The organism is Ralstonia sp. SET104 (assembly GCF_003851545.1).
GTDB lineage: Bacteria > Pseudomonadota > Gammaproteobacteria > Burkholderiales > Burkholderiaceae > Ralstonia.
Map to the genome: position 1 here is coordinate 1 of NZ_BHVX01000026.1, position 41,714 is coordinate 41,714.

General features: G+C 60.7%; 40 protein-coding genes and 2 pseudogenes. 28 read left to right on the forward strand and 14 right to left on the reverse strand.

The window, feature by feature from the left end; all coding sequences use genetic code 11:
• The 9 genes from PSUB009319_RS22975 to PSUB009319_RS21685 form a co-directional block, all read left to right on the forward strand.
• Positions 1–338, forward strand: a 338-nt coding sequence (locus PSUB009319_RS22975; RefSeq protein WP_185453523.1) for a hypothetical protein, incomplete at its 5' end; no start/stop codon positions are given.
• 367 nt (positions 339–705) lie between these two features.
• Entirely contained in the window at positions 706–1,365 is a 660-nt protein-coding gene (locus PSUB009319_RS21650; protein ID WP_124384236.1) for a hypothetical protein, read from the forward strand.
• An 11-nt stretch (positions 1,366–1,376) separates the two neighbouring features.
• Positions 1,377–1,601: a hypothetical protein gene (locus PSUB009319_RS21655; RefSeq protein ID WP_124384237.1), complete on the forward strand. Its 225-nt coding sequence runs from the start codon at positions 1,377–1,379 to the stop codon at positions 1,599–1,601.
• 12 nt (positions 1,602–1,613) lie between these two features.
• On the forward strand, positions 1,614–2,105 hold the full coding sequence (locus tag PSUB009319_RS21660) for an LPD7 domain-containing protein (RefSeq protein WP_124384238.1): 492 nt from the start codon (positions 1,614–1,616) through the stop codon (positions 2,103–2,105).
• Positions 2,087–2,896 (forward strand): conjugal transfer protein TrbJ, encoded by an 810-nt coding sequence (locus tag PSUB009319_RS21665; protein WP_260393107.1) that lies wholly within the window; start codon positions 2,087–2,089, stop codon positions 2,894–2,896. Before PSUB009319_RS21660 ends, PSUB009319_RS21665 begins: the two co-directional genes overlap by 19 nt.
• Before the next feature lie 15 nt (positions 2,897–2,911).
• Positions 2,912–3,205, forward strand: a complete 294-nt coding sequence (locus PSUB009319_RS21670; protein ID WP_124384239.1) for a hypothetical protein — start codon at positions 2,912–2,914, stop codon at positions 3,203–3,205.
• Positions 3,202–4,761 carry a hypothetical protein gene (locus PSUB009319_RS21675; RefSeq protein ID WP_124384240.1) on the forward strand — a complete coding sequence of 520 codons (1,560 nt, stop codon included), beginning with the start codon at positions 3,202–3,204 and terminating at the stop codon, positions 4,759–4,761. Before PSUB009319_RS21670 ends, PSUB009319_RS21675 begins: the two co-directional genes overlap by 4 nt.
• Positions 4,762–4,992: 231 nt before the next feature.
• Positions 4,993–7,920 (forward strand): Tn3 family transposase, encoded by a 2,928-nt coding sequence (locus tag PSUB009319_RS21680; protein WP_124384241.1) that lies wholly within the window; start codon positions 4,993–4,995, stop codon positions 7,918–7,920.
• Positions 7,917–8,201, forward strand: coding sequence for a DUF6429 family protein (locus PSUB009319_RS21685; RefSeq protein WP_374704223.1), 285 nt, complete (start codon positions 7,917–7,919; stop codon positions 8,199–8,201). The genes PSUB009319_RS21680 and PSUB009319_RS21685 overlap by 4 nt, the downstream gene beginning before the upstream one ends.
• Here the strand turns inward: PSUB009319_RS21685 and PSUB009319_RS21690 are convergent, their stop codons facing one another.
• On the reverse strand, positions 8,202–9,518 hold the full coding sequence (locus tag PSUB009319_RS21690) for a site-specific integrase (protein ID WP_185453524.1): 1,317 nt from the start codon (positions 9,516–9,518) through the stop codon (positions 8,202–8,204).
• Between the two features lie 255 nt (positions 9,519–9,773).
• Between PSUB009319_RS21690 and PSUB009319_RS21700 the strand changes: the two genes are divergently transcribed.
• The 10 genes and pseudogenes from PSUB009319_RS21700 (at position 9,774) to PSUB009319_RS21745 (ending at position 19,518) form a co-directional block, all read left to right on the forward strand.
• Positions 9,774–10,106, forward strand: coding sequence for a hypothetical protein (locus PSUB009319_RS21700; RefSeq protein WP_124384243.1), 333 nt, complete (start codon positions 9,774–9,776; stop codon positions 10,104–10,106).
• A gap of 460 nt (positions 10,107–10,566) precedes the next feature.
• Positions 10,567–11,013 carry a TadE/TadG family type IV pilus assembly protein gene (locus PSUB009319_RS21705; protein WP_374704224.1) on the forward strand — a complete coding sequence of 149 codons (447 nt, stop codon included), beginning with the start codon at positions 10,567–10,569 and terminating at the stop codon, positions 11,011–11,013.
• A gap of 11 nt (positions 11,014–11,024) precedes the next feature.
• Positions 11,025–12,233: a pilus assembly protein TadG-related protein gene (locus tag PSUB009319_RS21710; RefSeq protein ID WP_124384244.1), complete on the forward strand. Its 1,209-nt coding sequence runs from the start codon at positions 11,025–11,027 to the stop codon at positions 12,231–12,233.
• Between the two features lie 52 nt (positions 12,234–12,285).
• Positions 12,286–12,521, forward strand: a pseudogene (locus PSUB009319_RS21715) (IS110 family transposase); the annotation flags it as partial.
• A gap of 803 nt (positions 12,522–13,324) precedes the next feature.
• Entirely contained in the window at positions 13,325–13,747 is a 423-nt protein-coding gene (locus PSUB009319_RS21720; RefSeq protein ID WP_124384245.1) for a type IV pilin protein, read from the forward strand.
• Positions 13,748–13,813: 66 nt separating this feature from the next.
• On the forward strand, positions 13,814–14,263 hold the full coding sequence (locus tag PSUB009319_RS21725; RefSeq protein WP_185453527.1) for a GspH/FimT family pseudopilin: 450 nt from the start codon (positions 13,814–13,816) through the stop codon (positions 14,261–14,263).
• Positions 14,257–14,844 carry a type IV pilus modification protein PilV gene (pilV, locus tag PSUB009319_RS21730; protein ID WP_124384247.1) on the forward strand — a complete coding sequence of 196 codons (588 nt, stop codon included), beginning with the start codon at positions 14,257–14,259 and terminating at the stop codon, positions 14,842–14,844. The genes PSUB009319_RS21725 and pilV overlap by 7 nt, the downstream gene beginning before the upstream one ends.
• Positions 14,845–14,885: 41 nt before the next feature.
• Complete coding sequence (locus tag PSUB009319_RS21735; protein WP_124384272.1) at positions 14,886–15,950, forward strand: PilW family protein; 1,065 nt, start codon at positions 14,886–14,888, stop codon at positions 15,948–15,950.
• Positions 15,947–16,504, forward strand: a complete 558-nt coding sequence (locus PSUB009319_RS21740) for a PilX N-terminal domain-containing pilus assembly protein (protein WP_124384248.1) — start codon at positions 15,947–15,949, stop codon at positions 16,502–16,504. Before PSUB009319_RS21735 ends, PSUB009319_RS21740 begins: the two co-directional genes overlap by 4 nt.
• Before the next feature lie 14 nt (positions 16,505–16,518).
• Entirely contained in the window at positions 16,519–19,518 is a 3,000-nt protein-coding gene (locus PSUB009319_RS21745) for a pilus assembly protein (protein ID WP_124384249.1), read from the forward strand.
• Positions 19,519–20,224: 706 nt separating this feature from the next.
• On the opposite strand, the gene PSUB009319_RS21755 is transcribed toward PSUB009319_RS21745, so the two are convergent.
• The 6 genes and pseudogenes from PSUB009319_RS21755 to PSUB009319_RS23355 form a co-directional block, all read right to left on the reverse strand.
• The gene (locus PSUB009319_RS21755) at positions 20,225–21,328 is read right to left on the reverse strand and encodes an SDR family oxidoreductase (protein WP_124384251.1); all 1,104 of its coding nucleotides are present in this window, start codon (positions 21,326–21,328) and stop codon (positions 20,225–20,227) included.
• Positions 21,329–21,384: 56 nt separating this feature from the next.
• Positions 21,385–22,056: a hypothetical protein gene (locus PSUB009319_RS21760; RefSeq protein ID WP_124384252.1), complete on the reverse strand. Its 672-nt coding sequence runs from the start codon at positions 22,054–22,056 to the stop codon at positions 21,385–21,387.
• A gap of 103 nt (positions 22,057–22,159) precedes the next feature.
• Positions 22,160–23,521 (reverse strand): ATP-binding protein, encoded by a 1,362-nt coding sequence (locus tag PSUB009319_RS21765; protein WP_185453528.1) that lies wholly within the window; start codon positions 23,519–23,521, stop codon positions 22,160–22,162.
• A 20-nt stretch (positions 23,522–23,541) separates the two neighbouring features.
• Entirely contained in the window at positions 23,542–24,204 is a 663-nt protein-coding gene (locus tag PSUB009319_RS21770) for a response regulator transcription factor (RefSeq protein ID WP_124384254.1), read from the reverse strand.
• A 148-nt stretch (positions 24,205–24,352) separates the two neighbouring features.
• A complete protein-coding gene (locus tag PSUB009319_RS21775; protein ID WP_124384255.1) occupies positions 24,353–25,216 on the reverse strand; it encodes a glycosyltransferase family 25 protein in 864 nt (287 codons plus the stop codon).
• A gap of 279 nt (positions 25,217–25,495) precedes the next feature.
• Positions 25,496–25,881, reverse strand: a pseudogene (locus tag PSUB009319_RS23355) (tyrosine-type recombinase/integrase); the annotation flags it as partial.
• Positions 25,882–26,180: 299 nt separating this feature from the next.
• On the opposite strand from PSUB009319_RS23355, the gene PSUB009319_RS21785 reads away from it, so the two are divergent.
• Positions 26,181–27,173 carry a DNA-binding protein gene (locus PSUB009319_RS21785; RefSeq protein ID WP_124384256.1) on the forward strand — a complete coding sequence of 331 codons (993 nt, stop codon included), beginning with the start codon at positions 26,181–26,183 and terminating at the stop codon, positions 27,171–27,173.
• 879 nt (positions 27,174–28,052) lie between these two features.
• Here the strand turns inward: PSUB009319_RS21785 and PSUB009319_RS21790 are convergent.
• Complete coding sequence (locus PSUB009319_RS21790; RefSeq protein ID WP_260393110.1) at positions 28,053–28,757, reverse strand: 3'-5' exoribonuclease; 705 nt, start codon at positions 28,755–28,757, stop codon at positions 28,053–28,055.
• Complete coding sequence (locus PSUB009319_RS21795) at positions 28,754–28,984, reverse strand: hypothetical protein (protein WP_124384257.1); 231 nt, start codon at positions 28,982–28,984, stop codon at positions 28,754–28,756. The genes PSUB009319_RS21790 and PSUB009319_RS21795 overlap by 4 nt, the downstream gene beginning before the upstream one ends.
• A gap of 166 nt (positions 28,985–29,150) precedes the next feature.
• On the opposite strand from PSUB009319_RS21795, the gene PSUB009319_RS21800 reads away from it, so the two are divergent.
• The 5 genes from PSUB009319_RS21800 to trfA are packed head-to-tail and all read left to right on the forward strand — an operon-like array spanning position 29,151 to position 31,503.
• Positions 29,151–29,459, forward strand: a complete 309-nt coding sequence (locus tag PSUB009319_RS21800) for a hypothetical protein (protein WP_124384258.1) — start codon at positions 29,151–29,153, stop codon at positions 29,457–29,459.
• Between the two features lie 13 nt (positions 29,460–29,472).
• Positions 29,473–29,931, forward strand: a complete 459-nt coding sequence (locus tag PSUB009319_RS21805) for a hypothetical protein (RefSeq protein ID WP_124384259.1) — start codon at positions 29,473–29,475, stop codon at positions 29,929–29,931.
• The gene (locus PSUB009319_RS21810; protein WP_124384260.1) at positions 29,928–30,215 is read left to right on the forward strand and encodes a type II toxin-antitoxin system RelE/ParE family toxin; all 288 of its coding nucleotides are present in this window, start codon (positions 29,928–29,930) and stop codon (positions 30,213–30,215) included. Before PSUB009319_RS21805 ends, PSUB009319_RS21810 begins: the two co-directional genes overlap by 4 nt.
• Positions 30,212–30,517, forward strand: coding sequence for a hypothetical protein (locus PSUB009319_RS21815; RefSeq protein ID WP_124384261.1), 306 nt, complete (start codon positions 30,212–30,214; stop codon positions 30,515–30,517). The genes PSUB009319_RS21810 and PSUB009319_RS21815 overlap by 4 nt, the downstream gene beginning before the upstream one ends.
• A 47-nt stretch (positions 30,518–30,564) precedes the next feature.
• A complete protein-coding gene (trfA, locus tag PSUB009319_RS21820; RefSeq protein WP_124384262.1) occupies positions 30,565–31,503 on the forward strand; it encodes a plasmid replication initiator TrfA in 939 nt (312 codons plus the stop codon).
• Positions 31,504–32,557: 1,054 nt separating this feature from the next.
• Here trfA and PSUB009319_RS21825 read toward each other — a convergent pair.
• The 5 genes from PSUB009319_RS21825 to PSUB009319_RS22980 all read right to left on the reverse strand — a co-directional run bounded on the left by PSUB009319_RS21825 (position 32,558) and on the right by PSUB009319_RS22980 (position 37,027).
• Positions 32,558–32,965, reverse strand: coding sequence for a hypothetical protein (locus PSUB009319_RS21825; protein WP_124384263.1), 408 nt, complete (start codon positions 32,963–32,965; stop codon positions 32,558–32,560).
• 12 nt (positions 32,966–32,977) lie between these two features.
• On the reverse strand, positions 32,978–34,849 hold the full coding sequence (locus PSUB009319_RS21830) for a type IV secretion system DNA-binding domain-containing protein (protein ID WP_185453530.1): 1,872 nt from the start codon (positions 34,847–34,849) through the stop codon (positions 32,978–32,980).
• 130 nt (positions 34,850–34,979) lie between these two features.
• Positions 34,980–35,648 (reverse strand): hypothetical protein, encoded by a 669-nt coding sequence (locus PSUB009319_RS21835; RefSeq protein WP_124384265.1) that lies wholly within the window; start codon positions 35,646–35,648, stop codon positions 34,980–34,982.
• Positions 35,649–35,651: 3 nt separating this feature from the next.
• The gene (locus PSUB009319_RS21840; RefSeq protein WP_124384266.1) at positions 35,652–36,407 is read right to left on the reverse strand and encodes a hypothetical protein; all 756 of its coding nucleotides are present in this window, start codon (positions 36,405–36,407) and stop codon (positions 35,652–35,654) included.
• Positions 36,404–37,027: a hypothetical protein gene (locus PSUB009319_RS22980; protein ID WP_185453531.1), complete on the reverse strand. Its 624-nt coding sequence runs from the start codon at positions 37,025–37,027 to the stop codon at positions 36,404–36,406. Before PSUB009319_RS22980 ends, PSUB009319_RS21840 begins: the two co-directional genes overlap by 4 nt.
• Before the next feature lie 164 nt (positions 37,028–37,191).
• On the opposite strand from PSUB009319_RS22980, the gene PSUB009319_RS21850 reads away from it, so the two are divergent.
• The 3 genes from PSUB009319_RS21850 to PSUB009319_RS21860 form a co-directional block, all read left to right on the forward strand.
• On the forward strand, positions 37,192–37,560 hold the full coding sequence (locus PSUB009319_RS21850) for a plasmid mobilization relaxosome protein MobC (RefSeq protein ID WP_124384267.1): 369 nt from the start codon (positions 37,192–37,194) through the stop codon (positions 37,558–37,560).
• On the forward strand, positions 37,557–40,616 hold the full coding sequence (locus PSUB009319_RS21855; protein ID WP_124384268.1) for an LPD7 domain-containing protein: 3,060 nt from the start codon (positions 37,557–37,559) through the stop codon (positions 40,614–40,616). Before PSUB009319_RS21850 ends, PSUB009319_RS21855 begins: the two co-directional genes overlap by 4 nt.
• 24 nt (positions 40,617–40,640) lie before the next feature.
• The coding region (locus PSUB009319_RS21860) for a hypothetical protein (RefSeq protein ID WP_148090237.1) at positions 40,641–41,714 on the forward strand (1,074 nt) is incomplete at its 3' end.

The window sequence follows — 41,714 nt, forward strand, 5'->3', positions numbered from 1 at the left end:
TCGAGCACGTCACCACGGCCGCGCCGGTCGAGCCGCAGGCTCAGGCCGGCAGCAAGGCCGCTGTGCCGGTACAGGAGGCCGCAGCGAGCTTGAGCGCGCAGCGCGTGGCTGAGCGCTTCCGCGCCGATGATGAGCCGGCGAAGGATTTACCGAAGACGGAAGCCCGCAAGGTGGATCTGGATGACGAGGCCGAGCACGCCCAGGACCAAGAGGGAGGGGAGGGTGGCGAAGGCCAGGGCAATGCCCAACAAGAGCCCGCGATGGATGGGCAGGACCAGCAAGAACCTGCCAAGCAAGAGGGGCTTGCGGATGACTACGCGGACGACTACGGCCTTTGAGGTGAAGTGATCGGCTTACGAGCGCAGCCCCACTAAAAGAAGCTCGAATTGTGCCGATGAAAACAGGTTAAGGATGGCGGTCACTCGTCGTCAGTAGATGGCGACGGTTCTCGGGGCGGCTTGGCGCGCTGGATAAGCCGACGCAGCCATTCAATGCCGTGCTCATCTACCTTGGCCCACTGGGCAGCAGTCAGCCGGATAGAACGCAGCTCAAGGCGTTCTTCAGGCGGGATTGGGGGTCTTCCCCGTGGTCGTTTGGTTGGTTCCATAGAGCGCATTCTACAACTTCTTTTGTGTAGCACAAAAATAGCTTGCGATTAGCTATTTTGTGTAGCACACTAAATGGAAGTCGCGGAGGAATGACGCCGTGCCGAAACTGACTATTTCCAGTGCGAAGAAAATCTCTATGAATCAATCGCTCACCCAGCCAGATCCGTTCGAGCGTCACCGCGCTTTCCGCGATGCTATGCATGGGCAGATCCCGCCCCAGCTCCTTGAGCTGGCTTTGACGGACGACTTTGAACCGACCCGACTCCTTGCTCTGCGATTCGCTGGCCAAGTGGAATTCACGCCGGCACAAAAGGTGCGGGCAATGACAGACGATGCCGACAAGGTACGGGCTGCAGCAATTCAGTGCTTTGGCCACGAGCTGCCGCCCGAGGAGCACGCGAAAACGCTGTTCGATTCCAGCGAACTGGTCCGGCGCAATGCCGTCTGTGTCCGTCCCCTGACGGACCGCCAACGGATCGCCATGCTGGCCGATCCGTCTTCCGCCGTGCGCGCCCAGGTTGTCAGCCTTGGGCACTTGACGCCGGCGCAACACGATGAGGCTTTGGTCGATCCTGATTGGTTGGTCCGGGCCCGTGCCGTTGAACTCGGCGGCCTCACCAAGTCCCAGCTCGATAGGGCCATGCTCGATGAGTCTCGCCAAGTGCGGGAAGCGGCGGAGGCGCAAGGCGGCAAGAAGACCATTCGCGGAAGTCTGCGCGACCTGCTCTACCGCGCCCGTAACGCGGGCTTGGCCTGATGGAGATCGCCATGGACACTCAGCTTTTGATCGCGCCTGCCGATGCATCAACAAGCCAGTACGCACTGCCAGAGGCAGACCGTCTGGCGATCCTTGCGCAAGCCCCTGCCCGTCACCCGCAACCGTCAGAAGTGACGACTGCCGAAATCGAGCGTCAACGACGCGAGTTCATTTCAATGCATGGATGCGCGTTTGGCACCGTGCCCGCTGTGAATCCCAACGCTAAGCGCGACTGAAAGGTGACCCGAATGGAAGCCCGAGCAATCTTGCGAGACGACATGCCTGGAGGCCGATTTGTGGTCGAGCTGCCTGGTGGAGTGGTCGTCCAATCACCGACAGCCGATGGCCTGATGAAACAGTTGGCCAGCCTGGGAGCTGCGCACGTGCCTGCTGTGTACAAATCCAAGCGCGCACGAGAGCTGGCTCCTGTGCGGCACAGGGACAGCAACGGGAGGCACCTGTTCACCGACCGGGGCACCATTACGTTTGACCGCGACATTGTTTCTGACGGTGAAATCCTGGCAGCACTCAACTACGCAGCCGACAAATATGGCCAACCTCTGTCGTTGACGGGAGAGTGCAAGGTATTCACGGCAAGGATGGCTCGGGTAGCGACGATGCACGACATTGAGATCGAAAATCCAGAGCTGCAGGATCTGATCGCAGGCATCAAGGCGCAACGCTCAGCCGGAAAAGTCTTGGCGTTTCCTAGGTTGCGACCGTGTTCAAGACTCCCATAGCCAGCCCACCGATTCAACAACAAGTGAGGAATACGATGAAACTCAAGACGCGCATCACAGGCTTCATCACTGCCGCCATCTTTGCCACGCCGGTCTTGGCCGGCAGCGTTGCGGGGACTGGCGGTTCGACCGAGGTTACGCAACTTATCAACATGGTGCAGCTCGTCCAAAGCTACGAGCAGCAAGTGCAGGCTTACGTGCGCCAGGGCGTCCAGGTCGAAGCCGAGCTGAGAAACCTGATCTCCAATCCGACCTCGCTGATGGGTGAGGACGTTGGGAACATGATCAACACCATCGGGAAGATCTACAACGGCGGGCAGTCCATTGGCTACAACCTCGCGCAGATCGACCGGAATTTTTCGCGGACGTTCAAGAGTCCCCAGGCCGACAATTTCGCCAAGATGTTCACCTCCTGGCATCAGACCAACACGGACACGCTCCAGTCTGCGCTCCGCGCCATTGGCACGCAGCGCGACCAATACGCATCCAGCCAGGCGGCCCTGACCGACCTCTACAACCGCAGCCAATCCACCAACGGCAATCTCGACGCCCTGCAAACGCTCTCACAGATCAACATCCGCCAGATCCAGGAGTTGCAGTCTTTGAAAGAGCTGATGGCGACGCAAGCGACGGCCGCGACGACCTACATGGCGGCACGGTCGGCGAGGGATCAAGCCAACGACAAGGCCAACGATGATCTTCAAAACCTCTTGTCCAACAAGATTCCGCAGTGGCAGAACAGCGCGCCGCAGCAATTCAACAAGTTCAATTTCTACAAGAGTTACAACTGATCGAAGGGCGCAAACATGAAGAAAATCGTCGGAATTTTTGCAGCACTCATTGCGGCACTCATCCTTGCTGCATGCGGCAACGGCAAATCGATTGAAGGGACCTATATCAGCAATATGACCGGGGACAAATACACCTTTGGCCGTGACGGCACGTTTGTGCATGCGAACGCCAGCCACACCTTCCCCAGCCAAAAATACGCCATCGAAGGCGACGACATCCTGATCGACGGCTCGCACATCGGCAATCTCAAGATCCTGTCCAACGGAAATATCTCGTCTGCTGCAGGTCTTCTGGAGAAACAGCGATGAAAATCAATCGTTGCCTCTTAGCCGGCGCACTGCTCCTGCTTTCAGGGGCTGCGCTGGCTCAGACTCCACCGGACATGGCAAGCGTCCAGGAAATTGTCACGAACGCCCTGAAAGCGTCGGCCGTCAATCTGATTGAGCCCAAAGTAATGGGATGGCTTGGGGCGCTTGTGACACTCCAATTCGTCATCAGCAACATCCGAATGCTTTTGCAGGGCGCCGATCTGGACAAGGCGTTGGGAAAACTTGTCATAGCCGTTTCCTGGGCGGGCGTGTACCTCACTGCGGTAAGGTATGGCCCCGGGTTCATCGACAGCGTTGGCAGCGATCTATTGAGTCATTTTTTGTCGGACGTGCCAAGCGCGACTGCCGTGATCACCGCAGTTGTGCCAGTGGCCACGACCCTACTTGCCGCCGCTGGCACTGTGAGCGCAGTCAACAATGCGCTTGCCAGCATTCTAGTCGGGGCGTTTTGGGTTGTAGCCGGTGGTGGCGTTTATCTGGCCTTCAAAGTCTTCATGTTTTACCTGGAGCTTGGGATGATCGTTTTGCTTTCCCCGATGAGCTTCGCGTTGTTAGGGCTTGATAGCTTCAAGGAGCAAGGATATGCGCCGTTCAAATCGCTCGTTTCGCTTGTCTATCGAGGGGTGCTGTTCGGCTGCATCTTCGGTGCATTCCAACAAGTCACAAACGCCATGGCGAGCGCGTTTAATGCAATCAATTGGATGGACATTACAAGCGTTGGTACCAACGCCTCGACAGCAATAAAGTGTCTGTTCGCCTATCCAGTCCTCCTGTTCTTGGCGTTCAAATCCGACTCGATTGCCGCAACTTTGGCTGGTGGATCGTCGTCGCTCGGCACTGGAGACGTTGGGCAGGCAATCGCGGCCGGCGCGGCTGCGGGTGCTGCGGCCGGCGCGGCCGGATCGGCTACCACTGATGCGGCGGGCAAGGCTCCTAAGTCCATGGCGAACTTCATGGACAAGATGGCAGCGAAGATGGGCGGGGGCTCGATCTCGAATGCTTCCGCTATGGGCAGTGGTGGTGGTGACCCGCCTACATTTAACGCGCCCAAGCCGGCCTTGTCTGCCGGCGCCCCTGCCGGAGGTAGTGCGTCGGCACCGCAGCCACCCAGCAGGCCGCAAAGCGGGGCCGCTTCGAGTCCATCCAGCAGCAACGTCGCCTCTGGGCGATACGGGGCTGATTTGTCAGGTGCAGAAAGCGGCCTGAACGATGCTCCAAACGCGCAGAGTGCGGAAAAAGGTGCCGCAACGGAGGGGACAAGCAGCTCCACCGCCGCGACTGCTGGCCAGGCGCCGGCCAGCGCGCAGGGCATGGAGGGTGCTGCAACCATTGGTGGCGCTCAAGATGCTGGCAACACCGGGTCTGAGTCACGGAGGTTGGTAGAGGTCCTAGACAAGCTGGCGAGCAACATCGGCCAGCCGCCCCAGCCGCCGAAGAAGCCGACGCTGGGCGAGCGCCTGGGCGAAGCCAACCGCCATCTGCAACAAGAGCAGGCTGAGACGCGCATCGCGATGAGTGCGCATGCCCACGACTGAGACCCAAGCGTTGAACATGGAGCCCGGCCACGCGCCGGGCTTCTTTTTATTTGGGACTGCAAAAGAAGGGGTAATCGTACTTTTCCTGCAAAATCTGGCGGTTTCCAAGCAAAGCCTTTGTTTATAAGGCTCCTCGCCCCCTGTAGACAACTGTCTGCTGCCCTCAGGTGACTTCAGGAGTACGATGTGCGCCCGCGATTTCGGATCGCGTCACCTGGATAGGGGTGGAAAATGCCGGGCTTGGAATTTCGCTATGTGGGAAAGGACTCCCTGCCCACTCGCCTGTCAGAGTTCGATGTCGACCATTATTTCGCGCTGACCGACAGCGACGTTGCGGCGATCAACCAGAAATTCCGGCGTGATGGGCGAGCCGGCGCGGCCATCCAATTGGTCTTCCTTCGCGCCAGCGGTCACACCCTCGATCAACTCAATACCCTTCCCCGGCAGTTGCTGCGCTACATCGGCGCAAGGCTAGGCACGCCGACGCCAACCATCGCTTCGCTGCGCACGATTTATCAGCGCTACAAGACCCTCTATGAGCATCAGGTTTGGGCTTGCGACTATCTTGGCCTGAGTCGGCTTGATGGAGACCAGTGGACTGGGCTGGAAGCCTGGATGCGCCAGGACGCCACCGAATCGCTGACGATCGATGATCTGCTCCAGCACGCCCACTTCTGGCTGTACGAGCGAAGGATTCTGATTCCTTCCACGCGCGCACTGCACGATCTGGCGCGTTCCATTTGGGCTGGCATCGAGCGCGAATTGCTGGCCATGATTGAAGCGATTGTCCCGTTGGACCAGCTAGCGCGTGCCGAAACCGCAGTGTTTGCCCAGCACGCGGCATCGGGCACGACCGCGCTGGAATGGCTCAAAACCCCACCGGCTCGGCACAGCCCGTCGACGATGGGCGAGACGCTGGCCAAGATCCGCTTCCTCAAGGATCTTGGTGCCCATACTTGGGCGTTCGATGCCGTCCCCATTGAGAAGCAACGCGCGTACGGCCAGCGCATCCAGGCCCGCCGCCCCGCCAAGGTTCGCGAGCTGAAGACCTCCACCCGCACGATCGAATTGGTGTTCTTCCTGCGCGTGACCTTGCTGGAGCTGACGGACGCGATGGCCTACCAATCTGGGCGGCGCGTTTCTGACTTGGTCCGGCGGGCTTACAACAAGACCACGGCGAAACAGGTTCGCTCAGCGATCGAATACCGGCAGCAACTGGTCGAAATTAAAGCGCTGGTTGTCGACAGCCGCCGCTCGGCGGAAGACCGGCTGGCCGACATCGGCAAATTGCTGGAGGGCTTCTCGACCAAGCCCTCGGCAAGCCACGCCGCCAGCGTGCGAGAAACGCTCACGGAAGACCCACACCGTATCCGCAATCTCCTGACTGCCCTACGGGGATTGGAATTCGCCAGCAACGGTACGGATCCGGCGATGCGGCAACTTGAGCTCATCGGCAGCCTGCACGACCGAGGCGCAACGGAGCTACCGACTGATTGCGATGTGCCAGTGAGCGCCAGTTGGCGTGACCTGGTCAATAGCGAAGATCGCGAGCGCGCGTTGCGCGCCCTGGAAGCGAGCGCGATGATGGGCTTGCGCAGAGGACTGCGCCGCGGCACGGTGTGGATCAATCACAGCCTGTCGTTTCGGGAACGCGACCAGTTGTTGATCCCGCCGGCGCAGTGGGACGCCGAACGTGACCGTTACCTGTCCTCGCTCGGCTTGCCGAACCAGGCGGACACCTACCTCAATCGTCTGACGGATCATCTGAAGGCCAGTCTTGCTGCACTGGACGAGGCTCGCGAAGCCGGCCACTTCACGATCGATGCGAACGGCGTGTTGCATCAGTCGCCGCTCGAAGCGGCTGACACCGACAGCATCCCCACGCGTACTCGGGACCTGCTCTTCAAGGTTATCGGCAACGCGCAGTTTGCCGACATGATGCTGGAGATGGATGCGCGCGGCAATTTCAGCGAAGTGCTGCTGGCCCGCAAAGCGAGGGACGCGCACGAGTTGATCGCGCTCTACGCCGCGCTGATCGCCCATGGCACCGAACTCGATGCCAAGGGTGTTGCGGCCATGATTCCGCAACTGGATGCCGCGCACGTCTCAACCGCGATGCGTGCGCTCGAAATGCCCGGGCGGCTGCGCCGCGCGAATGAACGGGTGGTGGAATTCCAGCGCACGCACCCGATCACCGAACTGTGGGGGACGGGCCAACTGGCATCGAGCGACTCGATGAGCCTGGATGCCTCCCCGCATCTGTTCTATGCCCGTGCCGATCCGCGTCGCCGCACCCACGCTGTCGGGATCTATACGCACGTGCTGGACCAGCACGGGATCGTCTACAGCCAGCCGATGGTGCTCAACGAGCGCCAGACTGGCGTCGCGATCGAAGGCGTTATGCGCCATAACGAGACCCGCACAGATGGCGGGTTGCTCCGCCTTGCCGTGGATACTCATGGATACACGAACGTGGGGATGGCGGTGTCCAAATTGAGCGGCTTTGACCTCTGCCCATGGCTGCGCAACTTGTCGGAGCGCAAGCTCTACTTGCCGCGCGGCCTGCACGTGCCCGACGGACTGGCGAGCGCTGTCTCGCATGACATCTCGCTCAAGGCGATCCGCGAAGGCTGGGATGGCTTGCTGCGCCTGGTGGCATCCATTCACTCTGGGCGCGTGAGCGCAATCGTGGCATTGCAGCGCTTCGGCAGTGCCGCGCAAGGCGACCCGATCCACCGCGCAGCCGATCACCTGGGCAAGCTGCTGCGCACGCTGTTTCTGTGCGATTTCTTCAGCAACACCGAGTTTCGCCGGGAATTGCGCACGCTGCTCAACCGGGGCGAATCGGTACACCAACTCCAGCGGGCCATCTACTCCAGCAGGATGCAGCACGATCGTGGGCGGCGTCAGGACGAGATGATGGCGATTTCCGGGTCGCTGACGCTGCTGACGAACCTGGTGATTGGCTGGAACACCCAGCGCATGCAAATCACGGTCGATGCCTGGCGCAGCAAGGGACAGCGGATCAACGATGACTGGTTGCGTCGCATGGGGCCGGCGCACTTCGCGCACGTGAATTTTCGGGGCATCTTGAGCTTTCCGATACACCTGTACCAGGACGCGCTACTTGAGGTGCCGCAGCGCCGCGCGGCATCATGACCTCAGCCGACCCAGCCATGGCCATCAATACCGACATCATTGACGAAGTCGTCGTCGCGCTGTTGTTCCTGAACTTGTGCGACAACGGCGGCAATCGCGCCTGGAAGAGCCTGGACTGGGCGGCACTGAACCGCCTGCACGACAAGGGGCTGATCAGTAATCCAGTGAGCCGGGCGAAGTCGGTGACGCTGACCGAAGCCGGCCGGCGCGAGGCCGAGCGGCTCTTCACGCAATACTTTGTGCGCTCCGACGGGAATCCACCGGACCCCAAGCATGCCTGATCAACCCCAATAGGTGTCCGTCAGCGGATCGTGCAGCGTCACCTCGACGAAGCAGTTGCAGAGGTCCGCTTGGTCGTGCATGTCCGCAAGCAGCTCCTCGATGGCTCGCTCCAGCTCAGGCCCGGCGGCGAACGGCATGACGATTTCGTAGCGGGGGCGTCGCTTCTCGGACACGCGCATCTGGTACTGGGACAGGCAGAATTGCTCGATCCATCGGCATGCTTTGGACATGCCGCGTACGAATTTGCTGTTGCGCTCGATGTACAGATCCACCCTCAACCGCGTTTCATGCACGGGCTTTGACGCAACCGGGAGAGGCAACGCAGGTGGCGCAGACGGCGGGTTGGCGGGTGACTGTGGCGCTGGCGCCGTCGGCGGTACTGACGACAGCGCCGTTTCGATCCGATGCTGTGCGAATGGGTCGGCCGCGTCGATGTAGCGCATGGCCGAACGCACGTCCTTCCAGCCAACATACTCCATCAGCATCTTGAGATCCCACTGGTTCCCATTGGCCCAGGTGGCGAAGCCTCGCCGCAGCGAGTGACTGCTATAGCTACCCGCCTGCGGCAGCCCTGCGTCACGAAACAGCGAACGCAGCAATGGCACGATGCTGCTGGCCTGCAACCCGTCGTCGGCCATCCGGCCCCAGCGATCGATCCGGCGAAACACGGGGCCGTCGGCCAATCCGGAGGCGCCCAGCCAGGCTTCGTAGGCGGCGACCGGACACAAGCGCGACAAGGCCGGTGCCTTGTGGGTGGTGCCAACGTGGTTGCGGTCCGTCTTGGTGCGCGGCAGGAAGATCGTCATGCCCCGGTCGGGCTCGACTGTGATGTGCTCGATCTGCAGCCGGCTCAGTTCGTCGGAGCGGGAGCCCCGCCAGAAGCCGATCAGCACCAGCGCCTTGTTGCGTGTGTGGGCCTGGAGTCGGCGAGAGTCTCCCGCCATCGAGGCCGCCGCACTGTGGGCATCCAGCCACGCGACCAAGCGCTCCAGTTGGGCAAGCTGCAGCGGCTTGGCGCGTCGTTCCTGCGCCGGGTGCAGCGCCTGGATGCCCTTGAGCACCTTCCGCACGTGGGGTGCCCTTGTCGGGTCGGGGAAGCCCTGCGAGACATGCCATTGCGCGATTGCGGCCAAACGCTGGCGCAGCGTGTTGACGGAAAGCGACTGTGCGTGCTCGGCCAAGTAGCGTGCGACGCTATCGGCGCTCGCCGGCAGGAAGCCGCCCCATTTGATCTCGAAATGCCGGATCGCTGATTGGTAACTGCGCCGCGTGTTGTCGCGAGTGGCAGCTTCCAGATAGCGGTCGACGTCGTGCATGGCCTTGGGCAGTGTCGGGGCGAAGGCGTATTGTCGCGCGTTTTCTTGATCGCCGAGTGCTCGGTTGGCCCTCCATCATCATGCCAGTCGCGTTATCTAACGCATCAAACAGGTTCGTCGTGCCGTGGCGCATATCGTCGCGGGTGCGCCGCTCGGGGCTGCCGGGCGGCAGCGGCAGTGCCCCTACGAAGCCTTCGCGCAAGCGAGTCCGCATCGGGTGACCGCCGAATTTCGCACGATTCGAACGACTACCCCATGGGGACGTCGATCTATTTCGCAATAGATTGCAAGAAGCGTGGGAAGTCCACACTATCCAACCCCAGGTCCGTCCCTTTGAGAAGCGAAGCGGAGGTTTGGGCCAACGCCGTCGAAGCGGAAATGAACCAAGGTACGTTCGTCGATCGGTCGAAGCACGAGCAAACGATCTTCGGCGAGTTGCCTGAGCGCTACGTGCGGGAAGAAGCGCCCAAAAAGCGAGGTTGGGAAACCGAACGCCCCCCGCGTTTCACCGGTGAATCAGACTTTCGACTCTGTGTTCCTTTGTTCTGCGTCCTTCATCCGGCGGATATCGCTTTGTCGCCGCAGTGACAGAATTCTTGTACGAGGCGCAAGCTATTGCCGCGCGTCGTGGGGAATGGGAGCGACCTGCTCAGTCGGCATTGTTCGCACGATGTGGTCCTTTGGCGTCAGGCGGAAATCGAATTTGACGACAAAGGTTCCTGAGTGCCGTGGCGCTGGCGGGCAAGCACGAATCACAAAAAAAGAGCGCCTTGCAAGGCGGACAGTTGCCATGTTGACTTCAGGGAATCTGCCAAGTCCGGTGACGCACGTGTCGCCACCGACCCTCACACTTGCCGATCAGGTGCATTGTCGCCGACCGTCAGTCCCGTTGCTATCCTCGTCCACGAACGACAGCAGCATCGAGTTGCCAACGTATCGCTTCGCTTGGTGGTTGCGACGGTGCTGCTCTGAGCCTGCATGGGGCAAGCCTGAATCGCAACAGGGAGTGCTGCCAGCCAGGCTCGATGAGCTTGGGCATCGCGCCGAACTGTTTTTAAGAGGGGGGCGCCGGGAACACCGACGAATTCGAAAAGCTCAACACGGCGTCGCGGTTGTTGAATTCGCGCTGCTGTTACCCGTGCTGCTGTTGCTCGTATTCGGCATCATCGAGTTCGGCCTCGCGATGTATGACAAAGCCGTCATCACGAACGCTAGCCGCGAAGCGGCACGAGCAGGTGTGGTCCTGAAGAACCCCAAAATGAGCACCTCCCAGATTCAAGACGTGGCGCTCAATTATTGCCAGAACTATCTGGTCACCCTGGGCAACTCTGCCAAGCCCACGGTTACGGTGCCGTCCGGCCAGGGTGGCAGCTTTGGCACCCCGCTTACCGTGACGGTCTCGTACAACTACTCGGGACTTGCGCTGGGCGCCATGATCAATCCGTTGACCGGGCCGCTGCAGTTGTCTGCTACCGCGGTCATGAACAACGAATAAAGGGGCAGGCCATGAAACATGTTCGCTTCAACATCTCGTGGCCGCTACATGCCCGTCGGATACCGAAATACCGTGACTGCCGATCGGTGAGGTGCCAGACGCAGCGGGGAGCCGTGGCTGTCACGGTGGCGGGCGCCATGGTAATGCTGCTAGGCTTCGCCGCGCTGGCGATCGACGTCGGTTATCTCTACATCGTGCGCAATGAACTCCAGAACGCCGCCGACGCTGCCGCGCTGGCAGGAGCCCCCTGCCTATATCAGCGCGCCGAATGCGGCAACCTCAAGGCCACTGCGCCGGATTGGGGAACAGCGCAGCAGCGGGCGGTCCAAGCCGTTTCCTTGAACCAATCCAGTCACACCACACTGCTCGGATATACCACCGATGTGGCCTATGGCTATTGGGACGTCACTGGTAGCGTTGCTGGCCTACAGGCGGTGGCCCCGCCGTCGCCCGCCGTTTCCATGCCGGCGGTGCAAGTCACGGTCAACCGGGCTGGGGCGGAAAACGGCGGCGGCGTGCCAGTGTTTCTGGCAAGGATCTTTGGCGTCAAGACCGTACCGGTGAGCGCGACCGCTGTGGCAGTCATCTCCAGGCCGGGGACGGTCGGTCCGAGTGGCTTGTTCCCGGTTGCCATTACGAAATGCATGTTCGACCAGTATTGGGATTCTGTGAATGGGAAGCCCAAAACGGCGACCAGCACTACGCCGCCGCCTGGCCAAACCGTTCCCCAGGTAGTCGGTCAGCCGTATATCTTCTGGGTGACCTCTTCCTACCACGCGGGCCCTTGTGAAGCCAGTCAATGGACGACCTTCGATACCACGGTCAATAATGTGCCGTATGTGCGAAATCTGATTGCCAATGGCAATCCTGATCCAGCTGCTGTCGGCCAGCCCGCCGGTACTTGCCCCAACCCTGACCCCACGTGCACATATATTCAACCCGGCACAAAGACCACGCTCTACGATTCCGTCAACGCCTGCAGCGCTGCCGGCGATAAGACCTGCGAATACGTCATCCTCCCGGTCGTCCAGGATCTCACGCCCAAAACAATGCAACGAATCCTGGCTTTTGCTTGCGTTCATATCGACAACGCAGTCGGGGGCAGCGGCAAATACATCCAGATGGAGATGAGCAACAATCCTGACAAATGCCAGGCACCGAATTCGGGCGGTGTTGGCCCCAACTATGGTGCGGCCACGCCGGCGCGCTTAGCAGCATAGGTCAAAGCATGCCGGCTATAAGAAGCTAAGAAAATGAGTTCAGTCGTGTCTGAACACCTACCTGCGCACCTTGTTGATCCACGGGGCACGTTCGGCAGTGAGGGCATTCCAGGGCAGGCCCGATCAGAGCGCCAATCCCTGGCTGCAAAAACTCCTGGGACGACCACCCTCAATGTCGCCGCCGTCGCGCTCGCGAACAAGAACGCCCGTATCGTCTGGGCGCTGCTTGCTCGCGACCGGGATTACGAATCCGGCTATGCGCCCACGAAGGCCAGTGCCGCCGCGTAGCCACCGAGTCCCGGATACATGGCTGCAATCCTCCTTTCTCACCGTCGACGATGGGCGAGGCTTGGCAAACCGAGGGCGTCTACGCACGGGCGATCAACAGCCCCCGCGAACCGTTCAGTCCTGACTCCAGGACACCGCACAGGCCATCTCCCGAGGTACGATCATTTGCTCGCTCGTCCGGCTATCTGGTTTCTGTTCGTCACGTCGTGGCTTTGCTACACGCTTCCTTCAGACCCCGCCTCGCGACGACGCCCTTGCGTTTCACTAGTCCTTCGCCCCATCAGGCTGGACAGGGGACTTGCACTCCCAAGCTGTTGCGCATGCTCGGCGCACAAAAAAAAAGCGCTCCCGAAAGAGCGCCTAATTGGGTGGGCGGTGGTGACTCACCGTCCCCCTGCAGAGTATCACCTCTGCTGTCCTCCGTCCCACCGTCGGCGTGACTCCGTGTTGCCCCGGTCCAACACCGGGCGTCCTCAGTGTTCCAAATACTGGCGCTCGTGCCCCAACCAGATCGCCCACGCAGGATTACAGGCAAAGTGGCGCTTCAATCCGAGTTTCGCGCATACAAGCGGACGGCCGACACCGAGCACCTGAACCTCATGTGCTGTACTCGCGCAACGGCCGGTTACTGCATTTGGGGTAATTTTCACGCGCATAACGTTTGCTCGCGGCTGCCCGCATGATGGCGTGTATTTGCCGCCTCAAGATTGGCAGATAATTGCCGCATAAGTAGGTTGGCATGTTGGCCGCGTCACTCGGTCACCGCCAACACAATAATTTTCCAACTCCGGGTGGATGTAATCGTGGCAAGCAAGCCGGCACGTCAGCGCGCGCGAGGCGCGCTCGGTTTTACTCTGATCGAACTGGCGGTCGTTGTCGCGATTGTGGCCATATTGGCGACGATCGCTTACCCAACGTATAGCAATTATCTGGTCAAAGGCAGGCGGTCTGCCGCGCAAGCCGCGCTGCTGGATATCGCGCAGCGTCAGCAGCAATATCTGCTTGATGCCAGAAACTACGCATCGAGCCTGACGGCGCTGAATGTAACGCCTGCGTCTGATGTCTCTGCCTACTACAACATCACCATTGCCGCCAGCGCCGCCGCTGCCGGCACGCCACCCTCTTTTATCGCTACCGCAACGCCAATCGCTGGCAAGCCCCAGGCGGCCGACGTGACCCTGAGCATCAACAATGCAGGTGTGAAGACGCCTGTCAATACTTGGTAGGTGCCCAGCATGGCTACGCGCGGATTCCACAAAGCTGCCCAGCGCCCCTTGTCGCGGCGGAACGCCATGGGGTACACGCTGCCGGAACTGATGACAGCCGTTTCTATCGTCGGCATCCTTGCGGCGATTGGGACTCCCTCGTTCTCTGGCCTGATCGCAAGCCAGCGCGCCAAAGCCGCCGCCTCCGAGTTGTTCGCCACACTGTCCAGGACGCGCAGCGAGGCGATCATGCGCAACATGAGCGTTACCATGTCGCCCAAGTCAGGCGGCTGGCAAAGCGGCTGGCAGATCGTTGATCCAACCAATGCAGCCAACGTGCTCGACGATCACGGCAGTACAAGCAGCACGACGATCAATGGCCCCACCAGCGTCACCTATCGAGCTTCCGGGCGGGTCCAGGCCGCCGCCGCACCATCATTTGTCATTACCGCATCGGGTGGCTCCAGCACTGCATACCAGTGTGTATCGATTGACGTAGGGGGACGTCCATCTATGGTGGAAGCGTCATCATGCTGACATCGGGTCACCTGGCGCATAAGTGCCAGCGAGGCCTCTCCTTGTTGGAGGTGCTCGTGACCATCCTGATCCTGGCGATCGGCCTGCTCGGCCTTGCCGGTTTGCTAAGCAAAGTCTATGTGGCCGAGATGGAGTCGAACCAGCGCGCACAGGCGGTTTTGGTGCTCAGGGAGATGACCGAGCGCATGACCGCCAACCGCGCACAGGCTGCAAGCTACGTAACCGCTAGTCCAATCGGAACGGCTGACAGTCAGCCTACGTCTTGTACGGGTATCGCGGCTGGACCCAACCGCGATCTCTGCGAATGGAGCAATACCCTGAAAGGCGCGGCCGAGAACAATGGATCGGCAAAATCCGGCGCCATGGTGGGGGCGCGTGGCTGCATCACGCAGTTGCAGGCGCCTGATCCGACGCTGGGCATCTGCACGCCTGCCATCTATCAGGTGGCGGTTGCCTGGCAGGGGATGAACCCGACCACCGCACCAGCCATCACGTGTGCCCAGGGACAGTACGGAACTCCCGACACTTCTCGCCGCTTGATTGCGGCGCAGATTTCTGTCGGGTTGCCCTCCTGCTACTGATTTTCCGGTGCCTTCGCCATGCTCCATACAGAGTAGTAACCATGACCGCTAACAACAAGGTCGCGCAAAGAGGCTACACCCTCATCGAATTGATGGTGTCGATCGCACTTGGCCTGCTTGTCACGGCAGGCCTCGTCACGATCTTTGTCAGCAACAGCCGGACCCGCACCGAACTCGAGCGCGCCAACGAGCAGACCGACAATGGGCTGTATGCCATGCAGGTGCTTACCGATGACTTGCGCAACGCCGGCTATCTTGCCGAGTTCAATCCGACTCCGCTGGCGACACCGGCAGCGCTGCCCGATCCCTGCTCTGCGGTGCTCGCCGATCTGAAAACGGCCTTGCCGATTGCTGTGCAGGGCTACGACAACGGCGCCAATGCGCCGAGCTGCTTGAGCGATGTGCGCCCGGGAACGGATATCGTCGTCGTCCGCAGGGGCAGTACCTGCGCGGTCGGCGACGCCGATTGCGACAGCCTTGTTGCGGGCGCTCCCTATTTTCAGGCTTCGACCTGTGGCAGTGCCGCGGAGCTGTCCTCCGGCAACGTGGCGAATTACTACGGACTGGATACCGATACCACCAAGCTCACCCTGCGCCAGAAGGACTGCAATCCTCCCACCACCGCAGGAACCGTTGCTCCGCTGCACCAATACCGCACGCATATCTACTTCATCGCCAACAACGATCGGAGTGGGGACGGCATCCCGACGCTCAAGCGAGCAGAGCTCGGAGCGACGGGCTTCACTACCATCGTCCCTCTGGCCGAGGGCATCGAGAGTCTGCAAATCGAGTACGGCATCGATACGGCCAGCCCGACCGCAGGCACGCCCGGTGTCTACACGGCCAATCCGAGTACCTACGGTGGCTGCACAGGTGCGACTTGCGTTGGGTACTGGCGGAACACGGTTGCGGCAAAGGTCTATCTGCTGGCTCGCAACAAGACGCCTTCTGCTGGTTATACCGGTGGAGCAAACAAGACCTTCGCCATGGGCTTCAATGCGGATGGCACCGCCAATACGGCCGGCCCCTTCAACGACGCCTATCGGCGCCATGCCTATAACTCCGTTGTCAGCCTGAACAACACGGCCGGCAGGAATGCGCCATGAAACCGCTGTCTTCTCGTCAACGCGGCTTTACGCTGCTGGTGGGTCTGATCATGCTGCTGCTGCTCACGCTGCTTGGCATTACCGCGTTCAGGCTCGCCAAGGGTAACCTGCAGGTCGTCGGGAACGCGCAGTCGCGCGACCAGGCGCGTTCGGCCGCACAGGGAGCCATCGAGCAGGTAGTCAGCAGCACGCAGTTCACCACAACCCCGACCAACGCGATCCCCAATCCATGTAAAGCGACGGGACCGAACACCACCTGCGTCGACATCAACGGGGACGGCGTGACCGATATCACCGTGGCTGTTACGCCAGCCTGCGTCTCGACGCAAGTCATATCCGAGTCGGCGTTGAACTACAGCGACCCGAACGATGCGGGCTGCCTGCAAGGTGCCCCCCAGGATTTTGGCGTAGCGGGTGCTGCCAACAACAACTCCATGTGCGCAAATAGCCTGTGGAACGTCCAAGCGGTCGCCACCGACGTGATCACCAGTGCGCGATACGTCGTGAACCAAGGCACGGCAGTGCGCGTGCCCGCAACCTCTGTTTGTCCTTGAACGTGGGATTTTCCATGAGCGCTCTCCGCATTCGAAGGCTGATCTCGAGTTTCCTTTTCTGCTGTCTTGTGCTCGTGCCGGGGCTCGGCAGAGCGGACGACATCGACATCTTTCTAGGCTCATCGGGCGGATCGGCAGCCGCGCCGAACATCATGATCCTGGTGGATAACTCGAACAACTGGGTATCCGATCAGCCGAACGGGAAATCCAAATTCCTGGCGCTGGCAGCCGTGCTGGACACCATCACGACACCGACCAACGTGGGCCTGGCCACGTTCTCGTACAACAGTCCCTCGGGGGCCTACATCCGCTTTGCCCCGAGAGACATGAGCGTTGCAGCGAACCGCACCGCCTTCAAGAACCTGATTGCGCAGATCAGTGCCGACGCCAATGTCACTAAGGAGACCGGCAACAACAAGGACGAGTCCGCGGCATTCTATGAAATCTGGAAGTATTACTCCGGCTTGAAACCGCGTGCAGGCACGCTTTCCCAGAACATCTATGCAGACGCCTCCGGCAATCCGGGAGATTACGCGGGCTCCACGGCCTACGGGCAGGGACTGACTTCGGGATGGGCATTCAACCCCGACGGAACGTACAACACGACCTCCACGGCTTGCGGCAAGAACTACATCATCTATATCGTTGCCAACAACTCAGCCGGCGGATCCATGGGGCAGCGCACCTACGAGGGGGTCGACGCCGGACCACCGATTCTTCCCGCGCCGAGTTCTCCGGACAGCTATGCGGATGAATGGGCGCACTTCCTCTATACCAGCACCAACCCGCAGATCACAACCTATGTGATGGATGCCTACTATCCTGACGATAATCAGGATGCAGGTTATTCCAAGTCCTTGCAGGCCACGGCCAAACAGGGCGGCGGGAGCTACAAGCACGTGCGCAACCAGGCCGAAATTACAGCCGAGTTGAGCCGGATCTTTGTCGAGATCCAGGCGATCAACTCGACCTTCGCGTCAGCCAGCCTGCCCGTCAATACGACCAACCGCACACAGAATAAGAACCAGGTCTTCATTCCCATGTTCCGCCCGGACCCGAATGCCAAGCCGCGCTGGATGGGCAACCTGAAGGAGTACCAGGTGATCAGCCAGGGGAGTGATGTCGTCATCGGCGACAGCTCGACCCCGTCGCTGAAGGCCGAGAACCCGGTCACCGGCTTTGTGACCGACTGCGCGGTCAGCTTCTGGACAACTGATTCAGGCACCTACTGGCAGTCGCTGAACAATGCGGGAAGATGCCCGACCACGTCATACAACAAGTTCTCGGATGGGCCAGACGGTCCGATTGTGGAAAAAGGCGGGGTGGCCGAAGTGATCCGCAAGGGGAACAGCCCGCCTGCAACCAACTCAGCGCCAACATGGGCGCTCAATCGCGTCGTCTATACCCAGTCCGGCAGTGCGCTGGCTCAGGTCACGACGACCAATTCCGGCATCAGCGACCAGACGCTGCTCAACTTCATCAAGGGGCAGGATGTCGATGACGAGAACGCCAACAGCAATACGACTGAGCCCCGGCCTTCGGTTCATGGCGATGCGATTCATTCACGGCCCTTACCGATCGACTATGGCGGTACCACGGGCGTCACAACATACTACGGCTCGAATGATGGGATGCTGCGCGCCATTGATGCTGCCACTGGCCGCGAGCGTTGGGCCTTTATCGCCCCCGAGTTCTTCCCTCGTTTCCAGCGGTTGAGGGCCAACAGCCCATTGGTCAACTACCCGAATATGCCGGCGGGTATCACACCGACACCAACGGCCAAGGACTATTTCTTCGATGGATCGATCGGTGCGTACCAATCTGCCAGCAATTCCAGCGTCTGGATCTATCCCACCATGCGCCGCGGCGGGCGGATGATTTATGCGCTGGATGTCACCGACCCGACATCACCGAGCTTCAAGTGGAAGGTTGGCTGCCCAAATTTGACTGACGATACCGGCTGTACCGCCAGCATGAGCGGTATTGGGCAGACCTGGTCGATGCCGAAGGTCGCGTCGCAGATCAAGGGCTATAACGGGCCTGTCTTGATCGTCGGCGGTGGCTACGATGGTTGCGAGGATGCAAACCAGGTCTCGCCGCCCTGCTCCAGTCCGAAAGGAGCCGGCGTTTACGTGCTCGACGCAAACACGGGGGCGTTGATCCAGTCCTTCAGCACCACGCGCAGCGTGGCAGCCGAGATAGCGTTGCTCGCCGTTGATACGCCCGGCGTGGCCGACCATGCTTACGCGGTAGACACAGGGGGCAATATCTATCGCATCGACTTTGGCTCGCAAGTCAGCAACTGGACGATCAATCGCGTCGCCTACACCAACGGTGCGGGACGGAAATTCCTGTTTCCGCCGGCGCTGCTGCCGGCTCCTGGCAATAAGGTCTATGTGGCACTCGGGTCCGGCGACCGAGAGCACCCTCTGTTGAATCAGTATCCGTATAACGGCGTCGTCAACCGCTTTTACGTTTACTTGGATAGCCTTGGAGGCTCGACTGCCACCAATCTGGACGATACGAATGTGATGGCCGACTTTACCGCCGGCACCACGTGCGGTACCTCCGGCATCCTGCCAACGTCGACCCTGCGCGGCTGGTTCATGAGCCTGAACCAGTACGGGACTGGAGAACAGACGGTCACGTCCGCCGTGATCACGGGCGGCATGGTGACCTTCAGTACCAATATGCCGGTTCCGGCCACGCAGGGTTCGTGCTCGACCACGCTGGGCAAGGCATATGGGTATTGGGTCAACCTGTTCAACGGTTCCGGTGCCGTTGGTGTGCCCGGAGCCTGCGGCGGCAACCGTGCAGCCCTGTTTGTCGGTGGCGGACTGCCTCCTTCACCGGTCACTGCCACGGTGCCGGTCGACGGCAAGGCAACGCCGATCATCATTGGCGCCGCCCTCCGGGCGGGTGGAGCGAGCGGCAATTTCCCTGCCCAGAAAGTCGGTCCGACGATTATTCCAAAGCGCAAGACGATCTATTGGAAATCGTCAGGGGAAAACTGAATTTCGGAGCCTAGGCACCGCCGGTGGCGCGCAGCCTCCGGCGGCTACGTCCCACCGGCAATGATGTTTGCTACATCGGCGGAAATGGTTGTCGCCGCCCAGAGATTCCTTACACTCCGTTACAGTTCTCATGCCCTGGCTTGGCCGACCAGGCATTAAAGTGACGGCCGGAATTTGGGGAAAAGAAATGACACGGTCTACTTTCATTGCTGCGCTTGGTGGCGCAATGCTCGCCATTACCTCGACCGCCCATGCGCATGTGAACGTGGATATCGGCATTGGCGTTCCAGGCGTCGTCTATGCGGAACCTGCTCCGGTCTATACTCCGGCGCCTGTCTACGTTGCGCCTGCCCCGATATACGCACCTCGCCCTGTCGTCGTGGCCCCGGCTCCAGTCTATGCCCCATACCGGCGCGGTCACGACGATGATAACGATGATGATGATGGGCGGCGGTGGCGCAGACACGGCCACAACCAGCATGGAGAGCGGGGGCAGCACGGGCACGATGACTGATTGCGCTCCTCTACCCCGAAAAGCGATTTGGCGACCTGAAAGGCGCAAAACGCCCGCCGCTCGCGTGTCGTAGAACAAATTAGAGAGATGTCACTACCAGCCCGCGAAACTGAGCCTGCAGAGCGTTTTTGGTGACACGACGCCCCCAAGAAGCAGACGGAGGTCGACATCGGGCCGGATAGGCCTGCAGGCTCACTTGTAGTCCCACTGCATCTGCGCGGTAATCGATACGCCCTCCGACGTGTCAAGGCAGCGGTCGAGATAACTGAGCAGGGAGCGAGGCTGGAAGCCCGTCTCCGTTACCAGCCGCGTGTTGTCGAACACGTAGCTCATGCTGGCGAATTTGGCGTACAGGTGGATGGCGCGCGCCACCAGCCGCACGTTGCCCTCACCCGATAGTCGAAGGAACTTACGCGCCATCGCCTTCTCTTCGATTTCCGGCTGGAAGTGGTAGCTCGCTAGTGCCTGGGCTTCCTCTTCTGGACTGGCACACCCTTTGATACGCGGGTAGAGCGTCTCGATCCGCTCGGAATGTGAGTCGCCTGCGCTGATGTGATACAGGTCGTGCGCGAGGGCAGGCTTGAGCGCCAACTGGGCGATGGCCTGTGCGCAGTCGTCCACCGAGAGGATATCCACGCGGTCGCTCAGCCGGCAACTGAAGGTCTCCAGCATGGCGACCATACGCAGCATCCAGAAGATGCTGCTCGAAGGTGTGCAGCCCAACTGGCTATGGCCGACGACAATGGACGGCCGCACCACCACCAGCGGCAGCTCGGGAAACGCCTCGCGCAGCCTCAGTTCGGCCACCCCTTTGGAGTAGGTGTACTTCACCGCGTGCTGCTCAAGCGGAGGTACGTTCCAGCTTTCGCGCACGTGGCGGTCGGCCAGTTGGCCGCACGACATGGCGGTGCCGACGTGGAGGAAACGCTTTAGCTGCTTACCCCGGATGGCCTGTCGGCCAAGTTCCAGCACGCCGTCCACGTTGGTTTCCCACAGCGACGGATGGTTGGAAAACGTCGCCAGCGCAGCGCAGTTGATGATGATTTCCGGGTCGCCAAGCTTGGCTTTGGCAGCATTGCGCAGGTCAAATGGCACGATCTGCGCTTCGCTAATGCCGTCCAGCACTGTGCGGGGCAACTGAAAACGGCTTAGGTTGGCCCGCAGGCGTGCGAGCCCCTCGGCTGTCGTTTGGCCGCGGACCGCAAAGCGGGTGTTCTGCAACAACCTCTTGTCTGCCAGATTGGCGGCAATAGCGCCGCCGAGAAAACCGGTTGCGCCGGTCAGCAGGATGCTCATATCTGAGATTCGAAAATTCGTAGTGGCCCCCGGCCTTTGCTCCTGGGGAAATATATTCACTGCGCCGCCAGTGCCATTTCGATATCGTCGGCCAAGCGAGCGATTGTGAGCGCGGTCAACTGTCGGAAAAGAGCGTCGTAATCCTTCTCGTACTTGCGCAACAGACGGGTGCTGTTGGCGTCCTCCCATAGCCAGTCCACCTTCTTCCGTGTCGTATTTACGTGCACGCGGGCTTGGGTCGGCACTTCGCCGATGGCGTCATCCCACTCCCACAGATAGCTGTCGGCAGTGCTCCGGGTGAAAGGCACGCCGAGCAACTTGGCGACGTCCCAGTCGTGTCTGACTGTGAAGTCGACGATTTCCAAGCGTCGCCTGCTCCCGGAGGCATCGTGTAGCGACTGAATCCAGCAGTGGTATTCCTTCAGTTCGGACAGCTTTCGAGCCACGCGCCGCGCCGCTCTAGGCGGGTTCAGCACGATGTAACGACCGCTGCCACAGTCGATGAGTTCGCCACCGGCGACCGCGAGATAAGGGTGACCGGTAAGAAGAGTCAGCACTCTGGCGCCGACGATGGCGTAGTCCGCGCAACGACCGACCGGTCCCGCTGTGAGCCTGGCCCGCAAGGCAGCGTCTTCGAGGACCGAATTGATGGCTTGGTCGATCAGCGAGCGCAGAGCAGGCGGCACGGGCACAGGTAGCACTGGTGCGGGACGTGAAGTGAGCTGCATTGACTGATCGACGTGAATGAATGGGGCGCGCGGTCGCGCAACGCCTTGATAGACGGTTAAAAGCATCCTCACCACGTATATGGATACGGGATGACATTGGCGCCTACTCGTGACCCGGCCGCTGCGATGAGTCCTCCATGGCCAGGGGCCCTGCGACTTTCCGACCGACTGTCCTTGGAAATACGACGGTCACGACGAGACCATGGCCGGCGGGGTTATCGCTCAACTCAACGGTCGCCCCGTGACGCTCAGCAATATTCTTGACGATGGCGAGGCCGAGACCGCTACTGGATGTTGTGGCATCGAGCAATCGATAGAAGCGGTCGAATACGCGCAGGCGTTCCTGCCAGGGAATCCCGGGGCCGGAGTCCACCACGCTCCAAGCCGGCGACCCTTCGCGCCACGACGCCGTGACCTCCACGCGCCCGCCCGCCGGCGTATAGCGCACCGCGTTGTCTACGACATTGCTGAGCAGGGTGCGCAGTCCTTCCTCATGCCCCAGCACCTGCGGGGCGTCAACGGTGGCCGCGAGGATCAGATCAATGTCCTTGCTTGCCGCCATCAGCATAAGATCGGCTACCACCTGGTGCGCCAGCTTCGACAGGTCTACCGGCTGTATGTCCTGTTCTTTCAGGCCCTGCTCGTGACGTGCCAAGGTCAGCAACTGCAAAACCAAGTGCGTGGCGCGGTCAAGCCGCGCATGCAGTTTGACGAAGGCTCTTGTGCGTTGTTCGTCGGTTTGTGCACGTTCGGCCAACTGCAGTTGCAGCTTCAGCGTGGTCAAAGGTGAACGCAATTCGTGCGCGACTTCAGCCGTAAATTCCTGTCGCCATGTCAGCTCGCGGTCCAGGCGCTTCATCAGATTGTTTAGCGCGTCGAGCATCGGGCGAATTTCCAGCGGAAGCCCTCGCACCTCCACTGACTCCAGTGCACTCGGCCCTCGCTGCTCGATGGACTCCGTAGCCCGGCGCAAGGGGTCTAGGCCGCGATGAACAGCAAACCAAATGATGGCGGCCAGCATTGGGATCAGCACAAGAAATGGGGCCAGCGACAGCAATATCAGCCGCAAGCCCAAGGCCTTGCGGACGCTGAGGGGTTGCGCCACCTGAACGAAACGCTCCGGATGGGTCTCGCCATACACCCGCCACCGTTCGCCGCGGAACGGGACCGTCTTCAGCCCGTCCTCTGGGTAGCGGGGCAGCACGATGGCTGGGTGTGACGTGTAAAGTAGCCTGCCGCCGGAGTCCCAGACCTGTACCACGATGTCTTCTTCCGGATAGTCGCCTTCGTCAGCCCCCCGATTACCGGACTTCATCGTGAGCTCGGGCACGCGGATCAGCAATGACCCTGCGACATGCTTGAGCTGGTAGTTGAACAGCTCTTTGGTTTCTTCGCGCACAACGGCGTACATCAGAAGGCCGGCAACCAAAATGCAGACCAGCATGCCGCCGACCAGCCAGGCCATGAGGTATCCTCGGATCGTTGTCATGGCTTGTCTGTCAACTTGTAGCCGACACCCCGCACGTTTTCAATGAAGTCGCGCCCTAACTTCCGGCGCAGCGAGTGAATGTAGACCTCGACAGTATTGCTTTCGACCTCGGCATCCCAATCGTAGAGTTTCTCTTTCAGTTGCTCGCGCGACACGACATTTCCGGGCGCATCCAACAGCGCAAGAAGCAAGGCGAACTCGCGCTTGGATAGATCGAGTGGCCGGTTGCGGAAATGAGCTTCGTGGGTAGCGGGGTTCAGGCTGAGGTCTCCAAATGCGATAGTGGCCGACCGGCGACCGGAGCGCCGTCGAAGCAAGGCACGTATCCGCGCCATCAGTTCGTCGAAGTCAAAGGGCTTAATGAGGTAGTCGTCCGCCCCGGCGTCCAAATTTTCGACGCGGTCGATTGTGGCGTCTCGCGCCGAGATGATCAGTACCGGGATGTCGCCGCCCTGTGCGCGGTAAGCCTTTAAGATCTCGCTCCCTGACTGCCCCGGCAGGCCTAGATCCAGCAGTAACAGGTCGTACACTTGATGGTGCAGGGCAAGCGTTGCGCCACGGCCGTCACGCACCCAGTCCACTGCGTAATTCTCCTGGCGCAGCCCTTCTTCGAGGTCTTCGCCGATCATTGGATCGTCCTCGACCAATAACAACCGCATAAACGCGCCCCCTTGTGCCCCAATGCCCAATGCTGTCGAAATCGTGTCGGACGTATGGACAAGCCCCTGCGGCCGCTATCTTCAAGCATTGCCCCAACCCGTTAGCGCTCGGGATTCATGCCCTGCGCTTTGACCTGTCCAGCATGTTCTACATCTCAATCCCCGGAAGGCGCGCGCAGTGAATCAATTGCCGCCGGTTGTACAGGCGCCGGGACAAACTATCCTTACCCATATAGAACTCGCGCCTGAATTTTTGGACCAGGCTGCGTTTGGCCTTTGCGCGGCCCGCAATGGTCGTTTCGAACAGATCGCCCCGATCTCGCAGCAAGTCGGGACACGCACAATACATGCGCAGACCATGCTCCCAATGCCGGTTCATCATGTCGTCGACCGGATGAATCATGTGCTCCGAAAATGTGTGGAGCACCCGCGCCGCAGCACCGCTGATCAAGTAACCATACGTACCGCCCGGCTGCTTGCCATGACTGACCAGCCGTGTGTCGCCGCGCAATGATTTGACGATCCGGCACGCACGCGGCTGACCTTGCGTCAGCCGTACGATGTCCCAATCGGCCCTGGCGTCGAGCAGTGCGGCGACATGGCGCTCGAAGTCCGGACAAATCTCGACGTCATCTTCGAGAACACACCAGACCTCATCATTGGTTTGCGCCAAGTCGGCCCATATCTGGCGGTGGCTCAAATAGCAACCAATTTCGCCCAGGGTCAGCTGGCTGCCGTACATTTTCAGGCGCGCTTTTGTGTCATAGATCGACGGCATCGACTGAACACGAACAGCGTCAAAGAATCGGAAGGGAATGCGCCTGCTGCTCAACTGCGCATACATGTGCTGGCGCCGGCTTTCCGAGGTGGCGAGCGATATGCAAACGATGGGGGGAAGCAAGCGGTCCGTTCGAAGGAAGACGGAGCATGCGATGTCACCGGTAGGCGAGTGATCGAGTATGACTCCAAGGGCAGCAGTGTCGTGGTCAGCCCAGATGTCAGCGCTATCCATTTTTTTTCGTTAACCCTTGCAAGTCGAGATTTCAGGGGCGCTCATCCCATCAGCGCCGAGTTCAGCCAAGCCTGCATAACCCCCTGTAAAAAATCGTAACATTTCGTTTATTAAGGAAGACTTAAAAGCCCATGCGTTTCTTGCGGATGCCTGCTCGCGGTCGTCGCATGCCTATGTGGCAGTCAAGGCAAGTAAATCGTGCAAGCGCCATCAGTGGCACCTGTAAGAGTTGGCCTTGCGGGTGCCTGCTGACTGCCTTGATACGGGGAGGGCTCACGCTCAAGTCCAGTCAATCCGATTCTCAGCCTGCGTGGCCAGTGCCCGCGTATGGTCCTCCGCGTGCCGGTAAATGCTGGTGGTGGCCAGCGAGGTGTGCCCCAGGGTTGTCGCGCACGCACACGAAGCGCAGGTCGACCTACTGGTCGGTCATGTGCGAGCCGGCCGTATGGCGCAGCCAGTGCGCCGACGCGCTGGCCTGTAAGCCGGCCTGGGCTCCAAACTCGGGGCCCTGAGCACGCAGGCGGTCGGCCGCCAGCTTGAAGATTTCCTTGACGATCAGGTGAATCGCCGCGCGTGACAGCGGCTTCTCCTGGCTGATCAGGTCGTGTCTCTCCGACCTGTGGCGACGGCGGCAGGCCGCAAATGCGCCGGTAGCGCGCCAGTTCGGGGGCATGCACTCTTCGACGCGATCAGGTGCTTGTTAAGCTGCGCACTGTCCAGGACCTGCCTCGCCTAGCCGAGTGGTATGGCACCGACTGGCTGGAAGCCGCCTGAACGCTTAGAAACCTCGTCTTTTCCGGACTTCTGTACTGCATCCTAGGCGGATCACTGCGCTAATAGGATCTCACATGTGATAATCCGCCATTATCGCGTGTGAGAAATGACCTCAAGCCAGAAGCCTTGACACCTTAATCTGGTACGTATATACATAGTACGTAATACAGTATCAAATTGTAGGAGCGCCATGGCCCGCGCCGGACTGAGCCATCTCGATATCAAACGTGCCCGCGATTCGCTGCTCGCGCAAGGGCAGCACCCATCCATCGATGCAATACGTATCGCGCTGGGTAACACCGGGTCGAAGACAACGATCCACCGCTATCTGAAGGAACTGGAAGAAGAGGAAGGTTCGGCCCTCAAGCGGACCGGCTCGACCTCCGACGCCATCCTCGATCTGGTCGGCAGATTGGCGGCGCGCCTGCATGAAGAGGCGCAGGTGATGGTCGACCAGCAAGTGGCGGCCGCCACTGCGCAGCGCCAGCAGGTCCGGGCGGAGGCCGACAAGCTGTCCTCAGATCTCGTCGCGCTTCGCGCCGAACTGGCGCAGGCCCACGCCACCATCGCCAGCGTGCGGGCCGCGCAAAGCGATACGCAGACGGCGCTGCAGCAGCGCATCATCGAGGCTGAGCGCTCGGCACAGCAGGTCCAAGACCTGATGGCTCGGCTGACCGAGCATGAAGGCTTCCGCCGCTCGCTGGAGGAAAAGCTGCAGCACGCACACCAGGCGCTGGAGCACTTCCGCAACGCCAGCAAGGAGCAGCGGGATCAGGACGCGCGCCGGCATGAACAGCAGGTCCAACAACTGCAGGCGGAAATCCGTCAAGCCAACCAGACGCTGATCATCAAGCAGGGCGAGATCACGCAGTTGAACAAGGATGGCGCGCGGCTGGTTGCCGAAGCCGGAGCGGCGACGAAGCGCGTCCGCGAGTTGGAGGCGCGTGGCGAGCAAACGCTGGCGGCGTTGAACCAGGCGCGTGCCGAGCACACTCGGGCGGAAGCAGAACGGGATACGCTGCGTGCAACGGTACAGGCGCAGGCAGACGAACTCACGGCTGCGCGTACGGACCGCGAGCAAATGGCGGTCGAGCTGGCCAAGCTGACCGCGCGCCTCGAAGCCCAGCAGACGCTACTGACCGACTACCGGACGCAGCTTGGGATGGCCGGGCCGGCAGGGTGAAAGCGTTAGATTTTGTATCAAAAGGATGACTGCCTCCACTGTCGGCCCGTCCATTGCAAATGACCGATTACGACCGAGCCGGCCAAAGCGACCATGCAAGGTACAGGAGACCGATTGCGACAAGGAAGGCTGCAACCCCAAGGTAGTAGCGGTTGCCATAACGGGGCTGGCCAGCGCCATACGCGTGATGTGAATGCTGGATGTGCGGCTTCATGATGCGCCGAGAAGGTGCACTTGTGATGGTTGAAGGATAGGTCATCCTGCCCTTGCAAGTTCTACGCCCGCGCGTGGTTGCGCCGAAGTTTGCAGGACGACAAAAAGGTCTAGGCGAGGGGGAATACCACGCGGTTCGGTCGTATGACTGCAACTCCGCTGATGTCGAAGTTATAGGCTTGGCCATTCGACTCGAAGGACAAGCAGCGTGGTGTGCCGCCGGCGGATGATCCGGCGCAGCTCGGCATCCCCCGACCACCGAGGCGGTTGGTAGGCGGTGGGTGTCGGTCCAATATTCGCCAAAAGCGGCATATTTACTGAGCAGTGAATAAGATGCCCGCCGCCCGCTAATCGCGGGCATCGTGGCCGGCAGGAACCGTTGACCGACCGCCAGACCTGCTCCGCACTACCAAACCAAGAACGCAAACCGCCAGATTTTGCATCCAAAGGACGGCGCCAGCGAAATAGTAAAATTCACAACCCATTGATTCACAAGGTGAATTCAGGGCAAACCGCCAGATTTTGCACAAAAAGGACGACTACCCCAAGAAGAACGGCAAGGGGGAGCCTTGCCGTTCTGGCCACCGCCCACCAGGAACGGTGTTTCGTGCAGCCGTCCGCATTATGCCGCCTGGCCGCACGCCCTGCTACCAGCCTCGTGCGGCCTCACCTGAACGCGCAGGCGTTGGCGCGCGCATCGTGCAGCGCGTGATGCCGGCCGCCGTGGTCACGGAAGTACCTTTCCTGCCGCTCAGCATCGAGCTTGTGGCCTACGTGCTCGCACTTCCAGCCAACTGGCATTTCGCCATCGAGCAGATCCAGCACCAGGTCATAGTCGCCCTGGTAGTCGAAACACAATACCCGCTTGGGCTTTGCCGGCATGGCGAGCAGCCACGCCCTCAGCTCGTCGCGCAGTTGCGCGGCCGGCATCGAGCGGCCGGGAAACTGGCCGAGCTGCGGCAGCACAGCCGCGCGCACGAACTCGCTACACACGGACAGATCCACGTCCGAGCACTCGCCGTAGAACTCGCTGCCGTCCTCGCCCACGATCGCCACGCTGATGAGCCGGCAATCGATGAAGTCCGTGAACTCGGTATCGACAAAGTACCGCGTTTTCCAGGGGCTGCGTGGGCCTCTGTTGGAGAGCCCTGTTGGTCCGGGGCGGCCGTCCCACTGGTCGCGGACCCAGGCATCCCAATCGTGGGCAAACGGAGTGATGCACGTCTCGCCTTGGACCGCGATGAACGCGCTCCCTTCCATCGCCGCTGCAAACTGCGCGCGCCATGGCTCAGGCACGTCATCCATGCGCACGTACAAACGCCCCTGGGACTCCCGCACCGGCACCGCCGCAATCAGCTCATCGCGGGTCATGCCTCGTCCTCCCCAAACGACTGCTCGATGTGTTGGGCGTCGCGCTCGTTGACCGGCCCGAGGGTGCGTATCGGCATCAGGCCGGCCAGGCCGAGCCGGTAGAGGTGATACATGCGCGTCGACGGATCGTAGAGCGTCAAGCAGTACAGCTTGCGCTCGCGGCGCAGGGGCGGCCCGGATAGCTCGTCCAACGACCGAGCCGTGTCATCGTCGCGGGGGGTGTCCATGGCTTCCTCCATCACAATCCGACCGAGAACGGGTGTTATGTCCAATCGCCAGCCCGCTCTAAAATTCCATGTCACCCACTGTACAGTAAAGTGGGAGTGTGTACAATAATAAACGTTGACCCAAGACCAGTGCCAGCGCGAGCTGGCCAGCACCGGAGCAAACACGATGCGACCCGAACAGATGACGCCGACCGAGCGCGCCGCGCTCGAACGCCTGATCGAGCACGCCCAGCGCGACAGCGGCCAGAGCCGGCGCGTGGCGGACTTCCTGCTGGCCTGGTGGAATGCCGGCCAGTGCGGCGGCTTCGACCTGACCAACCTGTGGGCCGTGGACGACGCCATTGCCGAGGACATGGCCATCGTCTTCCGCCTGGTCACGCGCGCCAACAGCTACCCCGACACGCTGGGCTATGGCCCGCAGTTCGAAGCCATCGTGCGCGGCTGGCGGCCCGAGCTGATGAACGAGAGCCATTGAAGGAGGTTTCACCATGGCAACCGAGACCATTGACCAAAAGACCCTATCGCAGCTCGTGGAAGCCGGCGCCGTGCGTGCCGCGCATGTCGTTGGCCACGGCAACGGCTGGACCATCGCGGCCAAGTACGGCCTGACCGAGCGTTTCCTGTCGGCCAAGCGCGGCGACGTGCGCGTGTTCCGCAAGCTCGAAACGCTGGTGGCCTTCCTGCGCGAACTGGGCATCAGCCGCTTCGACGTGGACGCGGCCGGCTTCGATCCAGAGTCGGCCGAGCGCACCACGCGGCCCGACCGGTCGGCCGCGCTCAAGGAAGCGCACGCCGCGCGAGCCTATGACAAGTGGTTCCGCGACCAGGTGCAACAGGCGCTCGATGACCCGCGCCCTTCCCTGCCCCACGCCGAGGTCAAGGCCGAGTTTGCCAAGCGCCGCGCGGCGCTGCGGCAACGGGTGGCAAAGCGCGGGGGTAACGCTTGACGCTGGCGCTGCACTGGAACCCGAAGGCGCGCGAGGACCGCGCCGAGATCATGGATTACATCGCCGAGGACAACCCCGTGGCCGCGCTTGAGCTGGACGAGCTGATCGAGCAGAAGGCCGAGGCCTTGCCGGCGAATCCAACGCTGTACCGGTCGGGGCGCGTGCGCGGCACGCGCGAGGCCGTGGTGACGGAAAACTATGTGATGGTCTACCGCGTGACGGACAAGCGCGTGGAGATCCTGCGCGTGCTGCACGCGCGCCAGCAGTGGCCAGCAAAGGGATGAACACCATGACGAATCAAACGCTCTACAAACGCGAGCTGTACGGGGAGACGACGGCCCTCCACATCGAGACGATGGGATCGACGGCGGTCTCCATCGCCAACCGCTGGGCGCTGGGGTGGCCGGAGCGAGTGGCCGGCCTGTTGGTCGCCAACCAGTACCTGGGGAAGCTGACCGAGCAGACCGAGTTGGAGAAGGACGTGCTGGCGAACGAGACGGAGCTGACTCATCTGTCGTGCAGCGAGATCCTGGTGATGCACGGCGTGCAGCAGGAACCCCCGGAAGCGGCACGCCTGGCGGGCTGACCGCACTGACGGCCGGCTGAGTACAGATCCTTCGACTGAGAGACCAAATGACCCAACCAACACCATCAATCGCGGAGCGTGCGTCTGACATCGAGCGCAAGGCTCTCTCGAAGTCGCGTGCAAAGCGTCGGGCAGAGCTTGCCGAGCTGATGGCCAATGGCCAGCTCGCGCTTTGGCCAGAGAGTGAGCGTGGGATTCCGAATGAGGTTGTTCGCTGTGCGGTTTTTTCAGCCAAGAACCGCAAGGAAAAGCGCGAAACTTACCGGGCAGGCTCTCCCCTCGTGGTGCCGGTGGTCGGTGGTGGCGAGGTCATCTGGATCGGCGAAGAATTGAGACAGGATGACGAGACTGTTTGGATGCAGCTTGTCCACCTGGCTAAGGAGGCACGGTCAGAGTGGGTCACGTTCACACCCTACTCATTCCTCAAGTCAATCGGCTGGCCGATCAAAGGGGAGAGCTACACGCGTTTGCTGACCTGTATCCGCCGTCTCGCGTCTGGCGGCTTGGAGGTCTACAGCAGTCGCTTTGACAAGGGTTGCAGCACCAAGCTGCTGGCCAAGTACGTCTACAGCAAAACCACCGACGAGCCGTGGAAGGTGCAGGTATTCCACAAGGACGATGAATTGCTCTTCCTGTTCGACAAGCTCTATTCGAGATTGGATTGGGAGACCCGCCTTAACCTACCTGAAGGGGTGGCGACGTGGCTGCATGGTTTCTTCGCGTCGCACCGTGAGCCGTACCCGCACAAAGTAGAGACCCTTGCGATTGGAGCGGGCCTGACGCTTGAGAAGGCTGAGGATGCAGCCCTCCCCCCTGAGTCCCGCGAGGCGAAGCGCAAGGAACGCCTCAGAGAGGCCAAGAAAACCATCAAGCGAGGGCTGGAAGCTCTCAAAGAGAAGGGCTTTTTGGATGACTTTGATGTCACGAGGGACGGTCTTGTTAGCGTCCAGCGAGCCGAGCGCAAACAGGCGGCTATTGACCTTTGACCCCCGCTGGGGGTGACTTGGGGCAAGTCATCCAACCGGATGGAGGCCGGCATGGCCTCAGAGGACGGGCGTTTGGCCTGCCTATGAGGCTGTGGATAGGGTTGACCTTTGACCCCCGGCGCCCCCGCGAAATTTGACCTTTGACCCCCGCACTATTGACCTTTGACCCCCGGCGCATTTGACCTTTGACCCCCGCACTATTGACCTTTGACCCCCGCAGCCTCACCCGCAAGTCATTGATTGGACTGGCCTTATGTGCCTTATCCACAACCCGTTAACCGGTTTTTAACCTTTCTTTTCTATAACCGTTTTTTAACCCTCTGCGCTCGACGCCTGTTTTGCTGCAAAACTCGTCGCTGCACAAAGCGCGGCCTGCGGCCGGGGCACCCCTCCGGGGTTCCCCCGATCAAGTCGGCTCCCCCTCCCCTCTATCGAGAGCCCCCATACGGGGGCTAACTGCCTGGTGACGATTAACCCCTCGCCAGCTCGCCGGCAGAGCCGAATCGCCCCTTCGGGTCGGCGCTCTCCCCACCCTTCGGGCGGGTCCCCGTGCGCCTCGATTCGGGCGCGACGGCGCGCGCGCAGGCCTCGCCGTCAATCAACCGCTGATTGCTTTCAGGGAAGGGGTCGGCTGGGTGTTCTGCGTCGAGGCTCGTGAAGGCCATAGCGCGCGTTTTGGCGCTGTTTCCGACTGCGCATGTAGGGTTGCTACTCTGAGCGCGAAAAAACGCGCCTGCGGTCGTTTCTACGGCCTTGCTGCCGGTCATACTCCGCCACAGAGGGCCAGGGCAAGAAGCCGGCAGCGAAAACGGGCAAGAAAAAACCGGCACAAGGCCGGTTTGGATGTTGGATCGGGGTTAGAGGAATGTCGGCGTCGGACGCTCGCCATCATCCGGCGCGGGCGTGTGAGAGGCAGGCTGTGATGATGGTGGCCTGCAGTCCGCCAAGTGAGGGGCCAACAAGGCCTCCAGCGCTCCCGACCCGTGCAGCGCGTCATAGCTGCCACGGATGTAAAAGCACTTGAGATCCACGCTGTCTTGCTCGCCCTCCACCATCATTGCCCTCCCATACGTGAGCTGCCGTGGGATTCGCCCACCAAGCGCTGACGGTCCTCGCGCTTGTTCCCCTCTGAAACCTTCACAGCGACCTCGACTACACCAAGTCTCGCCTTGATGAAGACCTGATCTCCCCCGCGCGGCAAAACGCCCCCCTCGGGTATCTCAGTGTCATCCAGATCCAATAAAAGGGCCTTCTTGGCGGTGTGGTTCACCAGGCATTGCGCGCCCTCAACACCAAGCACGAAGCCAAAATAAGTGCCACGCGTGAAATCCATCGGCACGATTTCCAACTCCCGTTCGCGTGCGATTTCTGCCAGCGTTTTAGGCGGCTCTTCCACGGGGACCGGCTGAAAAATAGCCTCCAGCAAGATTTTCTGAGCGATCTCCAGGTCGATGTCGTTCATGTTCCCCGCCTTTCAGGTTTGGTGAGCTGGCTCGAATGCCAGATTGAGGTCAGCCATCCGCTCAAACGGAATCACCACTTGGTACACGTCCGTACCGGGCATGCGCAGATAGCCGTGCAGGTTGGGCAGCGCCATGAGCTGCGATGGCAGCACCGCTTGCTGCACCTGGCGGTGCATGTGGCTGTTGCTGGATTTGTTGCGGTCGAACTCAGCGAAGCCGACCTTCTGGCTCTCTCCCTCGGACTTTTGCAGGCGTTCGATTTCCTGTTCGCCCAGCTCGCGGGCCAGATATTCCGCCGTCTCGTTGTCGCCGGCCGGCAGGAGCAATTTCGTCGCCATACAGCTCAACAACGTCTGTGCATCGTCTCGGCCGTATGTCGCGCGGAGCTGTGCAATCGTCTGGATGCCGCAGATGCACGGCACGCCGTACTTACGCAGCTTGGTCAAGCCAGCCTTGAGGCTCGAAATTTTGCCCAAGCTATCCAACTCATCGAGCACGATCCACAGCCGGCGATCATCGCTCTCAGTCAGGCCCAAGCCCTCAACCACTGCCAGCTCCATCCACAGCGCAATGAGGTACTTGAGCATGGACATTTGCGCGTCCGTGTACGTCATGAACAACCAGGCGCCGCCGTTGTCATCCGACTCGCGCACGAAGCGCCGCACTGAGAAATCACCATCCGGCCGGAGGTACTGCCACGCGCCCATGTAGGTGCTGATGATGCCGCGCACGTTGCCCAGCATCCGGGCGTTTTCTCGCTGCGTCAGCACTGCGGCCGTGGTGCCGGCGAGCAGCTTGGCCAGCTCATCGGGCGCCGCGCTCGCGCAGTAGTACAGCACCCGCGTCGGATCTTTCTCGCCGCTCTTCCACAAGGCCTTGAGCACTTCCGTTAGGAGTGCTTGGGCGTAGTGATTCCACTCGGCCGACGAACCCTCACCATCGGGGATCGTGGCGCGGGCGAGGGTCGCGCAGTCATAGTCGAACTGGATCTCCGCGAACGGCGACCAATGCTCCGAGCGCAGATCAAACGGGTTCAGCACATGGTCATCATCCCGACCGAATCGCGCCAGGTAGCCGCCTGCAGGGTCGGCAATCAGCGCGGCATTGCCGCGCAGGTTGCGGGCCGTGCGCAACATCGAGTTGATCGCTTGCGATTTGCCGGCGCCGGTCTTGCCCGAGATCATCAAGTGTTGAGTCTCTGACGCGAACGCCATCGGCACAGCGCCGATGGTCAGCAAGCGCGAATCCAATCCGCCCTTCCCTTGCTGCCTTTGGTTCGCTTCGAGGCCTTGACGGTAGGCGTATCCGTCGATCACCTTGGTTCCGCGCAGCACGGTCTCACCGATATTGGCCGCGCCGAGCGCAAAAGGTTGGTGCGCCGGCATCGGGAGGTAGGCCGGTGCTTGCGGAGTTGGTGCGGCCTGCGCAGCTTGAGCGACCACGACAGCCGGCGCGGCCGAGGCCGAGCCGCCAAACATCGGCTTGAAGGCCCCGGAGCGAGAGCGGTAACCCAACAATGGATACCACGCGAGCCAGCCGCCCAGGCGTTCGCACACGAACTGCATACCGTCCATGACCTTGGCCAGCAAGCCGGCGACCGTGAGCGATCCAGCTAACCAGAGCGCTGAGCTGCCGAGCACGTTCAGCCAGGCCCAGGCGTGTCGCCAAAATCCCGGCGCTGCGTGCGTTCGCAGGATGATGCGAGTGATCTCACCCACAGCCACGTACAGCGCGATGCTGTACAGCATCCAAGAGATGAAGGTTGTCCAGTGATAGCGCCTGCGCCGAAAAAGAAACAGGTACAGCTCCACGCCGAATCTCAGGGCCGTTTTGAGTCCCGATGTACCCAACCACATCAGGCCCATGAGGATGGCGGTGGCCATGCCACCGAATTGCTTGGGGTCTGTCGGCGTGTGGTTTACATGGGCTGTGCCCATGTGGATGTGTCCACCATCGTCGGACATGGTGACTCCCTCCCGGTTTTGATTATTCAGTCACGCGCAGTCGTCACGATCACTGATCGGCTTTGGTCAGTTCGTTGATGTGATCGCGCTCGCGCTGCGTGAGCGTTGGCCAGGCCTTTACCATCGCTCGCCCCGTTTTGAGGGCGTGCTGATCGTCGGCCGACAGGTTGGCGCTGGAATGGTCGCCGGCTCGCACGATCAAGCCCCCAACGATGCCGGCCGCGAGGCCTGTAACGATGCCTGTAACGGCCACCACAGCCACCAGCTTGCGCGCGCTCCAGGACATCGCATCGGCTTTCGCCTCGATGTCATCCTTGGCTTGCTTGGCCTTGCCGGTCAACGATGCGGCGGCATCGTTGATGCTCTGGACCGCATCGCCGACTTCCTTGCCAACGGTGGTTTGTATGGCCTCCTTCGCCGCTTCCACTGCGGTTTCCCGAATTTCGGCTTTACCGACCGCAGTGGCCGCGTTGATGGCGGCCTTCGAATGCTCGTCAACCTTCTTGGACAGCGTGATAAAGCCGTCCCGCAGCTTGAGCGCCGCATTCTCAAGGCCGGCAGTTTGGGTCTTCAACCGCTCAGCCGCCGCAGCGGCAGCGGCCGGGACGGTTTCTTTGATGCCCTCCACACGAGTTACCACATCGTGGATCTCGCCCAACACTTGCTTGTAGAGGAATTCGGTTTTTGTCCGGGCGACTTCATCCGACTGATCGCTCATGGTTTAGCCTTTCGCGGTTGCAGATGCCGGCGCAGCCGCCGACTTGGCCGACTTTTTCGGGAAGAGGGCGCTGAAAACTCGGTCAAGATTTTCGTTGAGCTTCGCGGCGGTCTTTTGGGCGTAGAGAAGATCGGTTACTTCTTCGACGTCAACATCATCCGAAGCCTTGAGACGTGCCTTGTAATCGGTTTTGTCATCCAGCATTGCCGCGACAGTGCGGTTATGCTTGCTCAGGATATTGTAAGCGCGGTTTTCAAAAATCGACGCTTCCAGAGAAAAGGCAATGCCCTTTGCCGTGAGTGCGCCGAGAAGGTAATCGAACTCATCCACGGTGTTACGCTTGACGGCATTGAAAACGACCTTGATCTTGTCTTTGTTGACACCTTGCGCGATTAGCAAATCGATGGTCTTGACGGCCGCTTTTTGGTCCTTGTCGTCAGGCATCGACGGGATAATAAAATAATCGACTTCATCGTGGCCTTGCATCCAATCCATTTCTTCTAAAAAATCCTTGCCTTCCTTAGAGCCGCCAACGTCGATAATAATCGAATCGTGCCGAACGAGGTCGGTGTAAAGGTTCTTGAACTGATCGGATGTGTAAATCTCGGCATTAATGCCGAAATCCTTGACCGTTTGGTTTGCTGTATCGACGGCGACGACAAATGCATCCGGAATACGCGGAACCAGGACATTAGCGGTCACGATGGTTTTACCAACGCTGCCACCCAGGGATGCCACCACGGCTTTCAGTTGAGTCATTTTTGATCCTTAGCTTTTTGCTGTTGCTTAAAAGAAAACTTCTGAGGTGCGGTATTCATCACCTGTTCGGTGAGGGTTTTTCCCGCTCCAGGCTGCGGTAAATCTGCTGCTTCTGCTGCCACCCCTTGGTCACTGGTTTTGGCGGATGGCTGATTTTCCGCAGGGGAGGGATTCGGCGTTGGGGCTGCTTTTCCCCTCTGGCGCCGGATGCGATACAGGGCGCTCTCGAAGCTCCGTAGGGTCATCGTGAACCCTTGAGCATGGAGAGCGTTAAGGATCGCGGCGCGGCTCACTCCAGCTTGCAAGGCCGCTTCCACGTCCGGGAAAACGTCCCGCAGTCGGGCCGTTTCTGACCGGTCCTTGTCACCGCTGGCCAGTGAGCGCAGCACTTCTGCCACGCTGTCTTTCTGCATCTTGTGTGCTCCTTTCGATGTATGAGGGCTGGAGGCCATTGTGCAGTGATATTGCAGTCCATCCAAGTCTTTTATCACGCTTTTTGCAATCGTAGTGCAGTGAATTTGCAGTGTCAAGCGCGTTTGTGCAGTGTTGTTGCAGTGTCTTTGGCGTGACGACGCGGTCAGCGCGGAGTGTGGCGCTTGCAAGACAGGCACGACAGTCATGTTTGCAAAACTCCGCCCTTCGGGCAGAATTTTGCAACCACGACGCGTGCAGATGGGGTTCCCCCCTCCACCCCCCAGCGCCTGTCACCTCACGGTGCCGAGCGCTTGGGCCAGCCTGCGGGCTGGACGTGGGCTGCGCCCACTGAATTTAAAGGACTGGATGAATGGCTAGACCGCCCAAAAGCGAACGCGGGAATCTGACCAAAACGGTGGCGTTCCGCCTGATCGAGGATGACTATGCCGCCTACCGCGCAAAGGTTGCGGCATCCGGCATGGAGCAGTCGGAGTTCTTCCGCGAGCACGTTTTGAACAACACCACCCAGGTCATTGCGCGGCCCGTCGCGTCTGCCGACTCCAAGCGGGCTGTATTTTTGCTGCAAAAGGCGTCGAACAATATTAACCAGCTCGCGCACCGGGCCAATGCTGACCACCTTGCCGGCGTGCTGTCGGAAAATACGTTTGCTGCGATTCTCGCCCAGCTTGAGCGGCTTAATGATTTCCTGATCGAGCAGACCGAAGGGACTCAGCGATGATTATCGACGTCTCAAGCGGCAAGTCTGGATTCAAGGCATATTTGGAGCACGGCCAAAAGAAGGGGCGCGATTTACACCGCGACGAACTGGATCAACGGATTCCGCTCCATGGGAATTTGGCCGCTTGGGCGTTGGCTTGTGAAGATGCAGACGCGAAAGGAAATCGATACGATACCTTTACGCTCTCATTTACCGAGGATTATGTTTCGGACGAGATGCTACAAAAAGCGGTGGATGAGTTTCGAGACCACTTGTTTGCTGCGTGGCCAGAAGCCGAACGGGACCGAATCCCTTTTTACGCCGAGGCCCACCGTCCGAAGATTATCACGTACCAAAATGCAGAAACTGGTAAGACGGAAAAGCGACTGACGCACATTCACATTGGCGTGGGTCGTCATGACCTGTTGACTGGTAAGCATGTCCAGCTCACGGGATATTTGGGAAAGGAGGCATCAGACAATCTTAAATATCTCGATGCCTTTCAGGAGTCATTTAATGCCAGGTATGGTTTCGCCAGCCCGAAGCTCAACCCACGAATAACACCGGAAACGGCCATCGACATTTTGGCTCGATACACCGGGCAAAAGCCCGACGAGCTGGGCACGTTCAACGAACGCAAGGCGGATCTGGAAACCAAAATCCAGCGGGCAGTGATCGACCAGGGCGTCACCACTTGGTCTGGCTTTGGGGAAATGCTGGCTCAGTTTGGCACGGTCTCGAAGCTGCGCGCCGGGAAGTCCGACGAGGCGTATGCCGTCACGCCGACAGGCAGCACACGTCGAGTCCGGCTGGAGCGGACTTTCTTTCAGCGTCAGTTCATCGAGCGACCCACAGAGGAAAAGGTGTCGATCATCTCGGACAAGGCACGCCGTGCCTACGTCGAGCAACTGGCGCCTTACACCGCACCGGACTACCTAGCGGAGACCTTGGACGAATGGCGCCGCCTGAAGGCCCGCGAGATTCGCTATTTCCACCCCAACAGTGACGACTACAAGAACGTCTATCTCCCCGCTGACGCCGCACAGCGTGAGCAAATTCTTGATGCTATCGAAAGGAAAAACCATGGAATCGAAAGTCCTGCAAATCGTCGCGAACGACAAGCTGCCCCCACCAGAGATCGCTTGCCGAAACTGCCAGTACGCAACCTGGATGGAGTTCAAAGGCGGAGTGAAATGCTATTGCGCCGTGACCATGACATGGATGTACGAGCCGATGTTGCAGCACGCCCAATTGGTCCTGGCGTGCGACAAGCAGATGGAGCAAGCGCAGGAACAAGAGGACGCGCCCGAGGCCCACTGAATCAGCCATCCAGTGTCTTGGCCAAGCTGCAGGACGATTTGCGCGAGCGTTACGAGCAGGCCCAGGCGAAGCAGAAATTTGCCGAGATCCGCCGCAACATCGACGGCCAGCAGCTCCTGGCGAGACTCAGCCACAGCCACGGGCTGCAGCCCGAGATCTATGGCGTCGAAAAGGCATCCGATGGATCGACTCGAATCCGCTGCGGCACAAAATCCCTCTCAGCCAATGATTTCCTGACCAAGCATCTCGGCATGACGTGGCGAGAGGCCGCGCCCATCCTGCGCGAGGTGTACGAGCTGCAGATCGGCAAGCGTGTTGTGCGTGCTCGCAGCCAACACGATGGCATCGAGGCACGCCGGCTCTGGAAAGAGTTCCAGGCTTCTAGGAAGGATCAAGCGGCAATCACCGAGCGCCTGGCACAGTTCGACGCGCAAACAAAAGTTGGCAAGGCCGAGTTGGCTGCCAGGCTGCGCCGCGAGAAGGCGCAGGCGCTGGCAGGCCTAGGCCGCGAGCAGCGCAAGGCAGTGCGGGCCGCAGAAACGCTCCGAGCCGCCACGCTCAAGGCCGAGTACAGCGAGGTCCGCAAGGAAGAGCGGCGACAGCTCCGACCGCCACAAAAGGAGGCTTGGCGGGAGTTTCTGCACAAGCGAGCGCAGGCCGGCGACAGTGTTGCCCTGCGCGCGCTGCGCCGACTGGATGACAGCGCACGCGATGTCGATGGCCTCACGATCTCAGGTGTCGGTCAGCAAGCCATCGAAGACGAGCGCAAGCGACGTGCCGCCATGGCAACGTCAGACGTGCTCAAGACCCTGCGCGTTCAGGTCGAGCGCAATGGCGATGTGACATTCACCAGCAACGGCCGCGCAGTGCTACGCGACCAGGGCGACAGCCTGCGAGTGCTGGACCCGCACAGCGACGAAGCCATCATCGCAGGCCTGAGTTTGGCGCAACAGATGTACGGCCACACACTGACGCTCTCAGGCCCGCAAGAGTTTCAAGCCCGTGTGGTTGCGCTTGCCGTCGAGCGAGGTATGCCGGTCAAGTTTGCAGACCAGCGCCTAGAGGCGTACCGCCTCCAGCTCAAGGCAGAAAAGGCCAAGCCGTTCGCGCGGCCAGAGCCTCGGCAAGAGCCGAAGCGCGAGGAGCAGTTGCATGATGCGAGCAAGGAGACCAACGAAGCCGCGAATGCCAGCGAGCCGGCGCAGCAGCCCGAGACTCCGAAGACTACGCAGCAGCAAACGGCGGCCGACAATGCGACTGTCACGCCAAGCCACGAAGACAACCAGCAGCACGAGCATAGGAAGAAGGCGCAGGATGAGGCCAAGGCCGCGGCCGCGGCTCATGAGCTGGATGAGAAAGCCAAGGCGGCAGAGCAAGCCGAGGTTGACCAAGCCGGCGGCGAAGATCACGAGGACGATCCCCTCGCTGTCCTGGCCAAGGCACTGGATCTCGATGTGGAGCGTGACCGCCCTGTCATGGCTGAAACCAAAGAGTGGGACAAGCACATCGGCACCATCGTGGGTGTCACCGACACGCACATCGCTGTGGCCGAGCGTGACCGCACGACCATCCATGAGATCGAGGGAATGCGGATTACGTCCGATGGCCAAGTGCATGGCCAGGCTGCGCTGGCCAAGGGCAACGCAATTAGTTTGCTGTACAAGCGTGACCACACAGGACAGTCCTATGGGCAGGCCTTGGTGACTGAAAAACGCCAAGAGCACCAACGCCAACGCGATAACGGCCTTGGGCTGTGATTAACACCAACAAGAGCGCACACCATGAGCATTGCGAGCCAACGGAAGAAGCACGAGGAAGAGCGCAAGCGCCGGCAGCAGCAGGCCACGCCCATGCCCGCCGAGCAACACCAAGTCGTGGAGTCGGCCGCTGCGCCCGAACCCATCCCCCCACAATTCGATTTCGCGCGCCAGGCCTTAGAAGCTGCCTTCCGAGAACACGACGACGAGGAAAAGCAGAAGGAGACGGAGAGGGAGGCGGCCGAGCACATCCACCGCGAGCAAGCAGCAGCGCACGCAAAGCACCAGGCCGATGACCAGCAGCAGCACATGGACGCCATGCGCGCGGCTGACGCTCAGGCGTCGCAGATGCGGCGCGAATCTTTTGCAGCAAAAGATTCGGAGCAGCGGCGACCGTCGCTCAGTCGCGCAGATCGTGAAGCACCCACCAGCCGTGTCGAACCGGACAGGGGAGAGGTTGGAGACTTGCGCGGAGTCCATGCGTTTTCGACCGGCACGGAGCGTATGGGGCGTAGCGCCTCCATGACGGACTTTGTGGCCGAGCGCGACAAGGCTGGAGCCGGTACGGAACACGTCAATCCGGCCGCATGGAAAGACCACATCAACCAGTCGGCCCAAACGGTAGAGCAGGGCGGTCTCGTGATTTCTGGCGAGCCGATCAAGCCAACGCCGGCAGTGCAACCGAAGGCGGAGATCCAGGCCGGCAGCAAGGCCGCTGCGCCGGCACAGGAGGCCACGTCGAGCCAGAGCGCGCAGCACGTGGCCGAGCGCGTGCATGCCGATGCGACGCCGGCAGCGCAGCCGCCGCAGATGGAGACTCAGGCCAGGCCCGCGCTGCAGGCAGAGGCCCGCCAGGTGGCCGAACACGTCACCACGGCCGCGCCGATCGAGCCGCAGGCCCAGGCCGACAGCAGGGCCGCTGTGCCGGCGCCGGCCGCCCAAGAGGCCGCGTCGAGCGCGCAGCGCATAGCCGAGCGCGTGCATGCTGATCCGACGCCGGCAGCGCAACCGCAGCAGCAGGCGGAGACTCAGGCTAGGCCTGTGCCGCAAGCCGAGAAGGCTGGCCAGGTGGTCGAGCACGTCACCACGGCCGCGCCG

Bases quoted from the DNA above. Each gene is read 5' to 3' on its own strand.
- PSUB009319_RS21655 (WP_124384237.1), top strand. From the start codon at position 1,377: ATGGACACTCAGCTTTTGATCGCGCCTGCCGATGCATCAACAAGCCAG.
- PSUB009319_RS21660 (WP_124384238.1), top strand. From the start codon at position 1,614: ATGGAAGCCCGAGCAATCTTGCGAGACGACATGCCTGGAGGCCGATTT.
- PSUB009319_RS21670 (WP_124384239.1), top strand. From the start codon at position 2,912: ATGAAGAAAATCGTCGGAATTTTTGCAGCACTCATTGCGGCACTCATC.
- PSUB009319_RS21675 (WP_124384240.1), top strand. From the start codon at position 3,202: ATGAAAATCAATCGTTGCCTCTTAGCCGGCGCACTGCTCCTGCTTTCA.
- PSUB009319_RS21680 (WP_124384241.1), top strand. From the start codon at position 4,993: ATGCCGGGCTTGGAATTTCGCTATGTGGGAAAGGACTCCCTGCCCACT.
- PSUB009319_RS21685 (WP_374704223.1), top strand. From the start codon at position 7,917: ATGACCTCAGCCGACCCAGCCATGGCCATCAATACCGACATCATTGAC.
- PSUB009319_RS21690 (WP_185453524.1), bottom strand. From the start codon at position 9,518: ATGCACGACGTCGACCGCTATCTGGAAGCTGCCACTCGCGACAACACG.
- PSUB009319_RS21700 (WP_124384243.1), top strand. From the start codon at position 9,774: ATGGGGACGTCGATCTATTTCGCAATAGATTGCAAGAAGCGTGGGAAG.
- PSUB009319_RS21710 (WP_124384244.1), top strand. From the start codon at position 11,025: ATGAAACATGTTCGCTTCAACATCTCGTGGCCGCTACATGCCCGTCGG.
- PSUB009319_RS21725 (WP_185453527.1), top strand. From the start codon at position 13,814: ATGGGGTACACGCTGCCGGAACTGATGACAGCCGTTTCTATCGTCGGC.
- pilV (WP_124384247.1), top strand. From the start codon at position 14,257: ATGCTGACATCGGGTCACCTGGCGCATAAGTGCCAGCGAGGCCTCTCC.
- PSUB009319_RS21735 (WP_124384272.1), top strand. From the start codon at position 14,886: ATGACCGCTAACAACAAGGTCGCGCAAAGAGGCTACACCCTCATCGAA.
- PSUB009319_RS21740 (WP_124384248.1), top strand. From the start codon at position 15,947: ATGAAACCGCTGTCTTCTCGTCAACGCGGCTTTACGCTGCTGGTGGGT.
- PSUB009319_RS21745 (WP_124384249.1), top strand. From the start codon at position 16,519: ATGAGCGCTCTCCGCATTCGAAGGCTGATCTCGAGTTTCCTTTTCTGC.
- PSUB009319_RS21755 (WP_124384251.1), bottom strand. From the start codon at position 21,328: ATGAGCATCCTGCTGACCGGCGCAACCGGTTTTCTCGGCGGCGCTATT.
- PSUB009319_RS21760 (WP_124384252.1), bottom strand. From the start codon at position 22,056: ATGCAGCTCACTTCACGTCCCGCACCAGTGCTACCTGTGCCCGTGCCG.
- PSUB009319_RS21765 (WP_185453528.1), bottom strand. From the start codon at position 23,521: ATGGCCTGGCTGGTCGGCGGCATGCTGGTCTGCATTTTGGTTGCCGGC.
- PSUB009319_RS21770 (WP_124384254.1), bottom strand. From the start codon at position 24,204: ATGCGGTTGTTATTGGTCGAGGACGATCCAATGATCGGCGAAGACCTC.
- PSUB009319_RS21775 (WP_124384255.1), bottom strand. From the start codon at position 25,216: ATGGATAGCGCTGACATCTGGGCTGACCACGACACTGCTGCCCTTGGA.
- PSUB009319_RS21785 (WP_124384256.1), top strand. From the start codon at position 26,181: ATGGCCCGCGCCGGACTGAGCCATCTCGATATCAAACGTGCCCGCGAT.
- PSUB009319_RS21790 (WP_260393110.1), bottom strand. From the start codon at position 28,757: ATGACCCGCGATGAGCTGATTGCGGCGGTGCCGGTGCGGGAGTCCCAG.
- PSUB009319_RS21795 (WP_124384257.1), bottom strand. From the start codon at position 28,984: ATGGACACCCCCCGCGACGATGACACGGCTCGGTCGTTGGACGAGCTA.
- PSUB009319_RS21800 (WP_124384258.1), top strand. From the start codon at position 29,151: ATGCGACCCGAACAGATGACGCCGACCGAGCGCGCCGCGCTCGAACGC.
- PSUB009319_RS21805 (WP_124384259.1), top strand. From the start codon at position 29,473: ATGGCAACCGAGACCATTGACCAAAAGACCCTATCGCAGCTCGTGGAA.
- PSUB009319_RS21815 (WP_124384261.1), top strand. From the start codon at position 30,212: ATGAACACCATGACGAATCAAACGCTCTACAAACGCGAGCTGTACGGG.
- trfA (WP_124384262.1), top strand. From the start codon at position 30,565: ATGACCCAACCAACACCATCAATCGCGGAGCGTGCGTCTGACATCGAG.
- PSUB009319_RS21825 (WP_124384263.1), bottom strand. From the start codon at position 32,965: ATGAACGACATCGACCTGGAGATCGCTCAGAAAATCTTGCTGGAGGCT.
- PSUB009319_RS21830 (WP_185453530.1), bottom strand. From the start codon at position 34,849: ATGGCCACCGCCATCCTCATGGGCCTGATGTGGTTGGGTACATCGGGA.
- PSUB009319_RS21835 (WP_124384265.1), bottom strand. From the start codon at position 35,648: ATGAGCGATCAGTCGGATGAAGTCGCCCGGACAAAAACCGAATTCCTC.
- PSUB009319_RS21840 (WP_124384266.1), bottom strand. From the start codon at position 36,407: ATGACTCAACTGAAAGCCGTGGTGGCATCCCTGGGTGGCAGCGTTGGT.
- PSUB009319_RS22980 (WP_185453531.1), bottom strand. From the start codon at position 37,027: ATGACTGTCGTGCCTGTCTTGCAAGCGCCACACTCCGCGCTGACCGCG.
- PSUB009319_RS21850 (WP_124384267.1), top strand. From the start codon at position 37,192: ATGGCTAGACCGCCCAAAAGCGAACGCGGGAATCTGACCAAAACGGTG.
- PSUB009319_RS21855 (WP_124384268.1), top strand. From the start codon at position 37,557: ATGATTATCGACGTCTCAAGCGGCAAGTCTGGATTCAAGGCATATTTG.